Source organism: Pseudomonas sp. NPDC089743, from assembly GCF_044748785.1.
In the GTDB taxonomy this organism is placed as follows: domain Bacteria; phylum Pseudomonadota; class Gammaproteobacteria; order Pseudomonadales; family Pseudomonadaceae; genus Aquipseudomonas; species Aquipseudomonas putida_X.
In genome coordinates, this window is sequence record NZ_JBIVGS010000011.1 from 1 (window position 1) to 57671 (window position 57671).

A 57671-nucleotide genomic window follows, 5' to 3' on the forward strand; every position below is an offset into this window, starting at 1 on the left:
ACCAAGCGCGGCTGCTCGGAAATCCGTCGTTTGCTACATAACGCAGCAATGGCGGCCAGCAGGTCGGCCGCTTGGAAAGGGGTATATGAGCAGTATCGAAACAGCGGTAAGGCAACGACCCAGGCGTTGGTAATTCTGGCCAGGAAGCTCGCACGAGTGGCATTCGCCCTGATGAGAAATCAGGACGAATACGTCACCAAAGGCGGGAAAATGGCTTGCTGATAACCATAGAATCTCCCACCAATACGGTGCCAGCCTCAAGAACTGCCGCAGGCCAGCCCCCGCAGATAAGACCAAGGCCTCGAACACTGCCGCAGTCCGGTGCCAGACTCAAGCACTGCCGCAGTCCAGCTCCCGCAGATAAGACTCAGGCCTCGAAAACTGCCGCAGTCCGGTGGGGGCCGGCTTGCCGGCGATAGGCCCGGTGCGAGCAACAAAAAAGCGAATGTCGTAAACGCGCCATTGCAAGGCGTGCGCAGGCATCTGACCCTCCCCGGCCAGTCATACCATCGCCACAAAGGGCCACAGTGCCTTACAGACAAGAAACGATCGCTGCCGGGAGAACCACGATGTTCAGCAAGCAAGACCAGATCCAGGGTTACGACGACGCACTGCTGGCGGCGATGAATGCCGAAGAACAGCGCCAGGAAGATCACATCGAACTGATCGCCTCGGAGAACTACACCAGCAAGCGCGTCATGCAGGCCCAAGGCAGCGGCCTGACCAACAAGTACGCCGAAGGCTACCCAGGCAAGCGCTACTACGGTGGCTGCGAGCACGTCGACAAGGTCGAGGCGCTGGCCATCGAGCGCGCCAAGCAGCTGTTCGGCGCCGACTACGCCAACGTTCAGCCGCACTCCGGCTCTTCGGCCAACAGCGCGGTTTACCTGGCCCTGCTGCAGGCCGGTGACACCATCCTTGGTATGAGCCTGGCCCACGGCGGCCACCTGACCCACGGCGCCAAAGTGTCGTCTTCGGGCAAGCTGTACAACGCCGTGCAGTACGGCATCGATACCAACACCGGCCTGATCGATTACGACGAGGTCGAGCGCCTGGCCGTCGAGCACAAGCCGAAGATGATCGTTGCCGGCTTCTCGGCATACTCCAAGACCCTCGATTTCCCACGCTTTCGCGCCATCGCCGACAAGGTCGGTGCACTGCTGTTCGTCGACATGGCCCACGTCGCCGGCCTGGTTGCCGCTGGCCTGTACCCGAACCCGATCCCGTTCGCCGACGTGGTGACCACCACCACCCACAAGACCCTGCGCGGCCCACGTGGCGGCCTGATCCTGGCCAAGTCGAACGAAGAGATCGAGAAAAAGCTCAACGCCGCGGTGTTCCCTGGCGCCCAGGGCGGCCCGCTGATGCACGTCATCGCCGCCAAGGCTGTGTGCTTCAAGGAAGCTCAGGAGGCTGAGTTCAAGAGCTACCAGAAGCAGGTCATCGAGAACGCCCAGGCCATGGCCCAGGTATTCATCGACCGCGGCTACGACGTGGTCTCCGGCGGTACCGACAACCACCTGTTCCTGGTCAGCCTCATCCGCCAGGGCCTGACCGGCAAAGATGCCGACGCTGCCCTGGGCCGCGCGCACATCACCGTCAACAAGAATGCCGTGCCGAACGACCCGCAATCGCCGTTCGTCACTTCCGGCCTGCGCATCGGTACCCCGGCTGTCACCACCCGCGGCTTCAAGATCGCCCAGTGTGTGGCCCTGGCCGGCTGGATCTGCGACATCCTCGACAACCTCGGTGACGCTGACGTCGAAGCCGATGTGGCGAAGAACGTCGCGGCCCTGTGCGCAGACTTCCCTGTTTACCGCTGAGTGGAGTAAACGACCATGCAACGCTACTCGGGCTTCGGCCTCTTCAAACACTCCCTCAGCCACCACGAGAACTGGCAGCGCATGTGGCGCACGCCGACCCCTAAAAAGGTCTACGACGTGGTCATCGTTGGTGGTGGCGGCCATGGCCTGGCCACGGCCTACTACCTGGCCAAGGAACATGGCATCACCAATGTCGCGGTGGTTGAGAAAGGTTACCTGGGCGGCGGCAACACCGCCCGTAACACCACCATCGTGCGTTCCAACTACCTGTGGGACGAGTCGGCGCAGCTGTACGAGCACGCCATGAAGCTGTGGGAGGGCCTGTCCCAGGACATCAACTACAACGTGATGTTCTCCCAGCGCGGCGTCTACAACCTGTGCCATACCCTGCAGGACATTCGTGACTCCGAGCGCCGCGTCAGCGCCAACCGCCTCAACGGCGTCGATGGCGAACTGCTCAACACCGCCCAGGTCGCGGCCGAAATCCCGTACCTGGACTGCTCGAAGAACACCCGTTACCCGATCCTCGGCGCTACCGTTCAGCGCCGTGGCGGCGTCGCCCGTCACGACGCGGTAGCCTGGGGCTATGCCCGTGCCGCCGACGCCCTGGGCGTGGACCTGATCCAGCAGACCGAAGTGATCGGTTTCCGCAAGGAAAACGGTGCAGTGATCGGTGTGGAAACCAACAAAGGTTTCATCGGCGCCAAGCGCGTCGGCGTGGTCACCGCCGGTAACTCCGGGCACATGGCCAAGCTGGCCGGCTTCCGCCTGCCGCTGGAATCGCACCCCCTGCAAGCACTGGTTTCCGAGCCGATCAAGCCGATCATCGACAGCGTGATCATGTCCAACGCCGTGCACGGCTACATCAGCCAGTCCGACAAGGGCGACCTGGTGATCGGCGCCGGTATCGACGGCTGGGTCGGCTACGGCCAGCGCGGTTCGTACCCGGTCATCGAGCACACCCTGCAGGCCATCGTCGAGATGTTCCCCAACCTCTCGCGCGTGCGCATGAACCGCCAGTGGGGCGGCATCGTCGACACCTCGCCGGACGCCTGCCCGATCATCTCCAAGACCCCGGTCAAGAACATGTTCTTCAACTGCGGCTGGGGCACCGGCGGCTTCAAGGCGACCCCGGGCTCGGGCAACGTCTTCGCCGCCAGCCTGGCCAAAGGCGAGATGCACCCGCTGGCTGCGCCGTTCTCCATGGACCGTTTCTACAACGGCGCACTGATCGATGAACACGGCGCCGCCGCCGTCGCCCACTAACCGGAGACACCGTCATGTTGCATATTTTCTGTCCCCACTGCGGCGAGCTGCGCTCCGAAGAAGAGTTCCACGCCTCTGGCCAGGCGCACATCGCCCGCCCGCTGGACCCTAACGCCTGCTCCGACGAAGAGTGGGGCACCTACATGTTCTTCCGCGACAACCCGCGCGGTATTCACCATGAACTGTGGGACCACGTTGCCGGCTGCCGTCAGTACTTCAACGTCACCCGCGACACCGTGACCTACGAAATTCTGGAAACCTACAAGATCGGCGAGAAGCCACAGGTGACCGCAGGCGGCAAGCAAAGCAACGCACCGTCGACCGTCAAAGGCCAAGGGGAAAAAGTATGAGCCAGACCTATCGCCTCGCCAGCGGCGGCCGTATCGACCGCAGCAAGGTCCTGAACTTCACCTTCAACGGCAAGACCTACCAGGGTTATGCCGGCGACAGCCTGGCCGCCGCGCTGCTGGCCAATGGCGTCGACATCGTTGGCCGCAGCTTCAAGTACTCGCGCCCACGCGGCATCATCGCCGCCGGTACCGAAGAGCCGAACGCCATCTTGCAGATCGGCTCCAGCGAAGCCACCCAGATCCCCAACGTGCGCGCTACCCAACAGGCGCTGTACGCAGGCCTTGTCGCCACCAGCACCAACGGCTGGCCGAACGTCAACAACGACGTCATGGGCATCCTCGGCAAGGTGGGCGGCAGCATGATGCCGCCTGGCTTCTACTACAAAACCTTCATGTACCCGAAATCGTTCTGGATGACGTACGAGAAGTACATCCGTAAGGCAGCAGGCCTTGGCCGTGCGCCGCTGCAGAACGACCCGGACAGCTACGACTACATGAACCAGCACTGCGACGTGCTGATCGTCGGCGCCGGCCCTGCAGGCCTGGCCGCTGCCCTGGCGGCGGCGCGCAGCGGTGCCCGGGTGATCCTGGCAGACGAACAGGAAGAGTTCGGCGGCAGCCTGCTCGACAGCCGTGAGACCCTCGACGGCAAACCGGCCGCTGACTGGGTAAACGCCGTGGTCAAAGAGCTGCAAAGCCTGCCGGACGTGACCCTGCTGCCACGCGCCACGGTCAACGGCTACCACGACCACAACTTCCTGACCATTCACGAGCGCCTCACCGACCACCTGGGTGACCGCGCCCCGATCGGCCAGGTTCGCCACCGCGTGCACCGTGTACGTGCCAAGCGCGTCGTACTGGCCGCCGGCGCCCACGAGCGCCCGCTGGTGTACGGCAACAACGACGTGCCGGGCAACATGCTGGCAGGCGCTGTCTCGACCTATGTGCGCCGTTATGGCGTGGCACCGGGCCGCAAGTTGGTGCTGTCGACCAACAACGATCATGCCTACCGCGCTGCGCTGGATTGGCATGACGCCGGCCTGCAGGTCGTCGCCATCGCCGACGCCCGCCACAACCCACGTGGTTCGCTGGTCGAGGAAGCCCGTGCCAAAGGCATCCGCATCCTGACTTCCAGTGCTGTGATCGAGGCCAAAGGCAGCAAGCACGTCACCGGCGCCCGCGTGGCGGCCATCGATGTGCAGGCACACAAGGTCACCAGCCCAGGCGAAACCCTCGACTGCGACCTGATCGCGACCTCCGGCGGCTACAGCCCTATCGTCCACCTGGCCTCGCACCTGGGCGGTCGCCCGGTATGGCGTGACGACATCCTTGGCTTCGTGCCCGGTGATGCGCCGCAGAAGCGCGTGTGTGTGGGTGGTATCCACGGTGTGTATGCGCTGGGCGATGTGATTGCCGATGGCTTCGAAGGGGGCGTGCGCGCAGCCACCGAAGCCGGCTTCAAGGCAACCACCGGCACGCTGCCAAAAACCGTTGCACGCAAGGAAGAGGCCACCGTGGCGCTGTTCCAGGTGCCGCACGACAAAGGCAGCAAGGGGCCGAAGCAGTTCGTCGACCAGCAGAACGATGTGACCGCCGCCGGTATCGAACTGGCCACCCGCGAAGGCTTCGAATCGGTCGAGCACGTCAAGCGCTATACCGCGCTGGGCTTCGGTACCGACCAGGGCAAACTGGGCAACATCAACGGCCTGGCCATCGCCGCCCGTTCGATCGGTATCACCATTCCGGAAATGGGCACCACCATGTTCCGCCCCAACTACACACCGGTGACTTTCGGTGCGGTAGCGGGCCGTCACTGTGGCCACTTGTTCGAACCTGTGCGCTTCACTGCCCTGCATGCCTGGCACGTGAAGAACGGCGCCGAGTTCGAAGATGTCGGCCAATGGAAGCGCCCTTGGTACTTCCCCAAGGCGGGTGAAGACATCCACACCGCTGTGGCCCGTGAGTGCAGGGCCGTGCGCGACAGCGTGGGCCTGCTGGACGCCTCGACCCTGGGCAAGATCGATATCCAGGGCCCGGATGCCCGCGAGTTCCTCAACCGCATCTACAGCAACGCCTGGACCAAGCTCGATGTGGGCAAGGCCCGTTATGGCCTGATGTGCAAAGAAGACGGTATGGTCTTCGACGACGGCGTGACCGCCTGTGTCGGCGACAACCACTTCTACATGACCACCACGACCGGCGGCGCCGCACGCGTGCTGCAGTGGCTGGAGCTGTACCACCAGACCGAATGGCCAGAGATGAAGGTGTACTTCACCTCGGTCACCGACCACTGGGCCACGCTGACCCTGTCTGGCCCCAACAGCCGCAAGCTGCTCAGCGAGCTGACCGACGACATCGATCTGGACAAGGACGCCTTCCCGTTCATGACCTGGAAGGAAGGCACTGTCGGCGGCGTGCCGGCCCGTGTGTTCCGGATTTCGTTCACCGGTGAGCTGTCGTACGAAGTCAACGTGCAGGCCAACTACGCCATGGGCGTACTGGAAAAAGTCATCGAGGCCGGCAAGAAGTACAACCTGACCCCGTACGGCACCGAAACCATGCACGTACTGCGTGCCGAGAAGGGCTTCATCATCGTTGGCCAGGACACCGATGGTTCGATGACCCCGGACGACCTCAACATGAGCTGGTGCGTGGGCCGTAACAAGCCGTTCTCGTGGATCGGCCTGCGTGGCATGAACCGCGAGGACTGCGTGCGGGAAAACCGCAAGCAGCTGGTGGGCCTGAAGCCTGTGGACCCGACCAAGTGGCTGCCCGAAGGCGCCCAGTTGGTGTTCGATCCGAAGCAGCCGATCCCGATGGACATGGTCGGCCACGTCACCTCCAGCTACGCGGCCAACTCCCTGGGGTATTCGTTTGCCATGGGTGTGGTCAAAGGCGGCTTGAAACGCATGGGCGAGCGCGTTTATTCGCCGCAAGCCGATGGCAGCGTGATCGAGGCAGAAATCGTGTCTTCGGTGTTCTTCGATCCGAAGGGTGAGCGGCAGAACGTTTGACTCCAGGCCCTGTGTCGAGCCGGCTGGCCCAATCGCCGGCAAGCCGGCTCCCACAGGTGCGATGCAGTTCTGAAGGTAGGTGCGGTCCCTGTGGGAGCCGGCTTGCCGGCGATGAGGCCGGCAAATACGCCCTGCAAGCTGCTTCGTATCGACGACCAAGAATTCAAGGCAGGTAAGAAATGAGCGCTATCAACGTCTTCCAGCAAAACCCCGGCGCCGACGCCAAGGCGCAGTCGCCGCTGCACCACGCCGACCTGGCCAGCCTGGTTGGCAAAGGCCGCAAGAACGCAGGTGTGACCCTGCGTGAAAAGAAATTCCTCGGCCACCTGACCCTGCGCGGTAACGGCCACGACCCGGAATTCGCCGCCGGCGTGCACAAGGCCCTGGGCCTGGAGCTGCCAGTGGCCCTGACCGTAGTCGCCAACAGTGAAATGTCGCTGCAGTGGCTCGGCCCCGATGAGTGGCTGCTGATCGTCCCCGGTGGCCAGGAGTTCGCCGTCGAGCAAAAGCTGCGCGCAGCCCTCGAGGGCCAGCACATCCAGGTGGTCAACGTCAGCGGCGGGCAAAGCCTGCTGGAGCTGCGTGGCCCGCACGTGCGCGAAGTGCTGATGAAGTCCACCAGCTATGATGTTCACCCCAACAACTTCCCGGTGGGCAAAGCGGTGGGTACCGTGTTCGCCAAGTCGCAACTGGTGATCCGCCGCACGGCCGAGGACACCTGGGAACTGGTGATTCGCCGCAGCTTTGCCGATTACTGGTGGCTGTGGCTGCAGGACGCTTCTGCCGAGTACGGCCTGAGCATCGAAGCCTAAGGAGAGCAACATGAGTCGGGCACCGGATACCTGGATTCTCACCGCCGACTGCCCGAGCATGCTCGGCACCGTCGACGTGGTGACGCGGTACCTCTTCGAGCAGCGCTGCTACGTGACGGAGCACCATTCGTTCGATGACCGGCAGTCGGGGCGCTTCTTCATTCGCGTCGAGTTCCGCCAGCCGGACGGTTTTGACGAGGTCGGTTTCCGTGCCGGCCTTGCCGAGCGGGGTGATGCGTTTGGCATGGTGTTTGAACTGACCGCACCGAATCACCGCCCCAAGGTGGTCATCATGGTGTCCAAGGCCGACCATTGCCTGAACGATCTGCTTTACCGCCAGCGCATCGGCCAACTGGGCATGGACGTGGTCGCGGTGGTGTCCAACCACCCCGACCTCGAGCCACTGGCACACTGGCACAAGATTCCCTATTACCACTTCGCACTGGACCCCAGCGACAAGGCCGGGCAAGAGCGCAAGGTATTGCAGGTGATCGAAGAGAACGGGGCCGAGCTGGTTATCCTTGCCCGTTACATGCAGGTGCTGTCGCCTGAACTGTGCCGGCGCCTGGATGGTTGGGCGATCAATATCCACCATTCGCTGTTGCCGGGGTTCAAGGGCGCCAAGCCTTATCACCAGGCGTACAACAAGGGTGTGAAGATGGTGGGTGCCACGGCGCATTACATCAACAACGACCTGGATGAAGGGCCGATCATCGCCCAGGGGGTCGAGGTGGTGGACCATAGCCACTACCCCGAGGACCTGATTGCCAAGGGGCGTGACATCGAATGCCTGACGCTGGCGCGGGCGGTCGGGTATCACATCGAGCGGCGGGTATTCCTCAACGCCAATCGGACTGTCGTTTTGTAGAGGCCTTCCGGGCCTCATCGCCGGCAAGCCGGCGATTGGCCCCACCCCGTTCGGCCTGCCGTAAAAAGGCATTCCCCTGTCGCTTTCAGTCAGTGCCTCCCGCCGTATCAAGCCCACAATTCTCTGCATTCCAGTAACACATGTCGCCCATGGACGGCGGCGCTTCAACCAACGCTGCATAAATACAAATCAAGCGAGGTAAGAGCATGTCTGGCAATCGTGGAGTGGTGTACCTGGGCGCTGGCAAGGTCGAGGTGCAGAAGATCGACTACCCGAAGATGCAGGACCCGCGCGGCAAGAAGATCGAGCACGGCGTCATCCTCAAGGTGGTCTCCACCAACATCTGCGGCTCCGACCAGCACATGGTCCGCGGCCGCACCACTGCCCAGGTCGGCCTGGTCCTGGGCCACGAAATCACCGGTGAAATCGTCGAGATGGGGCGTGATGTCGAACGCCTGAAAATCGGCGACCTGGTATCGGTGCCGTTCAACGTCGCCTGCGGCCGCTGCCGCTCGTGCAAAGAGATGCACACCGGTGTCTGCCTCACCGTCAACCCGGCCCGCGCCGGCGGTGCCTACGGCTATGTCGACATGGGCGACTGGACCGGCGGCCAGGCGGAATACGTGCTGGTACCGTACGCCGACTTCAACCTGCTGAAACTGCCGGATCGCGACAAGGCCATGGAGAAGATCCGTGACCTGACCTGCCTGTCCGACATTCTGCCCACCGGCTATCACGGTGCCGTGACGGCTGGCGTAGGCCCAGGCAGCACCGTTTACGTGGCCGGTGCCGGCCCGGTCGGCCTGGCCGCCGCTGCCTCGGCGCGCCTGCTCGGCGCTGCCTGCGTCATCGTCGGTGACCTGAACCCGGCCCGCCTGGCGCATGCCAAGGCGCAAGGCTTCGAAGTGGTCGACCTGTCCAAGGACACCCCGCTGCACGAGCAGATCGTCGACATCCTCGGCGAGCCTGAAGTGGACTGCGCCGTCGACGCCGTCGGCTTCGAGGCACGTGGCCATGGCCACGAAGGTGCCAAGCACGAAGCCCCAGCCACGGTGCTGAACTCGCTGATGCAGGTCACCCGCGTTGCCGGCAACATCGGTATTCCGGGCCTGTATGTGACCGAAGACCCGGGCGCGGTCGATGCCGCCGCCAAGATCGGCGCGCTGAGCATCCGCTTCGGCCTGGGCTGGGCAAAATCGCACAGCTTCCACACCGGCCAGACCCCAACCATGAAGTACAACCGCCAATTGATGCAGGCGATCATGTGGGACCGCATCAATATCGCCGAGGTGGTAGGCGTGCAGGTGATCAACCTGGATCAGGCGCCGGAAGGCTATGGCGAGTTCGACGCAGGTGTGCCGAAGAAGTTTGTGATCGACCCGCACAAGATGTGGGGCGCGGCGTGATCAATGCGTGAAAAGAAACCCTCGAAAGAGGGTTTTTTTACTCCTGGGCTCTGCACGAACAGTCCTGAGATGAAGGCCTGGCAAGGCGACACAAGCGAGGAAGCGGCATGTCGTGGCGTACGTGAGCATCCCAGGTTGTTTCAACGCAGTATGAACAACTATCAAGGCTTGTCGTACAGAGCCTCCAGGTCAGGGTGGGTTCGTGTTCGCAACTTCAATAGGTGTGGGACTACTCTTCCCCATCGCCATTTACCTGCAGCACTGAACCTTTGTCATCGGTAGCCAGCAGCCCGGTGGCAGGCGTGTCACCCGCCTGCACCTCGGCGAGCGGCATATCCGCATTGCGGAAAATGGCGCGTTGTGTGTCGCCCTGTTTGACGGTGATGAGTTTGTTGCTTTGGTAGAAGAACAGGGTGTTGTTCAACGATTTGCTCATGGCATTGGTCCTCTTCGGCGTTTATGAAAACGCAGGCCCTAGGGCGTCTGGGTGTCGTCGCTTGTCATCTTGCTATCTCTCTGACGTCTCTTTCCGGCTAGGCCCACCCTGGAATAAGTGGATAGACGTGTGAATGGATGGAGGGGCCGTACGCACAAGCTCGGTGGTCCGCCCCCTCAATGTATTTAATGGCTACGGGTTAGACGATAGCGTCACTTCCAGATGCCCCTCGGGTTATTCCGAACGGTATTTGCATAGGGCGATGCTATGTTCTCTGAAAGCCCTGCATCTCTCACTTGGGCCACCTTGGTCCAGAGCCCGTCTCTATTTTTCATTTCAAAATCGACAATTTTTTTCCAACTACCTGCACTGCCATCATTTGCACGCTGTGCACTGTCTAGTTCCTTTTGATAAAGTTTTATTCTGCTTTCGGATCTGATGATTTCAAGCTTTGTAGACTGCGAAAGTTGATTGAAAGCGTCGTTATAGCTAGGTAGGTGCTCCGTAGCACGTGAGACCGTCGGTTCAGAGTAAGCGGGGGAAGCGAGTCTAGCTTTCTGAGCTACCTCGACTTTGAAGCGTGGCTGTCGCGGCTGTGGTTGTTTACGCCCTAGAAGCCTGTTGAAAATGTCACGCCAGCTTTGTCCGGTGGGGTCGATTCTATTTACAGGGTCGCCTGCACAGTAGGCATATGCGTTGAACCCGCCTTCGTCGAAAGGGCTTTTTATATCGGCCGAAAAAAACCTCATCAATGCAGGTGAATACAATCGATGGCCCGCGCCGAGGAAATATTGCTCTAGGGGTTTCAACACGCATTCGCCGTTGAAACCCGATAATGAATCGGGTATCGGCGAGGCGTGGCCGTAGGGTGTGTAGCGAACAGCACTCAGGTTTACTATCATCGTTAATCACCCCGTTTTGGCTTGTATATATAGTGTGCATTCAGAACTAATTGCAGTATCAGAAAGACTGCTTCATTCGGCTACTGGCAAAAATGATAGGTATGCGGAAATTGCCTACGTATCGATGGGTAATTTCCTGCTTACTCTGTGGAGGTGGTAGGAAATACCCTACGCATTCTGTCGACCGCCGTCTGATTGCCCCTGGAATCCTCGCCCTCTAGGCTGCTCGGGTCGCTGAATGGTTCAGCGACCGGGCGTGGAAACCCGGCAGTAATGTGGAAGTTGTCGATATGGCAGCTGTTCGCGGGAGGTCTTCGGGCCTACCGGGTTTTCCACATGCCTGGTTTTCCACCCCGTGTACAGCTGCCGCCCAATGTGTGGAAACGAAGGGGGCAGTTCACAAATGTGGAGCTGTCATGAAAAAAATAGTCCCCGATCCACCCCGCCTCAAACTGTTCAACACCCTCTACTCCTCCATCCACCCCGAGCTGGTCCCGCCCGAAGCTTTGGCGGTCGCCAGCGAAATGTTGCTGGGTATCTCGGAGCTCATCGGCGAGTATTGCCACGCGCATACCGGCGAGCCGGGCGTGTACATGCTCACCAATGCCGTGCATAGCGCCGATACCGCACATGCGTTGATCGAGCATGCGCTCGAGCGCATGTGAGGGTTTGGGGAGCTATGCGATGAGTGCAGAGAAGCACGCAAACCTGACCGTTGGCGTCGAGACGTTCTGTGAAGCCGGTGCACAGCCCTGCCATATTTTCCGGGTGATGCCGGGCGTGCCGTTCGAGCATGCCTATGAGCAGGTCTCGGTGCTGCTGGGGTACATCAAGCACCTGGTGCGCGAAGGTGATATGGAGGATGACCACAAACTGCTCGGTGCGGCGGATTACCTGAGTGCGTTCGCCAAGGCAATCATGGATGACATCGAAATCGCCCGGAACAGGCTACGTTGATCGTTAGGGTGGGCAGTGTTGGGGCCGCTTTGCGGCCCTTTCGCGACGCAAGGCCACTCATGCAGCGGGGCCAATGGGGCTATGCGGACCTACCCGATGCGCGGCCCGGAACAAACCCCTGAACCTTCAGTCGAATGCCTCGTTTCCCAGGCCATCCCGGCCTACGAGGTCCCTCCCGATGAAAGCATTCACCCTGGCAACCCTGATGACCCTGGCCGCAAGCCCGGTGTTCGCCTTCAACCTCAGCGATGCCGCCAATGCCGTCTCGGCCATGCAAAACCAGAATCAGCAAGCCCAGGTGCAGGCGCCTGAGGCGCAGGCCAATCTGCTCAATACCCTGGGCAGCGAACTGAACATCACCCCGGAGCAGGCTGTGGGCGGTGCAGGGGCGATGCTGGGGCTGGCGCGCAACAACCTCAGTAGCGACGACTACGGCCAGTTGACCAAGGCCGTGCCGGGGCTCGATCTGCTTTCCGGTGCCAATGCCCTGGGTGGCTTCAGTGGCCTGGGCGAACTGCTGGGTAATAACAGCGAAAACCAGTCGGCCCTGAGCAAGGCACTGGGCAACGACGTGGAAAACCGCACGGACCTGGATGCAGCGTTCAAGGCGCTAGGGATGGATACTGGCATGATCGGCCAGTTCGCTCCGCTGATCCTCCAGTACCTGGGGCAGCAGGGCATTGCTGGATCGCTGCTGCAGAACCTTGGTAGCCTGTGGACTACTCCGGCGCCGCTGGTACAGCCGCCATCGGTGTAAGGCTCAAGCCGCTTGACAGAGGCCTAGCAGGCGCACTGGGCGGCGCAGGCCGGAGGCAGCACCGCCAGGTAGGCCAGGCCCAGGGCGAACCAGTACAGGGCGATGACCAGTGTCGGCGCCGACAGGCTGGGCCAAGGTAATTACGGTTTTACAAGTTCATCGCGAACCTGTGGGAGTCGGCTTGCCGGCGATGAGGCCGGCACAGCCAGCTAGAGGCTTAGCGAAAAGCCCAGCCCCGACGGTCTACGTTTCGACCCTTACTGCAATGTACTCAGCTCTGCGGCATCTGCACCTGGATCGACGGCGTCTACGGCAGCACTTGTAACGTAAGCTTATGCATCGTGGCCATTCGAGGCGGGCGACCAGTAGTTTAGATCAACACGCCAAGGGTGGATCGTTAACTGCTTTTCTTAAGAATTGCGAAGTTTATTGATTTTCCAGAGTATGGAATCTTGCTTTTCGGTGGCCCTCTCATATCGATTGATGGTGTTCAAATGTTCTTGGATGCCAGGATTATCCTCGAAGTACTTCCTGGCTCTTGTTTTGTGTTCCATTGCCACTACATTGTTTCCATAGTTTGAATTAGGATTCCAATGTCCCGCATCTGCTGCCGCTGATTTTTGCGTGCTAATCCGAGTCAAGTTGCGTGCTGTCTCCAACTTTCCGCTACGATTCATCGGCTGTTTAAACATGGCGATTTCGAGGTTTTTTATTTCGCTTTTGATGGCCCTAAGGTTCATTTTTTCAATTTGGATCTTGCGTAGGCGCGGTGAGGCAGGATCTGAGTCTCCCGCAAGTGCTCGTTCAACTGCTTGTTGGTATGCCTCACCTAAAGTGGGCTTAGAGGAACTTCGCGATGTAGGCGGTAGCGATTTTGGGCGGTTTATAGAGGGGGGCGCTTTCAAGGCCGGTAGCAAGGTCTGCCCGCTTGGATCCACGTTGTTAATTGGGTCGTCTGCACAGTAGCTGTAAGCATTCAGGCCGCCAGTGCTGAACGGGCTTAACGTATCCGGGCTGCAAAAGCGCCGCAAATCTGGTCGATAGATGCGATGCCCATTACCAAGTGCGTACCCATTGGTGGTCAGGTCAAACCGTTGTCCGTTAAACGCAACTAAGCCTGCTGTATTGCCAGCTTCAAAATGACCATAGGGCGAATACACCACCGAGTCAGGTGGGGTGCCCATAACGGAGTTGGTTTGGTCTACTTTAAGCAGTGTGGCTGTTTCAACATGCCCCAGCAGAGCGATCGCAATGTCTTGCGACCACAAAATGCGGCGCGGTCCTTTGTCAGAAAATTCAGCTGCCAAGTGACCATTTTGATAGAAATAAGCAACACGCTCTTCTAATGACGTGCTTCGACTTGCGTTCGATGAGATTTCGCTTGATGCATCTTTTTCTGGATTGGTCGCCATGTCTTCAAGTCTCAGGTAGCGATTGGATTTCCAATCTGCGCGCCCGCGCCTTCGATTACAACTGTCAGATTTATCAGGTGACAAACAGCCTCAACAAGCTCTGAACCTCCAGTCGATTGCTCGCTTTCCATGCCATTGCGCCGAGCGAGGTCCCGCTCAGCGATGCCGCCAATGGGGTCATGATGGGCCTTTCGGCGCGATGGAAGTAAAAGGAGTGGGTTGATGCTGTAACCAGGACTCATGTCCCTTCGGCACTGAGTAAGAGGGTTGCCAAGCGTCCATTCTGAGCAGGCGCAGGGATAGTTAAAACTGATAGGAATACTAGTTCTACAGCCCGCCGCGAAACCTGTGGAAGCCGGCTTGCCGGCGATGAGCTGCTACAGGCCTTGCGCAATCTGGGTGGTGCGGGGGACCCGCGCAAGCGCCCTCACAGGTGCGCCACGCTCAACCCATCTCGCTTCGCAACCGCTCGATCCGCTGGTCCTTCTCGATCCACAGCTGATTCACCCAGGCCTGCACGGTCTGGCGGAATGCCGGGTCATTCTCGTAATCCCCGGCCCACAACGCCGGGTCCAGTTCACGCACCTGAATGTCGATAACCACGCGGCTGATGCTGCCGTTGAGCAGGTCCCAGAACCCCGGTGCCTTGTTGCCGGGGTATACGATGGTCACGTCCAGCAGCGCATCTAGCTGCTCGCCCAGCGCCGCCAGTACAAACGCCACGCCCCCTGCCTTCGGCTTGAGCAGGTAGCGGTACGGTGACTGTTGTGCCTGGCGCTTGGCTTCGGTAAACCGGGTGCCCTCCAGGTAGTTCACCACGGTCACCGGCTGGCGCTTGAACAGCTCACAGGCCGCTTTGGTGATCTCCAGGTCCTTGCCCTTGAGCTCGGGGTGTTTCTCCAGGAACGCCTTGCTGTAGCGCTTCATGAACGGGTAATCCAGGCCCCACCAGGCCAGGCCCAGCAGGGGTACCCAGATCAGTTCCTTCTTGAGGAAAAACTTGAAGAACGGCGTTCGGCGGTTGAGGCTTTCGATCAGCGCGGGAATGTCTACCCAGCTCTGGTGGTTGCTCACGGCGAGGTAGGAGGTGTCTTTACGCAGGTTTTCGACGCCGCGGATATCCCACTGGGTTGGGATGCACAAGGCGAAAATGGCCTTGTCGATTTCCGACCAGGCTTCAGCGACCCACATCACGGCAGCGGAGGCGTAGTCACGCCAACGGCCCGGCAGCACCAGTTTGAGCAGAGCGAAGACCAGCAGCGGGCAGATCAGCACCACGGTGTTGAGCAGCAGCAGGGTGGTCGTAAGAATGCCGGTCAGCAGGCGACGCATAGGGAAACTCTTGTTGTGGGATTTGAACGGGCGGCAATGATAAGCAGCGCCGCAGCCTACGCCAAATATCCAATGCCCAGCGGCCAGGACAAATGTTTCACATTATGTTGTTTACCCTTGTGACAGCGAACCTATCCTGCCTGCACAGTCTAAGCACACAACCCTTTCAAGGAAGCCTGCCTGTGAAACCAATGCTAGCCCTGTTGTCGCTGTTGGCGCTGCCGGTAATGGCCGCGGAACCTACGCTTTACGGCCGTTACGAGAATATTTCATTGCCTGAACTGGGCGAAACCCTGAAGGCCAAGATGGATACCGGGGCTTACACCGCTTCGTTGTCGGCCAAGGACATTGAGCGCTTCACGCGCGACGGCGAGGACTGGGTGCGTTTCCGCTTGGCGACCAAAGAGTCCGACGGCAAGGTCTACGAGCATAAGGTTTCGCGGATCAGCAAAATCAAGAACCGCGCTGACGAAGACGATGAAGGCGATGCGCCCGAGCTGTCGCGCCGGCCGGTAATCGACCTTGAATTGTGCCTGGGTGATGAGAAGCGCACCGTGGAAGTGAACCTGGTCGACCGCAGCAGCTTTAACTACCCATTGCTGGTGGGTGCCAAGGCGTTGCGCGAATTCAAGGCCGCGGTAAATCCGGCAAAACGGTTCACTGCGGGCAAGCCTGACTGCTGAGCAGTCGCGAGCCGCAAGCTACAAGCTACAAGCTGCAAGTTAAAGCAGATCGGTGTAAGTTCATGCGATCCGCTTTTACTTGAAGCTTGAGGCTTGCAGCTCAGATGCCCCACATTCTCATCGTCGAAGACGAAGCCGCCATCGCCGATACCTTGGTCTACGCCTTGCAGGCCGATGGCCATAGCACCGAATGGGTGACCCTCGGTGGTGTAGCCCTGGAGCAACAGCGGCTGCGCCCTGCCGACCTGATCATCCTCGACATCGGACTGCCCGATATCAGTGGTTTCGAAACCTGTCGCCAGCTGCGCCGCTTCAGTGAGGTGCCGGTGATGTTCCTCAGTGCGCGTGATGGTGAAATCGACCGGGTGGTCGGCCTGGAGATCGGTGCCGACGACTACGTGGTCAAACCCTTCAGCCCGCGTGAAGTGGCGGCGCGGGTTCGTGCGATCCTCAAGCGCATGGCGCCGCGGCAAGAAACCACCACCGAGGCGCCGCTGTTCCAGCTCGATACCCTGCGCATGCAAATCAGCTATCGCGCTCAGCCACTGGTGCTGACGCGCCATGAGTTCCGCCTGTTGCAGTGCCTGCTCGAACAGCCACAACGAGTGTTCAGCCGCGAACAGTTGCTCGATGCCCTGGGGGTGGCCTCCGACGTCGGTTATGAACGCACCATCGACAGCCATATCAAGAGCCTGCGCGCCAAGCTGCGCCAGGTAGCTGCCGACGCCGAGCCGATCCAGACCCATCGGGGCCTGGGTTACAGCTACAGCCCGGAACACGCCTGATGCGCCTGGGCATTCGGATCTTTCTGGTGTACTTCCTGTTCGTCGGCTTGGCCGGTTACTTCCTACTCAACACCGTGCGCGAGCAGATCCGCCCTGTGGTACGCCAATCTTCCGAGGAAACCCTGGTCGACACGGCCAACCTTCTGGCCGAGATCCTCCACGATGACGTCAAGGCCGGTACCCTGGCCCAGAGCCGCCTGCCTGAGGTGCTCAAGGCGTACGGCTTGCGCAGCCCGGGCGCGCAGATCTGGGGCCTGGCCAAGCACCAGGTCAGCCACCGCATCTACGTGACCGATGCCAAAGGCATCGTGCTGCTCGATTCCAGCGGCCAGGACCTGGGCAAGGACTATTCGCGCTGGAATGACGTGTACCTGACGCTGCGCGGCCAGTACGGTGCTCGTTCCACCCGCAGCGTCGAAGAGGATGAAAGCACCTCGGTGATGCACGTGGCCGCGCCGATCGTTGACCAGGGGCAGGTTATCGGCGTGGTCACAGTGGCCAAGCCCAACAGCTCGCTGCAACCGTACATCGACCGGTCCGAGCAGCGCTTGCTTGGCCTGGGGGTGGGGCTGATCGGCATGGGCCTGTTGATCGGCGCTGCGCTGTCTTGGTGGCTGGCCCGCTCCCTGCGCCGGCTGGCCCGTTATGCGCAGGCGGTCAGCGAAGGCCAGCGCGCCGCGTTGCCTTACTACAAGGGCGGTGAGCTGGCGCACCTGGCCAATGCGGTGGAGCGCATGCGCACACAGCTTGAGGGCAAGGCGTATGTGGAACGCTACGTTCACACCCTGACGCACGAGTTGAAGAGCCCGCTGGCGGCTATACGTGGCGCGTCTGAATTGCTCCAGGGTGATATGCCTGCCGAACAGCGGGCGCGCTTTGCCGGCAACATCGAGCGTGAAAGCGAGCGGCTGCAGCAGATGATCGAACGTTTGCTCAACCTGGCGCGGGTCGAGCAGATGCAGGCGCTGGAAGAGGAGCAGCAGGTTGCCTTGGCGGCGCTGGTCGATGAGCTGCTGCTGGCGCATGCCGCACGCATCGACGCAAACGGCCTGCAGGTGCGCCAGCGGGTGCCGCCAGGCATGTGGCTGCTGTGCGATCCGTTTCTCATGCGCCAGGCGCTGGCCAACTTGCTCGACAATGCGCTGGATTTCACCCCGCCGGGCGGGGCGCTGCTGTTCGAGCTGGAGCGCGATGGCGAGCGGGTGGCGCTGAGCCTGTTCAATCAGGGGGAGGCGATACCCGCGTATGCCATCGGCCGGGTTGCCGAGCGTTTCTATTCGCTGCCGCGGCCGGGGAGTGGGCGCAAGAGCACCGGGCTGGGGCTGAACTTTGTGGATGAGGTGATGCAACTGCATGGTGGGTCGCTGGCGGTGGATAACGTCGATGGCGGGGTCCGGGTGCGGTTATGGCTGCCGGTGCGGCGCATCAGCTGAGATTGCTGGGGCTGCGTTGCAGCCCATCGCTGGCTTGCCAGCGATTTGGTTCTTGAAAATACACACGATCTCCACACACGCTCCTCAATGCCTCCATGCAAGGCGCAGACACTGCGCCCACTGCCAATGGAGGCCCCTATGAACAAGACCCTCGGTTACAAACTCGGCATGATCGCCGTGCTCATCATGCTGCTGCTCATCCCATTGCTGCTGATCAACGGCCTGATCGATGAACGCCAGGCCCTGCGTGACAACGTACTGCAGGACATCGCCCGTAGCGCCAGTTTCGACCAGCAGATCAGCGGGCCGCTGCTGGTGGTGCCATACCGCAAGGTGCAGCGCCGCTGGATCGACAAGGGCGGCCAGAGCGTGCAGGAAACCAGCACTGTCGCCGGCCACCTGTATTTCCTCCCGGAAACCTTCGACGCCGACCTCGGCGTGGACACCGAACTGCGGGCGCGGGGTATCTACCAGGCGCGGCTGTTCCATGCCAAAGGGCGACTTGCGGGCCGTTTCCAGCTGCCGGAGCGCTGGGGCATCGACAAGGACTTCGACGACTACCGCTTCGACAAGCCGTTTCTGGTGGTCGGCATAAGCGACATCCGCGGCATCGAAAATGCCCTGGAACTCGACATCGATGGCCAGCGCCTGGCGTTCGAAGCCGGGACCAGGCTGGACTGGCTGCGCAGTGGCGTGCACGTCGCGCTGCCGCAACTGGATGGTCAGCAGGCCCGTGCGTTCACCTACGGTTTCGATCTGGCACTGCAAGGCACCGGGCAACTGCACCTGTTGCCAGTGGGCCGCACCAGCAGCGTGGACATGCGGGCCAACTGGCCGCACCCCAGCTTCGTTGGCAGTTACCTGCCAAGCCGCCGCGAAATCGACGACAAAGGCTTCAGCGCGCACTGGCAGACCTCATTCTTCGCCACCAACCTTGAAGATGCCCTGCGCCAATGTGCCGGCAGCGGGCAGTGTGCGGAATTCAGCGAGCGGACCTTCGGGGTAAGCTTCATCGACCCGGTGGACCAGTACCTCAAGAGTGAGCGGGCCATCAAATACGCGCTGTTGTTCATCGCCCTGACCTTTGCCGGTTTCTTCCTGTTCGAGGTACTGAAGAACCTCAGCGTGCACCCCGTGCAGTACACCCTGGTGGGGGTGGCTCTGGCGTTCTTCTACCTGCTGCTGCTTTCGTTGTCCGAGCACATCGGTTTCGGCTTGGCGTATGGCCTGTCAGCCTCGGCCTGCGTGTCGCTGCTCGGCTTCTACCTGAGCCACGTATTGCGCAGCCTGATGCGTGGCGTGAGCTTTGCGGCGGGGTTGGCGGTGCTGTACGCACTGCTCTATGGGCTGCTCAGTGCCGAGGACTATGCGCTGTTGATGGGCTCGCTGCTGTGCTTTGGCTTGCTGGGTGTGTTCATGGTGCTGACCCGTCGCCTGGACTGGGCCCGGGTGGGGAGGGCGGCATGAGGGAGGACAGAGAGATCGGGCGGTGGCTGGCTCACAGGATTGGGCAGCTGTTTCCTGTGATGCCCCGCTGAGGCCGATGGTTGCCATGCTGAGCAATCGCCGGCAAGCCCCACAGGTTCGCTGCAGTTCTGAAGGGCAGGCCACATCCCTGTGGGGTCAACTGTCTTAAAAGCTGGCGCGATGCCGGCGATCGCGCTGTATCAGGCGTTCGGTGCTGTGGCGACCATCGACGGCCGCTTGGCCACCTCGGCATACCACGCCGCCAACCCTGGCTGCTGCTCCCGCCAGCCGAAATCAGGCTGGCGCAAGTCCAGGTAGCCCAGCGCACAGGCCACGCCAATCGCGGCCAGATCAAAGCCGGATATCAGTTCAGCCAGGTGCTCCTGCTCCAGGTTGGCCAGGCTGCGGCGGATTTTCTCCCGCTGCGCTTCGAGCCAGCCGTCCCAGCGCTTGTCCTCAGGCCGCAGGACGCTCTCATAGCGGCTGGAAACCGCCGCATCCATGATCGCATCGGCCTGCGACACCAGTGTCATGCGCCGCCAGCGCGCCGAGCCCTCGCGCGGCAGCAGCGGCAGGCCGACATGCTGCAGGTCGAGGTATTCGCAGATGACCCGGCTGTCATGCAGCACAGTGCCATCTTCCAGGCGCAGGGCCGGGATCTTGCCGATCGGGTTACCGTGGTTGAGCTGGTCATCGCCGCTGACCGGGGTGATGTTCACCCCCTGCAGCGCCACGCGCTCAAGCTGCCCGGTCTCGTGCAGCACGACCATCACCTTGCGCACGAATGGCGACAGCGGTGAGTGGAACAGGGTCATCGTGCTCATGGTTCAGTTGCCCTGCAGGCTGGGTGGCAGGCACACACCGGTGCCGCCGATACCGCAGTAGCCGTCTGGGTTCTTGGCCAGGTACTGCTGGTGGTAAGCCTCGGCGAAGTACACGGTCGGCGCCTGGTCGATTTCGGTGGTGATCTCGCCGAAACCGGCCTTGTTCAGCTCGGCCTGGAAGGCGTCGCGGCTGGCTTTGGCTTCTTCGAGCTGCTGTGGCGAGGTGCAGTAGATGGCCGAGCGGTACTGGGTGCCGACGTCGTTGCCCTGGCGCATGCCCTGGGTCGGGTTGTGCAGTTCCCAGAACATCGCCAGCAACTCGCGGTAGCTGACCTTGTCCTTGTCGAACACCACCAGGACGACTTCAGTGTGGCCAGTCAGGCCCGAGCAGACTTCTTCGTAGGTGGGGTTGGGGGTAAAGCCGCCCGCATAGCCGACCACGGTGCTGACCACGCCTTCACGCTGCCAGAAGCGGCGCTCGGCGCCCCAGAAGCAACCCAGGCCGAAGATCGCGAAGTCGACGCTGCCTTCAAAGAACGGGCCGAGCAGCGGGGTGTCTTTGAAGACGTAGTGAAACTCGGGCAGGGACATTGGCGTTTCGCGGCCAGGCAGGGCCTGTTCCGCGGTTGGCATGACGTTTTTGTTCACCAGGATTTCCGAACGCAGGACCATGGCCGTTCCTCTGTGTTTTCAGTTGGACAGGATGTGGCCTCACCGCCGGCACGCCGGCTACACCAGCAACCCCACAGGCGTTGCTAACGGTGCCTACCTGTGGGCGCCGGCTTGCCGGCGATGAGGCCCGAATGGGCTCTATAGTGCCCGAGGATTACGCAGCTGTCAGGCCATTGGACCGCGCGGATAGCGCTTGAGTCGTTCGGCCAGCTCCCGCCCCGGGATCGGCCGGTCGAACAGATACCCTTGGCCCACATCGCAACGATGTCGGCGCAGGAAGGCCAGCTGCTCAGGCGTCTCGATCCCTTCTGCCACCACCTTGAGCTTGAGGTTGTGGGCCATGGCCACCACCGCCGAGGTGATCTCCATGTCGTCCTGGTTGTCGGGGATTTCGTTGATGAAGCTGCGGTCGATCTTGATGATGTCGATCGGGAATTTCTTCAGGTAGCTCAGCGACGAATAACCGGTGCCGAAGTCATCCATGGCCAGGGTCAGGCCCAGTGCCTTCAGCTCGTCGAGCTGACGGTGGGTATCCTCGGTAGCTTCCAGCAGCAGGCCCTCGGTCAGCTCCAGCTCCAGCAGGTGCGCAGGCAGGGCTTCTTCATGGAGGATCGAGGCGATCGAAGCCACCAGGTCGGGGTCGGAGAACTGCTTGGGCGACAGGTTGATGGCCAGGTGCAGGTTGCCCATGCCGGCCTCGCGCAGTTGCTGGCTCATACGGCACGACTGGCGTACCACCCACTTGCCGATGGGGATGATCAGGCCGGTTTCTTCCGCCACGCTGATGAACTGGTCCGGGCGGATCATGCCGCGCTCGGGGTGGTTCCAGCGCAGCAGTGCCTCGAGCCCCAGCAGGCGGCCACTGCGCAGGCACAGCTTGGGCTGGTAGAACACCTCCAGCTCGTTCTGGGTCAAGGCGCGGCGCAGGTTGTTCTCGACGAACAGCTTGTAGCTGGCTTCGGCATTGAGCACTTCGGTGAATACCTGCACCTGGTGCTTGCCGTTGGCCTTGGCCTTGTGCAGGGCAAGGCCGGCATTTTTCATGAGGGTGGTCGGGTCACTGCCGTGCAGCGGCGCGCAGGCCAGGCCTACCGAGGCGGTCACGTTGATCAACTGGTTGTCGACGAACATCGGCTTGTCGAGGGTGCGCAGCAGCTGCTGGGCGACGCCCTGGCCGTCTTCCAGGCTGGTGTCGTCGAGCAGCACGGCGAATTCGTTACTGGCGAAGCGGGCCAGCACGCCGCCAACGCTCAGGCTGTTGCGCAGGCGCCGGGCCAGGCTGATCAGCAGCTTGTCACCGGTCTGGTGGCCAAGGCTGTCGTTGATCCGCTTGAAGTTGTCGATATCCACCAGCAGCAGGCAGATCGGGCTCTGCTCATCCCGGGCGAAGCGCTCGTCGAGACTGCGGATGAACGCCGGGCGGTTGCCCAGGTTGGTCAGGTTGTCGGTGTAGGCCAGGCGCTCGATGCGCTGCTGGGCCAGCTTGGTCTGGGTGACGTCTTCGTAGATGCCGATGTAATGGGTGAGCTCACGGTTGTCGCCATACACCTTGGAAATCGACAGCTGGCCCCAGTAGGGCTCAAGGTTCTTGCGCCGGCTTTTGAATTCGCCCTGCCAGCTGTTGCCCATGGCCAGGCTCGACGGGGTGTCGAACAGCAGTTCGCTGAGGTTCTCCAGCGCCGGCAACTCTGCCAGGTGGTGGCCTTGTACTTCATCGGTGCTGTATTGGGTAATCGCGGTGAAACTTGGGTTGACGTACTCCACCACGCCGTCGCGGTTGACCAGCAGGAAGGCGCTGGCGCTTTGCTCCACCGCGCGCTGGAACAAGTGCAGGGCGCTGGCGGCGGTGCGCCGGTTATGGTTGGTGATGACCTGGGCGAACTGGTCGGCCAACTCACCGGCGAAGGCGATTTCGTCCGACTGCCAGGTCCGCGGCTGGCCGGTCTGCTCCAGGCACAGCACGCCAACCACCTGGCCATCGACGCGGATGCTGGCATCGAGCATGGCATTGTTGTCGGCGTAGAGGCTCTCGGCCAGTTCACGGGTGCGCGGGTCGTGGTTGGCGTTGTGGGCATCGATGGCGCGGCTGGCGTGCAGGGCATCGAGGTAGTCGGGGAAGCGGCTGGCATCGATGGGCTCGGGCAGGCGATGCACTTGCTCGCTGCGCAACCAGGCGCTGATCGGCTCCAGGCGCTGGTCTTCCAGGTGCCAGATGCTGGCGCAGTCCACCTTGTAGATCTCGCAGGCGCTGCGGGTTATCAGTTGGGCGGCTTCGAGCAGCGAATTTTCCGCGCTGTAGCGCTGGCGGGCGAGGCGCAGGATCAGGTCCTGCTGGCTGCGCACGCGTTCGAGGTGTTCCAGCTGTTCCTGCTGGGCGCGCTGGTTCAGCTGCAGGGCAAGTTGCAGGCGGCTGTTACGCGATTCGAGGTCGTCGGCATCCACTTCGACAGCCTCTTCGGGCTGGTCGTCGAGTACCGTCAGAAACCCGCGCAACAGCTGGCGGTTGTGCTGCCTGTAGGCTTCACCCGCTTCGAGCAGGCGCAGCGAGCGCGGCTGGGCATGCAGGGTGTAGCGCACACGGTAATAGCCACGGGTGCTCAGTTGCCGCTGAATCTCGTCATGCAGCCGGTAGCGGGCCTCAGGCTCCATCAGGCTGGCATACGGTGAATCGACCAGCGCGCACAGCTGGGAAGCCGCTAGCCCGAACTGGCGTTCGCAGGCCGGGTCGAGGTAAAGCATTGCCCAAGTGGCTTCGTTGAGCCTTTCGAAACGCAGCATGCCGAGCCGTGAAGGCACGGGAAGCTGCGTGACGACCTCGGCCGCCACACGGCTGGCGGCATCGGGTTGGCTTTTCATCGAAGACTCGCTTGAAGAGGTGACGCGGCCTGGACGGCGGCGCATCTGGCAAGGTTGCATCATGTCCCCGGGGCTGGCAAGCGGCCATGAGGGGTGTCATGTATATGTTTTCGGCTGTGGTGGCCGATTCCTTAGCGATCCCGCAAAAGCAGGGGCTTCATCGCGCCCTTACAGGCAAAAAAAGCCCCGCCAGGTGGCGGGGTTGAGGTACGAGCGTGGCAGCTCGAAAAGGGTACCTGCCCCCCAAGGGAGGGCAGGCTGGCTGCGTGTTACAGCAGCATGGTGCGGATATCCGCCAGCACGTCGCCCAGGCGCTTGGTGAAGCGCGCGGCGGCCGCGCCATTGATCACACGGTGATCGTAGGACAGCGACAGCGGCAACATCAGCTTCGGCTGGAAGGCTTTGCCATCCCAGACGGGCTGCATGGTCGCCTTGGACACACCGAGGATCGCCACTTCAGGCGCGTTGACGATCGGCGTGAAGCCGGTGCCGCCAATGTGGCCGAGGCTGGAGATGGTGAAGCAGGCGCCTTGCATGTCGTCAGCCGACAGTTTCTTGGTGCGTGCCTTCTCGGCCAGCGCTGCGGCTTCGGCAGCCAGTTGCAGCAGGCTCTTCTGGTCGACGTTCTTGATCACAGGGACCAGCAGGCCGTCCGGGGTGTCCACGGCGAAGCCGATGTGCACGTACTTCTTGCGGATCACGGCTTTGCCGCTTGGCGCCAGCGAGCTGTTGAAGTCCGGCAGTTCCTTGAGCAGGAAGGCGCAGGCCTTGAGCAGCAGTGGCAGTACGGTCAGTTTGACCCCAGCCTTCTCGGCCACGGCCTTCTGCGCCACGCGGAAGGCTTCCAGCTCGGTGATGTCGGCGGAGTCGAACTGCGTTACGTGCGGCACGTTCAGCCAGCTGCGGTGCAGGTTGGCGGCACCGACCTGCATCAGGCGGGTCATTGCCACTTCTTCCACTTCACCGAACTTGCTGAAGTCCACCACCGGGATCGGCGGGATGCCGGCGCCGCCGGTCGCGCCAGCAGCTGCCGGTGCGTCCTTGGCCTTCTGCATGACCGACTTGACGTACACCTGCACGTCTTCTTTCAGGATGCGGCCGTGCGGACCGGTCGCGGTGACCGCGCCCAGGTCTACGCCGAACTCGCGGGCCAGCTGGCGAACAGCAGGGCCTGCGTGAACCTTGGCGTTGCTGCCGGCAGCCGGCGCGGTAGCGACCGGTGCAGGGGCAGCAGCTGGAGCAGCGGCAGCAGGTGCGGCGGCCGGAGCAGCCTCAGCCTTGGCCGGTGCAGCAGCGGCAGGCGCTGGTGCAGCAGCCGGAGCGGCGCCTGCAACTTCCAGCTTGAGGATCAGGTCACCGGTGCCGACTTCGTCGTCCAGCTTGGCGATCACTTCCTTGACCACACCTGCGGCGGGCGAAGGGATCTCCATGGAGGCCTTGTCCGACTCCAGGGTAATCAGCGACTGGTCGGCTTCGACGGTGTCGCCGACCTTGACCAGTACTTCGATGATCTTGGCCTTGCCCGACGAACCGATGTCCGGTACGTGAATATCCTGCACGCTGGCGGCAGCAGGGGCTGCAGCCGGCGCAGGGGCGGCTTCGGCAGCTGGCTTTTCAGCAGCAGCCGGAGCGGCGGCAGGGGCAGGTGCGGCAGCGGGAGCCTCGGCCGCCGCAGCGGCGCCCTCGGCTTCCAGAACCAGCAGCTCGTCGCCCTCTTTCAGGCGATCGCCCAGCTTGACCTTCAGTTCCTTGATGACACCGGCCTTGGGGGCCGGGATTTCCATGGAGGCCTTGTCGGACTCCAGGGTCAGCAGGCTCTGGTCAGCCTCGATACGGTCACCGACCTTGACGAACAGCTCGATGATTTCACCTTCACCGCTGCCGATGTCAGGTACGCGAATGAGTTCGCTCACTTAAAAATACTCCTCAGCAGTCCAGTGGGTTGCGCTTGTCCGGATCGATGCCGAACTTGACGATGGCGTCGGCCACCACCTTCGGTTCGATCTCGCCACGGTCAGCCAAGGCTTCCAGGGCAGCCAGCACCACGAAGTGGCGGTCGACTTCGAAGAAGTGACGCAGCTTCTTGCGGCTGTCGCTGCGACCGTAGCCATCGGTACCCAGGACCTTGAACTCTTTGCTCGGTACCCACTGGCGAATCTGTTCGGCGAACAGCTTCATGTAGTCGGTGGACGCGATGACCGGGCCTTTGCGACCGGCCAGGCACTCTTCGACGTAAGTCTGCTGAGGCTTCTGGCCAGGCTTGAGGCGGTTGGCGCGTTCCACGGCCAGGCCGTCGCGACGCAGTTCGTTGAAGCTGGTGACGCTCCACACGTCGGCACCGACGTTGAACTCTTCACGCAGGATCTTCGCCGCCTCGCGGACTTCGCGCAGGATGGTGCCGGAGCCCATCAGCTGAACGTGGTGCGCGGCTTCGCGGGTATCTTCTTCCAGCAGGTACATGCCCTTGATGATGCCTTCCTCGACACCGGCCGGCATGGCTGGCTGCTGGTAGGATTCGTTCATCACGGTGATGTAGTAGAAGATGTCCTGTTGCTCTTCGGTCATCTTCTTCATGCCGTCCTGAATGATCACCGCCAGCTCGTAGCCGTAGGTCGGATCATAGGTGCGGCAGTTCGGGATGGTGCCCGCCATCATGTGGCTGTGACCGTCTTCGTGCTGCAGGCCTTCACCGTTGAGGGTGGTACGGCCGGCGGTGCCGCCGATCAGGAAGCCACGGGTGCGGCTGTCGCCAGCGGCCCAGGCCAGGTCGCCGATACGCTGGAAGCCGAACATCGAGTAGAAGATGTAGAACGGCAGCATCGGCTGGTTGTGGCAGCTGTACGAGGTACCGGCAGCGATGAACGACGACATGGCGCCGGCTTCGTTGATGCCTTCCTCGAGGATCTGGCCCTTCTTGTCTTCGCGGTAGAACATCACCTGGTCTTTATCGACTGGCTCGTAGAGCTGGCCGACCGACGAGTAGATGCCCAGCTGGCGGAACATGCCTTCCATACCGAAGGTACGGGCTTCGTCCGGGATGATCGGTACGATGCGCTGGCCGATGTCCTTGTCCTTGACCAGCTGCGCGAGGATACGCACGAAGGCCATGGTGGTGGAGATTTCGCGGTCGCCCGAGCCGTCCAGGATCGCTTTCAGCGTTTCCAGAGGCGGGGTTGGCACGCTGAAGCTCTTGGCACGGCGCTGCGGTACGAAGCCACCCAGGGCTGCGCGGCGCTCGGCCAGGTACTTGGCTTCGGCCGAACCTTCTTCGGGCTTGTAGAACGGCAGGTTCTCAAGGTCGGCATCCTTGACCGGGATGTCGAAGCGGTCACGGAAGTGGCGCAGGCTGTCGACGTCGACCTTCTTGGTGTTGTGCGCGGTGTTCTTGGCTTCGCCAGCACCGGTGCCGTAACCCTTGATGGTCTTGGCCAGGATGACGGTCGGCTGCTCTTTGTGGTTGACCGCCTGGTGGTAGGCCGCATAGACCTTGTACGGGTCGTGACCGCCACGGTTGAGCTTCCAGATCTCTTCGTCGGACAGGTCTTCGACCATGGCCTTGAGCTCTGGGGTGTTGAAGAAGTTCTCACGAACGTACGCGCCGTCTTTGGCTTTGTAGTTCTGGTACTCGCCGTCGATGACTTCGTCCATGCGGCGCTGCAGGGCACCGTTGGTGTCCTTGGCCAGCAGTGGGTCCCAGAAGCGGCCCCAGACGACTTTGTTGACGTTCCAGCCGCCGCCACGGAACACGCCTTCGAGTTCCTGGATGATCTTGCCGTTGCCGCGAACCGGGCCGTCGAGGCGCTGCAGGTTGCAGTTGATGACGAAGATCAGGTTGTCCAGCTTCTCGCGGCCGGCCAGGGCGATGGCACCGAGGGATTCCGGCTCGTCGCACTCGCCGTCGCCCATGAAGCACCAGACCTTCTGCTTGCCGGCCGGGATGAAACCACGGGCTTCCAGGTACTTCATGAAGCGCGCCTGGTAGATCGCCTGAATCGGGCCCAAGCCCATCGAAACGGTCGGGAACTGCCAGAAGTCAGGCATCAGCCATGGGTGCGGGTACGAAGACAGGCCTTTGCCGTCCACTTCCTGACGGAAGTTGTTCATCTGCTCTTCGTTGATGCGGCCTTCCATGAAGGCACGGGCGTAAACGCCTGGCGAAGCGTGGCCCTGGAAGAAGATCAGGTCGCCGCCGTGTTCTTCGGTCGGGGCCTGGAAGAAGTAGTTGAAGCCGATGTCATACAGGGTGGCACTGGAGGCGAAGCTGGAGATGTGGCCGCCCAGGTCCGAATCCTTCAGGTTGGTGCGCATCACCATGGCCAGCGCGTTCCAACGCACCATCGAGCGAATGCGGCGTTCCATGAACAGGTCGCCAGGCATGCGTGCTTCGTGGGTGACAGGGATGGTGTTGCGGTATGGCGTGGTGATCGCGTACGGCAGCTGAGAGCCACTGCGGGTGGCCAGCTCGCCCATGCGGGTCATCAGGTAATGAGCGCGGTCTTCGCCTTCTTTGTCGAGGACCGACTCCAGGGCATCCAGCCATTCCTGGGTTTCGATTGGATCGAGGTCTTGCATGGCTTGCTCCAGGGCGGAAAGGCCACCAGAATCGGGGGCCTGAGTTTGCGACTGGCCTTATGGGCAGACGTCGTGAATTCTTGGATTACCGGAGTGTGACCCGGCGGCGTGTAGTTTTACTACATTTGCTTTCGCATTTCATGCTTTTGCACGGGTGGGGTAGTAGTAAAACTACACAAATGCGACGTTTGGTCGCACCGTGGCTTGTGAGGAAAAACGTTCATGTTGGTTGGCGTTGTGCTACGAGCGGGTGATTCTTGATGTTTCTTGCCAATGATTCGTTTTTTTCAGCTATTTCCAACTTTTGTACGACAGTCCAACCGTGGTCCGGTTTCCTCGTGGCCGCTTTTTCCTCTCTCTTTCTCGCCGATCAAGGATAGACCATGCGCCTGCCTTTGCCGCTCGAACTGCCTGCCTCCCTGCAACCGCTGGTCGCCCGTAATCGGCAGTTTCTGCTCGATGCCCTGAGCAGCCACCCGGCGCTCGACCCGAACGCCTGGAGCCCGGCTCACCGGCAACAGTTCGACCAGGTGGCCGCCGCCAGCGACTTCGTGCTCGGCCTGACCCAGCGTGAGCCGGCGATGCTGTTTGCCCTGCTGGCCAGCGGCGAGATGGATCGCCGTTATGCGCCGGGCGAGCTGCGTGGGCACATTGCGGCAGCCGCCCAGGCGGCGTCGAGTGAAGACGAGCTGGCACGCAACCTGCGCCGCGAGCGCAACCGCCAGCAGCTGCGCATCATCTGGCGCGATATCACCCGCCAGGCCGAACTGGGCGAGACCTGCCGTGACCTGTCCGACCTGGCCGACGCGGCCATCGACGAAGCGTATCAATGGCTGTATCCGCGCCACTGCCAGCAGTTCGGTACGCCGATCGGCAACCGCAGCGGCGAACCGCAGCATATGGTGGTGCTGGGCATGGGTAAGCTGGGGGCGGTCGAGCTCAACCTGTCGTCGGATATCGACCTGATCTTCGCCTTCCCCGAGGGCGGTGAGACCGAAGGGGTCAAGCGCTCGCTGGACAATCAGGCGTTTTTCACCCGTCTGGGCCAGCGCCTGATCAAGGCGCTCGACCCGGTCACCGTCGATGGCTTCGTGTTCCGCGTCGACATGCGCCTGCGTCCCTACGGCTCGGCCGGTGCGCTGGTGCTCAGTTTCAATGCCCTGGAGCAGTACTACCAGGATCAGGGCCGCGACTGGGAACGCTACGCGATGATCAAGGCGCGGGTGGTAGCTGGCGACCAGACGGCAGGCGCGCAATTGCAGGAGATGCTGCGCCCGTTCGTGTACCGGCGTTACCTGGACTTTTCGGCGATCGAAGCGCTGCGCACCATGAAACAGCTGATCCAGCAGGAGGTACGGCGCAAGGGCATGGCCGAGAACATCAAGCTCGGTGCCGGTGGCATCCGTGAAGTGGAGTTCATCGCCCAGGCCTTCCAGCTGATCCATGGCGGGCGCGACCTGAGCCTGCAGCAGCGGCCACTGCTGAAAGTGCTGGCGACCCTGGAAGGCCAAGGCTATCTGCCGCCGGCTGTGGTGGCGGAGCTGCGCGAAGGCTATGAGTTTCTGCGCTATACCGAGCACGCCATCCAGGCCATTGCCGATCGCCAGACGCAGATGCTGCCCGATGATGAGACTGACCGTGAGCGCGTGGCCTATGTGCTTGGCTTTAGCGGCTGGCAGAGTTTTCACGACCAGCTGATGCACTGGCGCGGCCGTGTCGACTGGCACTTCCGCCAGGTCATCGCCGACCCGGACGAAGAAGACGGCGAGGGTGACCTGGTGGTTGGCGGCGAGTGGTCGCCCTTGTGGGAGCAGGCGCAGGATGAGGAGGCCGCCGGCCGTCAGCTGGAGGAAGCCGGGTTCAAGCAGCCCGCCGAAGCGCTGCGCAGGCTGGCGGGGCTGCGTGCCAGCCCACAGTTGCGGTCGATGCAGCGCATCGGCCGTGAACGCCTGGATGCCTTCATCCCGCGCCTGCTGGCCCAGGCGGTCGAGCATGACAACCCTGACCTGGTGCTGGAACGGGTATTGCCGCTGGTCGAAGCTGTGGCGCGGCGTTCGGCCTACCTGGTGCTGCTGACTGAAAACCCGGGGGCCTTGCGCCGCCTGCTGACCCTGTGTGCTGCCAGCCCGTGGATCGCCGAACAGATTGCCCGTTACCCATTGCTGCTCGATGAGTTGCTCAATGAAGGCCGCCTGTTCAGCCCGCCGCTGGCGCCGGAGCTGGCCGCCGAGCTGCGGGAGCGGCTGACGCGCATCCCCGAGGACGATCTTGAGCAACAGATGGAGGCCTTGCGCCACTTCAAGCTGGCCCACAGCCTGCGCGTGGCCGCTTCCGAAATCAGTGGCAACCTGCCATTGATGAAAGTCAGCGACTACCTGACCTGGCTGGCCGAAGCCATTCTTGACCAGGTGCTGGCCCTGGCCTGGCGCCAGACCGTGGCGCGTCACGGCCAGCCCAAGCGCACCGATGGCAGCCTGTGCGACCCGGGCTTCATCATCCTTGGCTACGGCAAGGTAGGCGGCCTGGAGTTGGGCCACGGCTCGGACCTGGACCTGGTGTTCATCCACGACGGTGACCCGCAGGCGGAAACCGATGGCGCCAAGCCGATCGACAGCGCGCAGTTCTTCACGCGGCTGGGCCAGCGCATCATCCATTTGCTGACCACGCAAACCAATTCGGGCCAGCTGTATGACGTCGACATGCGCCTGCGGCCCTCGGGCGCTGCGGGGCTTTTGGTCAGCTCGCTGGGCGCGTTCGAGCGCTACCAGCAGAACGAAGCCTGGACCTGGGAACATCAGGCCCTGGTGCGCGCCCGCGTGCTGGTGGGCTGCAAGCAGGTGGCGGCAGCGTTCGAGGGGGTGCGTGCCAAGGTTCTGGGCCAGGCCCGTGACCTGGACAAGCTGCGCAGCGAAGTCAGCGAGATGCGCGCCAAGATGCGCGACAACCTCGGCACCAAGGCTACCGCCGCAGGCACCGCGGGCAATGCCTTCGATACGGGGATGGCGTTCGATATCAAGCAGGATGCCGGCGGTATCGTCGATATCGAATTTATGGTGCAATACGCCGCTTTGGCCTGGTCACACGACCATCCGGCCATACTGCGCTGGACCGATAACATTCGCATTCTGGAAGAGCTGGAGCAGGCAGGCTTGATGCCGGCCAGCGATGCGGTTTTGTTGCGTGAAGTGTACAAGGCGTTTCGCTCAGCCTCGCACCGCCAGGCCCTGCAGAAGCAGGCCGGGGTGATCGATGCGGCACAGTTTATCGATGAGCGCCGCGACGTTCGAAGGATTTGGGCGCAGCTCGGTTTGACTTGAGGGCCAATCGTCGGCAAGCCGGCCTCCAGAGGGCGCTGCAGTACCTGAGGCCTGCATGCCCCCTGTGGGGCCGGCTTGGTGGCGATTGGGGCGCGAAGCGGCCCGGGTGGTACACTGTCCGCCACATAGCCTGAATATAAAGAGGGGAGGCCAGGCTGTACCGCAGCCTGTAGCCTCCCCGAGCGTTTCTGGACTAAGCATGAGAATACTGATCATTGGCCCCAGCTGGGTTGGCGACATGGTGATGGCGCAAACCCTGTTCCAGTGCCTGAAACAGCAGCACCCCGACTGCGTGATCGACGTGCTGGCGCCCGAGTGGAGCCGGCCGATCCTTGAGCGCATGCCCCAAGTGCGTCAGGCCTTGAGCTTCCCGCTCGGCCATGGCGCGCTGGAACTGGCTACGCGCCGGCGCATCGGCAAGTCCCTGGCCGGGCAGTACGACCAGGCGATCCTGCTGCCCAACTCGCTGAAGTCGGCGCTGGTGCCGTTCTTTGCCGGCATCCCCAAGCGCACCGGCTGGCGTGGCGAAATGCGCTTCGGCCTGCTCAACGACGTGCGTAAACTGGACAAGGCCCGTTACCCGCTGATGATCGAGCGCTTCATGGCACTGGCCTACGCGCCGGGTGCCGAGCTGCCGCAGCCTTATCCTCGGCCGAGCCTGCAGATCGAAGCGCCGAGCCGTGACGCCGCGCTGGCCAAGTTCGGCCTGGAGCTGGACCGCCCGGTGCTTGCGTTGTGCCCAGGCGCCGAGTTCGGGGAAGCCAAGCGCTGGCCGGCAGAGCACTACGCCAACGTTGCCGACGCCATGATTCGCCAAGGCTGGCAGGTCTGGCTGTTCGGCTCGAAGAACGATCACCCGGTCGGCGAACAGATCCGCGACCGGCTGATCCCGGGGTTGCGTGAAGAGTCCTGCAACCTGGCAGGCGAAACTTCGTTGGCCGAGGCGATCGACCTCATGTCCTGCGCCAACGCGGTGGTGTCCAACGACTCCGGGTTGATGCACGTCGCTGCGGCGTTGAACCGCCCTTTGGTTGCCGTCTATGGCTCGACCTCGCCGGGCTTCACCCCGCCGTTGGCCGAGCAGGTGGAGGTCGTGCGCACGGGCATCGAGTGCAGCCCATGCTTCGACCGCACCTGCCGCTTCGGCCACTACAACTGCCTGCGTCTGCTGGAGCCGGGCAAAGTCATTGCCGCCCTGCACAGCCTGGGTGGGCCGAACCTGATCGATACCGTGGCCGAGGTCGAGTAAGTGCGGGTACTGATCATCAAGACCTCGTCGCTGGGTGATGTGATTCACACCCTGCCGGCGCTCACCGATGCCGCCCATGCGATCCCGGGCATCCGTTTCGACTGGGTGGTAGAAGAAGGCTTCGCCGAGATCCCCAGCTGGCACCCGGCGGTCGACCAGGTGATACCGGTGGCCATTCGGCGCTGGCGCAAGAATGTCTGGCAGACCATCAAGAGCGGCGAGTGGAAGGCGTTCAAGCAGCGCGTACGCGAGCGCAAGTACGACCTGGTGATCGATGCCCAGGGGCTGGTCAAGTCGGCTTGGCTGACCCGCTACGTCAAGGCGCCGGTGGCCGGCCTTGACCGTTACTCGGCGCGCGAGGGCTGGGCCAGCCGCTTCTATGACCGGCGCCTTTCGGTCGCCGTCGGCCAGCATGCGGTAGAGCGCGTGCGCCAGCTGTTCGCCATGGCGCTGGCCTATGACCTGCCTGAAGGTATTGGCAAGTACGGCCTGGACCTGGACCGCCTGCAACTGCCGCCGGCAGCGCCGTACGTGGTGTTTCTGCACGGCACCACCTGGGCGACCAAGCACTGGCCCGAGGCCTACTGGCGCGAGCTGGCTGAACGCTTGGGCCGCAGCAGGCTGCAGGTATGCCTGCCATGGGGCAACCAGGCCGAGAAAGACCGCGCCGAGCGTATTGCCCAGGGCTTGAACAACTGCCAGGTGCTCCCCAGATTGAACCTTGCCGGTGTTGCCCGCGTGCTGGCGGCGGCAAAGGCCTGTGTTGCGGTGGACACTGGGCTGGGCCACCTGGCGGCGGCGCTGGATGTGCCTACCCTTTCGCTGTTCGGCCCGACCAACCCGGGCCTGACCGGCGCTTATGGCCGCGTACAGGTCCATCAGGCCAGCGATTTCCCCTGTGCACCGTGCCTGCAGAAAAAGTGCACCTACAAACCGAGCGCCGACGACCTGCGCCGGTTCGATCTCAAACGCGAGTGGCCACTGTGCTTCACTCGCCTGAATCCCGAGCATGTGGCGAGCCGCTTGAGCGCGTTGCTGCTGGCTGAGGATGTCCGTTGATGCAACTGGCTTTCGTGCTTTACAAATATTTCCCCTTCGGCGGGCTGCAGCGCGACTTCATGCGCATTGCCCTGGAATGCCAGAAGCGGGGCCACCAGATCCGTGTCTACACGCTGATCTGGGAAGGCGACGTTCCGCCCGGTTTCGAGGTGCTGGTGGCGCCGGTCAAGGCGCTGTTCAACCACCGTCGCAATGAAAAACTCAGTGCCTGGATGCAGGCCGATCTGGCCAAGCGCCCGGTAGACCGGTTGATCGGCTTCAACAAGATGCCGGGCCTGGACGTGTATTACGCGGCCGACGGCTGTTTCGAGGACAAGGCCCAGACCTTGCGTGGCGGCCTGTACCGCCGCTGGGGCCGCTACCGGCACTTTGCCGAGTACGAGCGGGCCGTGTTCGCCAAGGAGGCGCGCACTGAGGTGCTGATGATTTCAGAGGTGCAGCAACCGCTGTTCATCAAGCACTACGGCACCCCTGTCGAGCGCTTCCACCTGCTGCCGCCCGGCATTTCCCAGGACCGCCGTGCGCCGGCCAATGCCGCCGAGATCCGCGCGGCGTTTCGCAAGGAGTTCAACCTGGGCGATGAAGACCTGCTGCTGGTACAGATCGGCTCCGGCTTCAAAACCAAGGGCGTCGACCGTAGCCTCAAAGCCCTGGCCGCTCTGCCGGCGTCTCTGCGCAAGCGCACCCGGCTGATGGTCATAGGCCAGGACGACCCCAAGGTGTTCCAGCTGCAGAGCGCAGCTTTGGGCCTGGGCGAGCAGGTGCAGTTTCTCAAGGGGCGCAGTGACATTCCACGCTTCCTGTTGGGTGCGGACCTGTTGATTCACCCGGCCTACAACGAGAACACCGGCACCGTGCTGCTCGAAGCGCTGGTGGCGGGCTTGCCGGTGCTGGTTTCCAAGGTCTGCGGTTATGCCCATTACATTGCCGAGGCCGACAGCGGCCTGGTGCTGGACGAGCCGTTCGAGCAGGAACAGCTCAATGGCTACCTGCAGCGCATGCTCGAAGCGCCAGCGGCGCGTGCGCAGTGGTCGCGCAATGGGCTGGCCTTTGCCGATACCGCCGACCTGTACAGCATGCCGCAGCACGCCGCCGACGTGATTCTGGGGCAGGAGAGCGCATGAAGCTGATACTGGCCGAACCTTTCAAGCGCCTGTGGGCGGGGCGTGATGCCTTCGATGCCGTGGAAGCCCTGCAAGGCGAGGTGTACCGCGAGCTGGAAGGTCGCCGCACGCTGCGCACCGAGGTCGATGGCGAAGGTTTCTTCGTCAAGATCCACCGGGGCATTGGCTGGGGCGAAATCTTCAAGAACCTGCTCACCGCCAAGCTTCCGGTGCTGGGTGCCGGCCAGGAATGGCGGGCCATCGAGCGCCTGCATGAAGTCGGCGTGCCGACCATGACTGCAGTGGCCTACGGCGAGCGTGGCAGCAACCCGGCCACGCAGCATTCGTTCATCGTCACTCAAGAGCTGGCGCCGACCATCAGCCTGGAAGACTTCAGCATCGACTGGGTCAGGCAGCCGCCTGAGCCGGCGCTCAAGCACGCGCTGATCGCCGAAGTGGCGAAGATGACCGGCGGCATGCACCGCGCCGGGGTCAACCACCGCGACTGCTACATCTGCCACTTCCTGTTGCACACCGATCGCCCGGTGACGGCGCAAGACTTCAAGCTGTCGGTCATCGACCTGCACCGCGCCCAGACCCGGGCGAAAATCAGCCGCCGCTGGCGGGACAAGGACCTGGCCGCGCTGTACTTTTCGGCGCTGGACATTGGCCTGACCCGGCGCGACAAGCTGCGTTTCCTGCGTGGTTACTTCCAGCGCCCGCTGCGTCAGGTCCTCAGCGAGGAAGCCGCGCTGCTGGCCTGGCTGGATCGCAAGGCGCAGAAACTCTACGATCGCAAACAACGCTATGGGGATGCACTCTGATGGCGGGTTGGACACTGGCGCCGGGCTATGAACACCTGGCGGCGGACTTCGGCACTCTTGATGCGGTGTTTGCCCTGCAGGGTGAACGCCTGACCCGTGACCCGCTCAGCGAGGTGGTCCGCGTCGAGCGTGACGGGGTCAACTATTACGTCAAGCGCTACACCGGCGCCGGCAAACACATGCGCCGTTACCTCGGCCGGCCGCGTATCAAGGCCGAATGGCAGAACCTCAAGCAGTTCGCCAAATGGGACATCCCCACCGCCGAAGTTGTGGCCTGGGGCCTGGAGCGCAATGGCCTGGCGTTTGGCCGTGGCGCGATGATCACTCGCGAGCTGCCCCGCACCGAAGACCTGTCGGCGCTGGCTGAGCGCAATGATCCGCGCCTGGCCGATCGCGCCTGGGTCGACCACATCAGCCAACAGCTGGCGCGCCATACCCGGGTCATGCATGAACATCGTTTCGCCCACAACGACCTCAAGTGGCGCAACCTGCTGGTCGATGACCGGGGCACGCTGTTCTTCATCGATTGCCCGACCGGCGACTTCTGGCGCGGGTTCATGTGGCGCCACCGGTTGATCAAGGACCTGGCATGCCTGGACAAGGTCGCCAAATACCACCTGACGGCGACCCAGCGCCTGCGCTTCTATTTGCAGTACCGCGGGCGTCAGCGCCTGAATGCACGCGACAAGCGCCGGGTCCGTCAGGTACTGAGCTTCTTCGAGGGAAGGGAATGACCGATTACCTGGCCAGCGCGGACCTCGCGCTGCTCAAACGCCATGGCCTGAATGACTTCGAAGCGCTGTGGGCGCTGCAGCTCGATGCCGTGGACGAACCCAACACCGGCCGTGGCGGCTGGAGCAGTGTCTATCGCCTGGAGCTCGAGGGTAAAGGGTATTACCTCAAGCGCCAGAGCGACTACCTGACCCGCACTTTGCATCGCCCGTTCGGCGAGCCGACGTTCGCCCGTGAGTTCCGCAACATCAGCCGTTACCAGAAACTGCATATCCCGGCCTTGCAGGCAGTGTTCTACGGTGAGCGCAAGCACGCGGGCCAGCACCGGGCGATTCTGCTCACCCGTGCCCTGGATGACTGGAGCGACCTGGAAAGCCTGCTGGGCCAATGGCCGCAGCTCGGTGACGCTGAGCGCAACGGTATCCTCCAGGCCTGTGGCCAGCTGGCGCGCACGCTGCACAGCGCCGGCCAGGTGCACGGCTGCTTCTACCCCAAGCACATCTTCCTGCGCCAGCGCCGCGAAGGCTGGGACGCGCAACTGATCGACCTGGAAAAGACCCGGCCACTGCTGTTCGGCATGCGCGACCGCCTGAAGGACCTGGAGCCGCTGCTGCGCCGCGCCCCGGCCTGGAGCGAAGCGCAGGTGCGCACGCTGCTGGCTGCCTACCTTGCCCTGCCGGCCGACAGCGCGCTGGTCGGCACCTGGTTGCAGCGGCTGACACAACGCCGTCGTGAAAAAGAGGCCCGCTGATGCGTTTGTCTGAATTGAAAGATGCCGGGCGCAGCCCTTCACTGCCGCTCTCGATCAGCCTGGCCGACGCCGCAGGCAACGCCGAACTTCAGCTGCTCAGCCTGCTGCGGGTGTTGCCGGGCCAGCGCTATGTCGGTGCCGGGGTATGGCGCGGTACGCCGGTGTTGGCCAAGTTGCTGGTGGGTGGCAACGCCGCGCGCCATTTCCAGCGGGAGCTGGAGGGTGTGAAGCTGCTGGCCGAGCAGGGCCTGACCACGCCCAGGCTGCTTGCCGATGGGCTCAAGGACGGTGAGGGTGGCTGGCTGCTGTTCGAGTTCCTCGACGGCGCCCAAAGCCTGGCCGATGCCTGGGACAAAGTGGCAGGCTTGCCGGTGCTTGCCGACGAACAGCACCTGGTGCTTGGCGAAGCACTGACCGTTGTTGCCCAGATGCATGCCAAGGGCCTCTGGCAGGAAGATCTGCACCTGGACAACCTGCTGCGTCACGGCGGCAAGCTGTACCTCATCGATGGCGCTGGCATCAAGGCCGAAACACCCGGCCAGCAGCTGTCGCGCCCGCGTGTGCTGGAAAACCTCGGGGTGTTCTTCGCGCAGTTGCCCAAGCGCCTGGAGCCCTTCATCGAAGAGCTGCTGGTGCACTACTTGCTGGCCAATGCCGAGCACGCCTTGCCCATGGAGGCGCTGCAGAAGCAGGTGGACAAGGTGCGCAGCTGGCGGCTTAAGGACTACCTGGAGAAGGCCGGCCGCGAATGCACGCTGTTCAGCGTCGAGCGCAGCCTTTCGGGCTTACGCTCGATCCGTCGCAGCGAAGTTCAGGCCATGTTGCCGGTGCTGGAGCAGGCCGATACCTTGATCGACCAGGGCCACCTGTACAAGACAGGCGGCGCGGCCAGCGTGGCGCGTGTCGAAGTGGGTGGGCGCTCACTGGTGCTAAAGCGCTACAACATCAAGAACACCGCGCACTGGTTCAAACGCTTCTGGCGCCCGAGCCGGGCCTGGCACTCCTGGATCGAAGGCCACCGCCTTGAGTTCCTGGGCATCGCCACGCCGCGCCCGTTGGCGGTACTGGAGCAGCGCGTCATGGGCCTGCGCAGCCGGGCGTACCTGGTCACCGAACATGTCGATGGCCCGGACCTGACTGCGTGCTTCGCGCCCTATGTGGAAAACGGCGAGGCGCCTGAAGAGCAGGTCGATGCCTTGGTGGAGGTGATGCAGCAACTGATCCGCGAGCGTATCAGCCATGGCGACTTCAAAGGCCACAACCTGTTCTGGCACAACGGCCAATGGTCATTGATCGACCTCGACGCCATGTGCCAGCACGCCACCGCGCTCAGCTTCGCACCGGCCTACGCCCGTGACCGGGCACGGCTGTTGCGTAACTGGCCGAGCAGCAGTGCCTTGCATCAGCGGCTGGACCGGTTGTTGCCAAGGCTCGGCGAGTAGGCATCCGGCAGCGCTAGCCAATCGCTGCTGCGCCCGGCCTGGCGTACCCGGATGCGCCACTGCTGGTCTTGCCAGCGCAGGATCGCCCACGGCACCACGCCGGCTTGCCGGGCGTGCGGGATCACCAGGTGGTAGCGCCCGGCGAGCAGGTGCGCACGCAAGGGCAGTTGCCCGGCAGGGGTTTGCAGGTAGAGCTGGTCGTCTGCCTGGTACAGCCCCACCTGCGTCCCCACCGCTTCACCCTCCAACGGCGGCTGCAGGCGGCAGCTGGCCAGCAGCTGCGGTAGATCGGGCAAGCCGTCGTACCACAGCACCGGGGAGTCGATCACCCAGTTGCCATTGGCCAGACGTTTGACTGGCTGCAACAGGTAAGCGTCCGGCTGCGTAGGGTCGATGACACGCCAACGACGCCCGTCGAACGAGACCTGGTAATAGCGGCCGTGGGCGTCCTGGATGAAGTATTGGGTCAGCCCTTCGAAGGCTGATGATTTTTCAAAGACGCCTTCACCGTGCACACCGTCAATGGTGAAGCGCAGGTGCTCGAGCGCAGGCGTGATGCTGTAGCGCGAGGGCAGTGGCAGCGGTGGTTGCGTCGGCAGGCCACGCATCATACGGCGCATCAGGCCGGCGCTGACCGCGCCGGTACCTGCATCGTTGGCATAGCTCAGGGCGTTGTAGGTATGGGTCAGCACACCGTTGATATCGTCCTCGCTGAAGGCTTCCAGGCCCGCCCAGGTTTCGATCACCATGCGTCCCATGGCCAGGGGAATCTGTACACGCGCAGGCAGTACCAGGCTGATCAGGTCGAGCAGGCGCCACACCAGAGCGGTGCCCTGCTGAAGATCTGCCTCCCCGGTGGTGCGGCTCCGGGCATCGACCACCGCCAACCAGCCGCGTACCTCGGCCATGTAGTAGGCGAAGAACAGGTCATCCTCGATTGCCAGGATGCGCAGTGCCGGCCCGAGCCGGCCCTTGTTCAGCAGTTTTTCGATGCGTACAGGTGACAGCAGGGGCAGGCGGCTCGCGACGTAGGCGCGCAGGGCCGGTTGCTGGCGCAGCAGCCGCATCAGTTCGCGAGCATTGCTCAGCCGGCGCCAGGCGCGGCGGTCGGGTGCGTCCGGTGTGTACAGGACGAAGGCGTCTGTGCCAGAGCCTTCGGCGTTGATCAGCAGAACCCCTTGCAGGGTATGGCCATGGATCGTCAATTGGCGCACGGTGATGCGGTGGTTGTCCACAGGCGGGCGCAGCGCGTTGTGTGGGTAGTCCAGTACCTGGCGTACCCAGCGGTAGCCCTGTTCACCCTGGGCGTTGCCAAGGTGCCCGGCATAACGCGCCTTGGCCACTTCGGCACGCATGCGGGCCCGGTTGATCAGGGCATGGGCATTGAGCCTCCAGCCCCCGACCGGGGAATCGATCAATTGGGTTTTCAGGTAAGCATCATAGCTGCCGCCAACATTCAGGTTTCTGATCATCGCCTTGATGTAGGCCGGGTTCAGTCCCTCGGGTAACGGCTTGTCTTGGCGATGGGTCACCCGGGCGGTGAGCCAATAGTCGTAGTCGAACCAGTTCAGGTTGCACAAAGCCAACTCGTCCAGCGGGTAACTCTCCCTGGTCAGCTCGACCATCACCCCACCGACCTGCTCGAAGCCCCGCCAGGTGACGTAGATCGAAGGGTTGAAGGGGTTCAGCTGCGGGCCGGCCTGACGGCTGTGCACCACATGGACCATGATGTCGGCAGCTGCGTAGCGCAGGCCATGATCGTGGCGCAGGCGTTCCTCTACACGGGCGCGGGCCCAGCCCAGCAAGCTGTCCTGCTCGCGAAACTGCGCCAAGGTGAGGATGCCTGGTGCGGCGATGCGATTGCCGGCGGCGACCAGTTGTTGCATGGCCTGCATGATGTGCGAAAGCGCCTGGGGCCCTGCCGTGGTCAGCCAGTTGGGCAGGTTTTTTTCCAGCAGCAGGCCGTAGCGCGTGTCGAGCAACGCCTGCTTGCCGACATCGGCGGTCAGTGACAGGGCCTCGCGCAGCGCCTCGGCCGTGGGTGCCAGCGCGCCCTGGGCAGTGGCCCAGGCGTGGTTGACACGCAGGCGCTGCGCTTCGATCAGAATGTCGATTTGGGCTTGCACCGGGTCATCGGCATACCATTCATAGCGCAGGCGGTCGGCCTTGGCGGCGTGCTCCATACGTTCGGCATCGACCAGCAGGCGCAGCAGTGGCGGGCCCTGTAGCGGGTCGTCGAGGCGTTCGCACAGCTCAAGGTGCAGGTCGGCCAGCGAGGCATAGGCCTCGATGCCTTGGGTCAGGCCGCACAGCAACGCCGGCCCGCGGGGCTGCTCCGGGGAGAGCTCGGCGGCCTCGTCAGTACCGGTGATGACCACGAACATCCCTGGTAGCACGGCGCGGCTGTGGGGCTGGCTACGGCTGAGGACCAGGCGGTAGACCTGGGCACGTGTGGCTATCGCTTGGGGGCGGCGTTGCCAGGCGTAGGGCAGGTCCAGGCACAGGCTCAGGGCATCGGCCTGAAGGGTGGGCAAGGTTTGGTCGCCCAGGCGCAGGGTCAGCTCGGCATGCATCATTGCCCGGCGCAGATCGCACAGGCGCACCCTGCGCGAGCGGCCCTGGGTATCGCTGGCTGCCCAGTATTCAGCCAGCTCGCCCTGTAGTTGCTGGCGGGTGAGCCGTGGCCGGTCGGGGCTCGGCATTTGCGCCAGGAGGGCAGTGATCTGATGGTCGAGGAATTCGATACGTTCCAGCGGTAGCATGTTGCGCTCCTTCGGTCAGGGAGGCGCAACGTTACGGCCCGGGGCAAGGGCCGAAGCGGTAGCCGGTTATCGCCGGCACAACCCGCGCAGGCTGAGGATGACGGGCACGGCCAGGCCCAGCCACGCCAGGGCATCCCACGCACCGTCACCCAGCAAGGCGGCGAACAGGCCGGCTGCACCGAGCAGGCCGATGGCGGCTGGCCAGGTGAAAATGCGCAGGGTCGGTTGCGACGTGTGGCTCATGCCCGGGCCTCCCGGGGTTTGCGCTGTTTGCCCCACCACAGGTAAAGGCCGCTGCCGAGCACGATGATGGTCAACCCATCGAGCACAGCCCAGAGGATCTGCATCGGCCGCCCACCGTAGTCGCCGAAGTGCAGTGGCTGCGACAGCCCCATGGCATCCATGTACCAGGGGCGTTCGCCCACGGCGGTCACCTGCAGGGTGCGCGCATCGATCAGCACGGGCGTGAGCAGGTGCGAGGTAAGGTGGGTGGCGCCTTTCATGAACACGGCATAGTGGTGCTCGCTGGAGAACCGCGTGCCGGGGAAGGCGATGAAGTCTGGGCGCATACCGGGCGCGGCCTGCTTGGCGATGTCCAGCAGTCGGCTGGCCGGAGCGCGCTCGGTGAGTGGCGGGGCGTCACGGTAGGGCGCGACCATGGTGGCCAGGCTGTCGTTGCGCCAGGCGGCGATGACCAGGTCGGACAGGGCGCTGATGACCCCGGTTACACCGACGGTCAGCGCCCAGGCCAGGGTCACCACCCCGATCAGGTTGTGCAGGTCCAGCCAGCGCAGGCGCCGGGACTTGTCGTGGCGTACCGTGGCGAACTGCAGGCGGCGCATGAAGGGTGCGTAGAGCACGGTGCCGGAGACGATCGCCACCACGAACAATACACCCATGAACGCCAGCAGCAGCTTGCCGGGCAGCCCGGCGAACAGGTCGACGTGCAGGCGCAGCATGATCATCATGAAACCGCCGTTGGCGGCCGGCATGGCGACGGCCTCGCCGGTGCGGGCATCGAGCATGAAGGTGTGTGACGAATTGGGGTCGCTACCCGCCGTGGCAGCGGTGATGGCCACCACGCCGTTGCTCTCGTCCTCGTCATAGCCAACGTACTGCATCACCTCGCCGGGACGATGCTGCTCGGCCTTGAGCACCAGCTGTTGCAGGTCCAGGTGGGGGGTGCCTGCAGGCATTTCGCGCAGCGCGGGGGCGTCGCCAAGCAGGTGTTCGATTTCGTGGTGGAAGATCAGCGGCAGGCCGGTGATGGCCAGTAGCAGCAGGAACAGGGTGCAGACCAGGCTGCTCCAGGTGTGAACCACGGACCAGCGGCGGATGGTTTGGCTTTTCATCACGGTACCAGTGTTTCTCATGGGGGCCGCTTGGCGGCCCCTGGGTACTCAGAACTTGTAGCTGGCGCTTGCTACGACGCTGCGCTCGTCACCGTAGTAGCAGTAATAACTGTCACAGGTGGAGATGTAGTCCTTGTTGAACACGTTGGTCGCGTTGACCGCTACCGACGCACCCTTGAGGCTGTTGCTCAGGCGCCCCAGGTCGTAGTGCACGGAGGCATCGAACACGGTGTACGCATCAGCCTTGCCCAGCCAGGTGTTGCCTTGATCACCATAGGTATTGCCGGTGTAGCGCGCGCCGGCGCCGATGCCGAAGCCGTCGAGCACGCCGGTGTGCCAGGTGTAGTCGGCCCACAACGAGGCTTGCTGGTTGGGCATCAACTGCAGGCGCTTGCCTTTGTAGAGGCCGTCCTGCACTTCGGACTTGGCCAGGGTGTAGGCAGCTGTCATCTTCAGGTTTTCGGTGACGTCGGAAACGGCTTCCAACTCCAGGCCATGAACTTTCACTTCGCCAGTCTGGCTAGTGACGGTCACACCGCCCTCGTTGTTGGTGACCGAGACGTTCTTCTGAGTCAGGTCATATACGGCTGCCGACAGCAAGGTGTTGGAGCCCGGTGGCTGGTATTTGATGCCCAGCTCCCACTGCTTGCCTTCTGTCGGTTTGAAAGACTCCGTGGCGGATGCGGACGCATTGCTTGCCGGCTGGAACGACTCGGCATACGAAAGGTAAGGCACCAAGCCCGAGTCGAAGACGTAGCTGATAGCCGCGTTGCCGCTGAATTTCTTGTCTCTCTGGGTGTTGGTGGCATCGCCCTGGTTCAGGAATCTGGTGCTGGTATGCACCCAGTCTTCTCGACCGCCCAGCGTCAGGCGCCAGTTGCCCAATGCCATCTGGTCCTGAACATACAAGCCGGTCTGGCGGGTTTTCTGGTTGTAGTCATAGAACGCCGTTGAGCGATCCGGGCGTGTGATCGGTAGCCCGTAGACCGGGTTGATGACGTTGCTGTCCGGCACGTTGAAGCCAAAGATCGACAGGTAGTTCGTGTTGACGCGTTGGTGGTCCAGGCCGATCAGCAGGGTGTGGCTGATGCCCCCCGTGGTGAAGTCAGCCTGGAAGTTGTTATCCACTGCGAATTGGCTGATGTCTTCATCGGTATTGGTAGACATACGGCTGACGGTGCCGTCGTCTTGCACCGGAGGTGTGGTTTCGTTGTAGCTGCCAGGGGTGATGGTCTGAAAGGACAGATCAGTCTTTGTGTAGCGAAGGTTCTGGCGGAACTGCCACACATCATTGATTCGGTGTTCGAAGGCATACCCCAGCGCGTAGTAGGTACGGTCGTAGAACTCGTAGTCCGGATCCCCCAGGTTCTTGTGGTGGGAGATCTTGCCGAATGGCATGTCGATCTTGGTGCCCTGGATGGGGCGGAACTGGCTGGTAGCGCCTGTATCGTCGCGGGTGAACTGGGTCAGCAGGGTCAGTGACGTGTCGTCATCGATGTTCCAGGTCAGGCTTGGGGCAATGTTGTAGCGCTTGTCGTCTATGTGGTCGATCTGCGTTCCGCCATCGCGGATAACGCCACTGATGCCATACAGGAACTGGCCTTGGTCATCAATTTTGCCGGTGCTGGCGAAGTTGATCTGTCGGTGGTTATCGCTGCCGTATTGCACTTCAATTTCGTTGGCGCTTTCGGCCTGGGGGCGGCGGCTGACCATGTCCAGCAGGCCGCCGGGTGGGGTCTGCCCATAGAGTGAGGACGCCGGGCCACGCAGCAATGCGAGGCGGTCCAGGTTCCAGGTTTCGGCTTTAGGGTTAGCGTAGACGCCGCGTGGCAGCGGCAGGCCGTCAAGGAACTGAGTCGGTTCGAAGCCCCTTACGCGCATCCAGTCATAGCGTGTGTCGCTGCCGAAACTGGCCGATACGATGCCTGGCATGTAGCGCACTGCATCATCCAGACTGTGGACGCCGCGGTCGCTCATCTGCTGACGGGTGGCGACGGAAATCGAACGTGGAATTTCGACCAGCGCGGTATCGGTCTTGGTGCCCGCGGCGGTGCGTTTGGCCAGGTAGCCGTCAACCGGCCCCCAAGCGCTTTCGTACGAGGCATTGGCATTGATCGCAGTCTCGGGCAACGCCAGGGTGCCATCAGGGACTGCCACCAGGCTGTAGCTGCCGACGGTGCTCTGCTGCAACTGCAAGCCGGTGCCGAGCAGGGCTGCCTGCAGGGCGCCGAGGCCGTCGTATTGGCCGTTGACCGGCGCCGAGTTGCGGCCGCTGACCAGTGCCGGGTCGATGGCCAGGGCGATGCCCGACTGGCTGGCGATCTGGTTCAGGGTGGTGGCCAGCGGGGCGCTGGGCAGGTCGTAGGCGCGCTGTGCGGACTGCTCGGCGGCGAACAGGGCAGGGCTGGCCAACGGTGCAGCCAGGGCGATGGACAAGGCCATCAGGCTGGGGCGCAGGATACGATCAACGGCACGGGACATGCAGCGGTTCCTCGACGGATAAGTGCTAATTGCTTCCTTGCCGAGCGAGATTTCAGAAGTGACAGGGGCCTCTGAAAAAAAATCGAAATGGTTTGTATTTGTACGCAGCCAGCTCAGCCTCATCACCGGCAAGCCGGCCCTCCACGGGGCGGCATTGCGCTGATCAACAGTGAAGGAACGCAGCACCGGGCGTGCCGGCGACGAGTACGTTGAGGCCCTACTTGGGCACCACGTTGATCCACCACTGGGTATGCCGCTCGATCTTCACCGGCAACGCGGGGGCCAGTGAAGCCAGGGCCAGGTCAGTATCGGTCAGCGGGAAGCTCCCCGTCACGCGCAGGTCGGCCACTTCATCGGCTACGCCCAGGTGGCCGCTGCGGTATTGGCCGAGCTGCGCCACCAGGTCGGCAAGACGCACGTTGTCCACCACCAGCATGCCGCGGGTCCAGGCATCCGCACCGGTTTGCACGGGGGCGATACGGCCCAGGCCATTGGCGTTCATGAGCACCTGCTGACCCTCACGCAGGACCTGCTCGTCACCACTGTTGAGCGGCTGGGCTGCAACCGAGGACTGCAGCACTTCCAGGCGGGTGCCGTGGTTTTCGCGCCGCACCAGGAAGCGAGTGCCCAGAGGGCGCAGGCGGCCATCGTCGGTGCGCACCAACAACGGGCGAGGGTCCTGGTGGCCGGTCTCCACCGAGATTTCCCCCTGGTGCAGCACCAGTACACGCTGGTCCCCTTCGTAGTCGATGTCGACTGCCGTGTGAGTGTTCAGGCTCAGCAGCGTGCCGTCCTCCAGACGCAGGGTCCGCAGTTCGCCGGTGGCGGTGCGCTGATCGGCCAGCCAGTAGCTTGCCGATAGCGATGGCGCGCCGACCCAGGCCAACAGTGAGCCGAGCAGGAACATGCCAGCCAGCCCGCCGCCCACCTTCGCCACCCGCCGACGCAACCCTGCGCGCGATTGCTGCAGGGCCTGGCGCGCGGGGCCGGCTGCGGCGCTGACCCGCTGATCGAGGGTGCCCAGCTGGCGCCAGGCGCGAGCGTGTTCTTCGCTGGCGGCATGCCAGCGCATGAACTCGCTGCGCTCGTCGAGCGTACCGGTGCCGCCGTCCAGGCTCAGTTTCCAGGCGATGGCCGCTTCAAGGACCCCGGCAGAAACCGGTGAGTTGTTCACGTCGGCTCCCCATACAGCGCCACATAGCACTGGCGCATGCCTTGGGCGATGTACTGGCGTACCCGCGATACCGATACGCCCAGGCGCTCGGCGATTTCGGCGTGGCCCATGCCATCCAGGCGATTGTGCAGGAACGCTGTGCGTGCCTTGCTCGACAGCTTGCCGAGCAGGCGGTCGATGGCCTTGAGGTCTTCGAGGATCAGGTGTTGCAGTTCAGGGGAGGGCTGTTCGGCTTCTGGCAGGCGGGCGAGCTCGGCCAGGTAGGCCTGCTCCAAGGCAGCGCGGCGAAAATGGTCGAACATCAGCCCTTTGGCTACTGCGGCCAGGAATGCGCGCGGCTCACGGGGGGTGTCCAGGTGTTCGCGCCCGAGCAGGCGCACGAAGGTGTCCTGGCTCAGGTCTTCGGCCCGCTGGCGGCAGGCCATGCTGCGTTGCAGCCAGGCGAGCAGCCAGCTGCGGTGGTCGCGGTACAGCGTACCGACCAGTTCGGCGTGTGGGCTCTGAGCAGAAGACAAGCAGTGTCCCCCCCGGAACGAATGCGTTAACTAACGATAATTATTCGCGATTGTTGCAGAGGCGGGGGGCAGGGCGCAATGGACGCTTATCGGGTTGCCACTATCAGGGGGGGCTGCGCCCGATCTCACAGGGCAGCGCCTTCAACGCGCAGGTTTCTAAAGCCCGTGCCCCTGCACATTGCGCCGGCGCCACCCGCGCAAGCGCTGCTCCAGCTGCAGTGGGCTGTCCAACTGCTGGCGACGCGCCTGGCTGAACAGGATCAACGCCAGTTCAGCAGTGACTTGGGCATCGGCGCTGGCGTGGTGGCGCTCATCCACCTGCAGCCCGAAGCGGGCCACCCAGTCATCCAGGCCTGCTTCGCGCAGTACCGTGTCCGGGTTGAGCATGGGCGCCAGTTCGGCAACATCCAGGAACGGCTGCTGCAGGCGATGGCCAAGGGTTTCTTTCAACGCCCGAGCCAGCATGCGTTGGTCGAAAGGTGCATGAAACGCCAGCACCGGGCTGTCACCCATGAACTCGAGCAGTTCGAGCAACGCCTCGGCTGGGTCGCTGCCAGCAGCCAGGGCGCTCGGGCCCAAGCCATGGATGAGTACACTGGCGTTGGTTTTCTGGGCCGGGCGGTGCAGGGTGCGCTCGAACTGCTGGGAAAAGTCGATGGCGCCGTCTTCGATGGCTACGGCACCGATCGACAAGACCTGATCGCGGTTGGGGTTCAGGCCACTGGTCTCAAGGTCCAGCACCACCCAGCGCTGCTCACGCAGCGAGCACACGCCCAGCGGTGCGGGTTTTGGCAGGCGCGCCAGGCGTTGATGCAGCGCATCGTCCAGGGCCGGGGCGGCAGGCCGTAGCCAGGCAAACAGGCTCATAGCTGGTACCGCAGGGCCAGGCTGCTTTGCAGGCGCTGCGCCTGGCGCAGGGACTCACGCAGGATGCGCCGGTCCAGATGGTTGAGGCTGTCCGGATCGAGGCGGTTGGAGTAAGGCTGATTGTCGCGGGTCTGGCGCTGGTGCTGCTGCATGCGCGTTTGCTGGATGAAATGGTAGGCCTCTTCGTAGGCCGCGCCGTCGAGCGCCTGGATAACGCCTTTGTCGACCAACTGGCGCAGGCGCTCCAGGGTGTTGCAGGCGCCGATGCCGTTGGCCAGGGCCAGCAGCCGCGCACCATCGACGAACGGGGTCAGGCCCTGGACCTTGAGGTCCAGGGTAGCGGCCTTGTCGTTGCCTTGGCGGGTCAGGACGAATTCGCGCAGGCGGCCTACCGGAGGCCGCTGACGCAGGGCGTTGTCGGCCATCATGCGCTGGAAGATGCGGTTTTCGGCAACTTGTTCAAGCACGCTTTGGCGCAGCTGTTCGCAACCCTGTTCGTCGCCCCAGACCACACGCAGGTCGAAATAGATGCTCGAGCCGAGCAGGTTCTCTGGGCTGGCTTCACGGATGAAGCCAGCGAAACGCCGTGCCCATTCAGCGCGCGACAGGCACAGCTCGGGGTTGCCCGCCATGACGTTCCCCTTGCACAGGGTGAAGCCACATTGGGCCAGGCATTGGTTGATGTAGTGGGCCAGCGGCAGCAGGCGGGCGCGAATGGCTTCGGCCTCGCGGCTATCGGCCGCCTCGAAGAGGATGCCGTTGTCCTGGTCGGTATGCAGGGTCTGCTCACGGCGCCCTTCGCTGCCAAAGCACAGCCAGCTGAATGGCACCCCAGGGTCGCCACGTTCGGCCAGCGCCAGTTCGATGACCCGGCAGACCGTGTGGTCGTTGAGCAGGGTGATGATCTGGGTGATCTGGGTCGAGGAGGCGCCGTGGGCAAGCATGCGCTCGACCAGCTGGCCGATCTCCCCACGCAGCGCTACCAGCGAGTCCAGGCGCGGTGCATGGCGGATGGTGCGGGCCAGGTGCACGAGGTCGACCCGTTGCAGGGAGAACAGGTCGCGTTCCGAGACCACGCCGCACAGGCGCTGGTTGTCCACGAGGCAAACATGGGCGATGTGCCGCTCGGTCATGGCCATGGCCGCGTCGAAGGCACTGGCCCGCGGGCTGAGGTAGAACGGTTTGGCGGTCATGTGCCGCTCGATGGCGCTACCGAGGTCGGCATCGACAGTGGCCACCACCTGGCGCAGGTCACGCAGGGTGAAAATGCCCACCGGGTAACGCTGCCCATCCACCACCACGATGCTGCCGACCTGCTGCTCGTGCATCGACCGCACGGCGTCGCGCAGCGGCGTGTCCGGGGTGCAGACCACCGGGTGACGCATGGCCAGTTCACCCAGCGGGGTGTTCAGCGAGTATTGGGTGCCGAGCGTTTCCACCGCTTGCTGACGTACCTGTTGATTGACCTGGTCGAGCAAGCTACTGACGCCGCGCAGCGCAAAATCCCGAAACACATCCGACAGGGAGAACACACGGATGAAGGCGGCTTTGTTCAATTGCAGGCAGAACGTGTCCTCGCCTGCCAGGTGCTCGGTGCGGGTAGCGCGCTCGCCAAGCAGGGCGGCCAGCGGGAAGCACTCCCCGCTGGTGATCTCGAAGGTGGTTTCCACGCCGGGCTTGACCAGGTGCTGGCGCTCACCGACCACGCGGCCCTGCTTGACGATATAGAAGTGCTCCACCGGGCCGTCGGTGGGCTTGATGATGCTTTCCCCGCTGGCGTAGAAACGCAACTGGCACTGTTCCACCAGGAACGCCAGGTGGCTGTGTTCCATTTGGTTGAACGGCGGGAAACGCTGCAAAAACTGCAGGGTGCCCTGAATGTTTTGCAGAACTGCCGTTCTGCCCGCCTGGCTGTAGGCGTCGTTTTTGCTCATGACACTGACCGTATCGCTACGCCGAACTATATATATCTATATATAGGTGCGGCCTTGTTGTTCTCGGCCCCCATGGTCGGCTGACGGCCGTGCGGTGCCCATTGGACGTAAGTCTATGAGCGTAATGTGATCAATATCGCAAGCTGCGGTCTTACCGATGAGCAAGACTATTTGATGAGACGACCATGGTTGAGCATGACGACATCCTGAGTGACGCCGAGCGCGAGGCATTGGCCGGTCTGAGTGCGCCCGTCGCATCCAGGCCGGTGGTATTGGTGGTTGATGACAACCCGGTGAACAGCGAGGCTTTGTGCCTTTACCTCAAGAGCAGAGGGATCGACTGCATGAAGGCCGATGGTGCCCAGGAGGCGATGTTCAAACTGCATTACGAACCGCGTATCGCCCTGATGATCACCGACCTGCGCATGGAGCCCAAGGATGGCCTGGAGCTGATTCGGCAGATTCGTGAGTCGGAACGCGCGGCGTTGTCGATCATCGTGGTGTCAGGCCACACCGATGTGAAGGAGGCGGTGGATGTGATGCACCTGGGGGTGGTGGACTTTCTGCTCAAACCGGTGGATCTGGGGAAATTGCTGGGGTTGGTGAAGAAAGAGTTGCAGCTAGGGTAGATCAGGTGGCTGTTCTGGCCGTTCGCCGGCGAGCCGGCGCTCACAAGTTCATCACACCCTTTGAGGCCAGTGATGTGCCTGTGAGCGCCGGCTCGCCTGCGATCGGGCCGCCGAGCGGCCCGTTGCAGATTACAGTCCGTTACGCGCCTTGAACTCGCGGCGGCGACGGTGCAGGACCGGCTCGGTATAACCGTTCGGCTGCTTGGCACCCTCGACCACCAGTTCCACTGCAGCCTGGAATGCAATGTTGTCGTCGAAGTTCGGCGCCATCGGGCGGTACAGGGCATCACCGGCGTTCTGCTTGTCGACAACGGCTGCCATGCGCTTGAGGCTTTCCAGCACCTGCTCCTGGGTAACCACGCCATGGCGCAGCCAGTTGGCCAGCAACTGGGCCGAGATACGCAGGGTAGCGCGGTCTTCCATCAGGCCCACATCGTTGATGTCGGGCACTTTGGAACAACCCACGCCCTGGTCGATCCAGCGAACTACGTAGCCAAGGATGCCCTGGGCGTTGTTGTCCAGCTCGTTGCGGATCTCTTCGGCCGACCAGTTGGTGTCAGCTGCCAGCGGGATGGTCAGGATGTCATCGACCGAAGCCGGGGTGCGGCTAGCCAGCTCGCGCTGACGCGCCTGCACATCGACTTTGTGGTAGTGCAGCGCGTGCAGGGTGGCGGCGGTCGGTGACGGAACCCAGGCGGTGTTGGCGCCGGCCAGCGGGTGAGCGATCTTCTGCTCGAGCATGGCGGCCATCAGGTCCGGCATGGCCCACATGCCTTTGCCGATCTGCGCACGGCCTTGCAGGCCGGTGGCAAGGCCAACGTCTACGTTGTTGTTCTCGTAGGCGCCGATCCACTTTTCATTCTTCATGGCGCCTTTGCGCACCACGGCGCCGGCCTCCATGGAGGTGTGGATTTCGTCACCGGTACGGTCGAGGAAACCGGTGTTGATGAACACCACACGCTCGGCTGCCGACTTGATGCAGGCCTTGAGGTTGACCGTGGTACGGCGCTCCTCGTCCATGATGCCGACCTTGACGGTGTTGCGCGGCATGCCCAGCAGGTCTTCGACGCGGCTGAAGATCTCGGCGGCGAACGCCACTTCTTCAGGGCCGTGCATTTTCGGTTTGACGATGTAGACGCTACCGGTACGGGTGTTCTTGCGGCTGGTGTTGCCGTTGAGGTTGTGCAGGGCGATCAGGTTGGTGAAAAGACCATCCTGGATGCCTTCGGGAATCTCGTTGCCTTGGGCATCGAGAATTGCCGGGTTGGTCATCAAATGACCCACGTTACGCACGAACAGCAGCGAACGACCGTGGAGGGTTACGGTGCCGCCATTGGGCGCTGTGTACTCGCGGTCGGGGTTCATGGTGCGGGTGAAGGTCTTGCCGCCTTTGCTGACGCTCTCGGCCAGGTCGCCTTTCATCAGGCCCAGCCAGTTGCGGTAGACGATGACCTTGTCGTCGGCATCGACGGCAGCGACCGAGTCTTCACAGTCCATGATGGTGGTCAGCGCCGATTCCATCAGGATGTCTTTCACACCGGCGGCATCGGTGCTGCCGACCGGGGTGCTGGCATCGACCTGGATTTCCAGGTGCAGGCCATTGTGCTTGAGCAGCACGGCGGTTGGCGCGGCGGCATCGCCATGGAAACCGATCAGCTGGGCGTCGTCCCGCAGGCCGCTGTTGCTGCCGCCCTTGAGGGCAACGACCAGCTTGCCGCCTTCGATGCGGTAAGCGGTGGAGTCGACGTGCGAGCCAGCAGCCAGCGGCGCGGCTTCGTCGAGGAAGGCGCGGGCGAAGGCGATGACCTTGTTGCCGCGGACCTTGTTATAGCCCTGGCCTTTTTCTGCGCCACCTTCATCGCTGATGACATCGGTGCCGTACAGTGCGTCGTACAGCGAGCCCCAGCGGGCGTTGGCGGCGTTCAGGGCAAAGCGGGCGTTCATCACCGGCACGACCAGCTGTGGGCCTGCCATGTGGGCAATTTCTTCGTCCACGTTCTGGGTGGTGGCTTGGAAATCGTCGGCTTGTGGCAGCAGATAGCCGATTTCCTGAAGGAAGCTTTTATAGGCGACGGCGTCGTGTGCCTGGCCTTTGCGTGCCTGGTGCCAGGCGTCGATCTTGGCTTGCAGCTCGTCGCGCTTGGCGAGCAGGGCTTTGTTCTTTGGGGCGAGGTCGTTGATGATCTTTTCTGCCCCGGCCCAGAACGCATCGGCCTTGACGCCGGTTCCAGGGATCGCTTCGTTGTTGACGAAGTCGTACAGGGCCTTGGCGACCTGAAGGCCACCGACTTGAACGTATCCAGTCATTGCTTGCCTCACCTTTGCTCAGCTATTTCGCTTTCGCTCTTCTGTATTAAGCCTGTAGCGCTTCTCTAAACACGGCACCAGTACATGCTCTCACCACTCATGAGAGCGGCTGGGTGCGGCTCGCCAGGCGGGCTGGCGAGCGGTTGGCGTATTTTCACAGGCGCCTTGGCAGACATCGTAACGACGTTTTGTAGTCCGCGCCGACGCATACTACATGAAGCAGCGGGCCGGTGAACATCGGACTAAAAGCGTCGCTCCGCGACCGGCAGGTCGCAGAGGGTCACGCTGGGAGTCGCTATGTTCGCAAAAAACCGGTGGATTGTTCCAGATAAATCTTGAAACAGTACACGATTAGTTCGCCAGACCGTCCTGCGGCAGGTTGCCGCGCCTTGCCTATACTGAACCAATTCCCGCCGCTGCAGGCGGCACGACGCAGAGGAAGGCCTGTGGATCATCTTGTACTGACCGTGATTGCGCCTGACAAGGCCGGCCAGGTCGAACGGATTGCCCAGTGCATAGCCGACCACAACGGTAACTGGCTGGAGAGCCGTATGTCGCGTATGGCCGGGCAATTCGCGGGCATCCTGCGGGTCGCCGTGCCGGCAGAGAGCTACGATGAGCTGGTGAAATCGCTTCAGGCCCTGGGGCAATACGATATCCGTGTGCTGATCGCAGAAAGCGGCATCGAGCCTTCCTGTACCTGGAAGCCGATCGCGATGGAGTTGGTGGGTAATGATCGCCCTGGCATCGTACGGGATATCACCCGTTTGCTGGCTGAGCAAGGGGTGAACCTTGAGCGTTTCACCACCGAAGTACGCCCGGCGCCGATGAGCAGCGAGCCGTTGTTCCATGCCGATGCCTTGCTGGCGCTGCCATTGACCTTGTCGCTGGACGACCTGCAGCACAAGCTGGAGAGCCTGGCGGATGACTTGATGGTGGAGTTGAAATTGCGGCCGCAAGAGTGAGCCCAAGCGCTAGCGGGTTATCCCGATTAATCGGGGAAGGCCTTGTGGATAACCTGGGGGCGCTCCGCGCTAACCCAGAGACGGCAAGCCCTCCCGCTGTTTGTTCAAAAAACAGCCACTAATCAATAGCTTGTGCACAAACCACGGGGACGAGGGTGTGGATAACCTCTGGAGATGTTCTGCCAGGCCACGGACGGCGTGGCCTGCAGAGTTTTGATCATTTTTTGATCAGGCGCGCTTGCGCAGATTCAGCCAGGCATCGACGCTGTACAGCGCCAGGCCAGCCCAGATACACAGGAAAGCCATCAGGCTGCTGGGAGACAGGTGCTCGTCAAATAGCAGTACCGCTTGCAGCAGCACCAGGGTTGGCGCCAGATACTGGAGGAAGCCCAGGGTGGTGTAGGGCAAGTGCCGCGCAGCGGCGTTGAAGCACACCAGCGGTATCAGGGTTACCGGCCCGGCGGCGATCAGCCATAGCGCCTCGCTGCTGGTATAGAAACTGCCTTGTGCACTCATCGCCGCAGGGTGCAGCAGCAACCAGCCTAGCGCCAGGGGCACCAGCATCCAGGTTTCCACCACCAGGCCGGGCAGCGCCGCCACCGGTGCCTGTTTGCGGATCAAGCCGTAAAAGCCGAAGGTCAACGCCAGTACCAAGGACACCCACGGCAGGCTACCGACTTGCCACACCTGTTGCGCCACACCTACTGCGGCCATGGCCACTGCCAGCCATTGCAGGCGGCGCAGGCGCTCACCCAGCAAAAGCATGCCCAGCAGCACGTTCACCAGCGGGTTGATGTAGTAGCCCAGGCTGGCCTCGAGCATGCGCCCGTTGTTGACGGACCACACGTAGGTCAGCCAGTTGCCGGCAATCAGGGCGCCACTGAGGGCAAGGATGGCCAGGCGGCGTGGGTTGTCGCGCAACTCGCGCCACCACCCTGGGTGCTTCCAGACCAACAGCAGCAGCGAGCCGAACAGGGCGGACCAGAGCACCCGATGCACGATGATCTCAACCGCCGGGACGCTTTGTATGGCTTTGAAATAGAGGGGGAACAAGCCCCAGATGATGTAGGCCGAGAGGCCAAGAATGTACCCGCGTCGCGGGTTTGCGGCGTGCATGCAGAATCCTTGCTTAGGTAGCTAAATACAGCGACGCCTATTGTAGACAGACCTTTGCAGGCATTTAGAACAATTTCAGTGGTTGCTCATCGAGTGCCGCCGTTTGCTCGCGCAGGGCCAGGATCTGATCGCCCCAGTAACGCGGCTGGCCAAACCAGGGGAAGCTGCGCGGGAATGCCGGGTCGTCCCAGCGCCGTGCCAGCCAGGCGCTATGGTGCAGCTGGCGCAAGGCACGCAGCGGTTCGATCAGGGGGAGCTCGCGCGGGTCGAAATCGTGAAACTCGTTGTAGCCGTCGATCAGCTCTGCCAGTTGGCCCAGGCGTTCTTCACGGCTGCCGGCCAGCATCATCCACAGGTCTTGCACCGCCGGGCCCATCCTGCAGTCATCGAGATCGACGACGTGGTAGACGTCGTCGCGGTGCATCAGGTTGCCGGGGTGCAGGTCGCCGTGCAGACGCATCACCTTGTGCTCCGTGCGTGCGTAGATGTCTTCGACCCGTTTGAGCAGCTCGCGCGCTACAGACTCGAAGGCGGGCAGCAATTCCCGGGGTACGAAGTCGCCCTCCAGCAGGGTTCGCAGGGACGCGTGGCCGAAGTTGTCCACAGTCAAGGCCTCGCGATGCTCGAACGGGCGTGTGGCCGCCACCGCATGCAGGCGGCCGAGCAACTGGCCCAGACGGTAGAGCTGGTCGAGGTTGCCTGGCTCCGGTGCGTGGCCGCCGCGGCGGGGGAACAGCGTGAAGCGAAAGCCCTGGTGCTCGAACAGGGTCTGTTCATTGTGTTGCAGCGGGGCGACCACCGGCACTTCGCACTCGGCGAGTTCGGCGGTGAAGCGGTGTTCTTCAAGAATCGCTTCATTGCTCCACCGGCCGGGTCGATAGAACTTGGCGATCAGTGGTTGCTCGCCTTCGATACCCACTTGGTAGACGCGGTTCTCGTAGCTGTTCAGGGCCAGTACCCGGGCGTCGCTGAGAAAGCCGAGGCTCTCCACGGCGTCCAGTACCAGGTCGGGGGTGAGGGTCGCGAAGGGGTGAGACATGGTGGCTCCGGGGTGGGCTGCAGGGGCTCATGGTATCAGTGACGGCCCTCTGGCGGGTGGCGCGAGCAACCTACACCGGTACCCCCAGCAATACGTGGGAGGGATGGAACTGCGCCCGGACCTGGCTACCGGGTGCCAGTGCCGCTCGTGCCAGCCAGTGGGCCTCGGCAAACGCACAGAGTGTCTGCCCATTACCCAGCGCCAGCCTCACTTCACGGGTGTCATGCCCATCCGCGATCACCTGTTCCACCGTTGCCTTGAGCACATTGCTGCCCGCTTCGGCTTCATCTGCGGCGCTCAACAGCTGCACCCACCCGGCCTTGAGCAACGCCACCACCATGGTGCCGAGCGCCAGCTCCAAGCGTGACGTGCTGTCATGGGTGATCAGTGCCTCGATTTCCAGCCCGCCACCCAGCGCCAGGCTCACGCGGTCGTGCCGCCCTTCGCGGCGCAAGCCGCTGACCTGGCCTTGCAACTGGTTGCGGGCACTGGTGCGCAACATCAGGCGCCCAAGCAGGTCAAGGTCGCTGGACTCTTCGGCGGCCTCGAGAATTTGCGCCTGCAGGGCCTGCAAACGCTGATACAGGCGCAGTACCCGCTCGCCTTCGCCCGACAGGCGTGCGCCACCGCCGCCGCGCCCGCCGGTGCTGCGCTCGACCAACGGCTGGCTGGCCAGGTTGTTGAGTTCGTCTATGGCGTCCCATGCGGCTTTGTAGCTGATGCCTGCGGCCTTGGCGGCGCGGGTGATCGAACCTTGCTCAGCGATATGCTGAAGCAACGCGATGCGCTGTGGGCGGCGAGCGATATGCTGGGTGAGGAGAGCGGGCAGGGTCATGATGGCGCCTATCTGGGACTGACTGGTCAAGCTTGCCCCGGTTTTGCCGTGCGTGCCAGGCAATACACATCGACCCGACGTGCGCCGGCGCCGCGTAACAGGGCGGCGATGCTTTGCGCCGTGGCACCGGTGGTCAGCACGTCATCGACCACGGCCACATGCAGGCCGTGCAATGCGCCTTGATCAACCACCGCAAAGGCCTGTTGCAGATTGCGCCGCCTGGCCTTGGCATTCAGGCTTTGCTGCGCCGGTGTTTCGCGGGTGCGCCGCAGCCATCGCTCGTTGCAGTCGATTGCCAGGGCCTTGGACAACCACCTTGCCAGCATGCCTGCCTGGTTGAAGCCACGCTCGCGCTGTCGACGCTTCGCCAGTGGCACAGGCAACAGCAGCGATGGCTTGGCCAGGTCGTCGGTAAAGCGATGGCGCAAATCCAGGCTGAGCATTTCGGCCATCAAGCGCCCCAATGGCCACTGGCGGTTGTGTTTGAAGCGGCTGATCAGTGTGTCCACGGGAAAGCCGTAATACCACGGCGCTACCACTTGTTCGAAGGCAGGTGGACGGCGGCTGCACTGCGCGCAGGTCAGGCCGGCC

At 62.9% G+C, this 57671-nt stretch carries 46 protein-coding genes and 1 pseudogene (1 of these 47 running past the window's edge); 25 read left to right on the forward strand and 22 right to left on the reverse strand.

What is annotated here, in order from left to right; translation table 11 throughout:
* The 8 genes and pseudogenes from ACIPZC_RS18545 to fdhA all read left to right on the forward strand — a co-directional run.
* A pseudogene (locus ACIPZC_RS18545) lies at positions 1 to 222 on the forward strand (IS110 family transposase); the annotation flags it as partial.
* Between the two features lie 347 nt (positions 223 to 569).
* Complete coding sequence (locus tag ACIPZC_RS18550) at positions 570 to 1823, forward strand: serine hydroxymethyltransferase (protein ID WP_400628676.1); 1254 nt, start codon at positions 570 to 572, stop codon at positions 1821 to 1823.
* A gap of 15 nt (positions 1824 to 1838) precedes the next feature.
* Positions 1839 to 3089, forward strand: a complete 1251-nt coding sequence (locus ACIPZC_RS18555) for a sarcosine oxidase subunit beta family protein (protein WP_241805618.1) — start codon at positions 1839 to 1841, stop codon at positions 3087 to 3089.
* 14 nt (positions 3090 to 3103) lie between these two features.
* The gene (locus ACIPZC_RS18560; protein WP_241805619.1) at positions 3104 to 3439 is read left to right on the forward strand and encodes a sarcosine oxidase subunit delta; all 336 of its coding nucleotides are present in this window, start codon (positions 3104 to 3106) and stop codon (positions 3437 to 3439) included.
* On the forward strand, positions 3436 to 6453 hold the full coding sequence (locus tag ACIPZC_RS18565; RefSeq protein ID WP_400628678.1) for a sarcosine oxidase subunit alpha: 3018 nt from the start codon (positions 3436 to 3438) through the stop codon (positions 6451 to 6453). The genes ACIPZC_RS18560 and ACIPZC_RS18565 overlap by 4 nt, the downstream gene beginning before the upstream one ends.
* Before the next feature lie 179 nt (positions 6454 to 6632).
* Entirely contained in the window at positions 6633 to 7265 is a 633-nt protein-coding gene (locus ACIPZC_RS18570) for a sarcosine oxidase subunit gamma (protein ID WP_267819335.1), read from the forward strand.
* Positions 7266 to 7275: 10 nt separating this feature from the next.
* Entirely contained in the window at positions 7276 to 8133 is an 858-nt protein-coding gene (gene purU / locus ACIPZC_RS18575) for a formyltetrahydrofolate deformylase (protein ID WP_241805625.1), read from the forward strand.
* Between the two features lie 206 nt (positions 8134 to 8339).
* On the forward strand, positions 8340 to 9539 hold the full coding sequence (fdhA, locus tag ACIPZC_RS18580) for a formaldehyde dehydrogenase, glutathione-independent (protein WP_241805626.1): 1200 nt from the start codon (positions 8340 to 8342) through the stop codon (positions 9537 to 9539).
* Between the two features lie 229 nt (positions 9540 to 9768).
* Here the strand turns inward: fdhA and ACIPZC_RS18585 are convergent, their stop codons facing one another.
* Both ACIPZC_RS18585 and ACIPZC_RS18590 read right to left on the reverse strand, forming a co-directional pair.
* Complete coding sequence (locus ACIPZC_RS18585; protein WP_400628681.1) at positions 9769 to 9975, reverse strand: hypothetical protein; 207 nt, start codon at positions 9973 to 9975, stop codon at positions 9769 to 9771.
* A 212-nt stretch (positions 9976 to 10187) separates the two neighbouring features.
* The gene (locus ACIPZC_RS18590) at positions 10188 to 10877 is read right to left on the reverse strand and encodes an RHS repeat-associated core domain-containing protein (RefSeq protein WP_400628683.1); all 690 of its coding nucleotides are present in this window, start codon (positions 10875 to 10877) and stop codon (positions 10188 to 10190) included.
* A gap of 416 nt (positions 10878 to 11293) precedes the next feature.
* Here ACIPZC_RS18590 and ACIPZC_RS18595 point away from each other — a divergent pair, with 416 nt between their 5' ends.
* From ACIPZC_RS18595 to ACIPZC_RS18605, 3 genes are all read left to right on the forward strand, one after another.
* The gene (locus ACIPZC_RS18595; RefSeq protein WP_400628685.1) at positions 11294 to 11542 is read left to right on the forward strand and encodes a hypothetical protein; all 249 of its coding nucleotides are present in this window, start codon (positions 11294 to 11296) and stop codon (positions 11540 to 11542) included.
* 19 nt (positions 11543 to 11561) lie between these two features.
* Positions 11562 to 11834 (forward strand): DUF3077 domain-containing protein, encoded by a 273-nt coding sequence (locus ACIPZC_RS18600; RefSeq protein WP_400628687.1) that lies wholly within the window; start codon positions 11562 to 11564, stop codon positions 11832 to 11834.
* A 178-nt stretch (positions 11835 to 12012) separates the two neighbouring features.
* Complete coding sequence (locus tag ACIPZC_RS18605; RefSeq protein WP_400628689.1) at positions 12013 to 12591, forward strand: DUF2780 domain-containing protein; 579 nt, start codon at positions 12013 to 12015, stop codon at positions 12589 to 12591.
* 410 nt (positions 12592 to 13001) lie between these two features.
* Here ACIPZC_RS18605 and ACIPZC_RS18610 read toward each other — a convergent pair whose 3' ends face one another.
* Both ACIPZC_RS18610 and ACIPZC_RS18615 read right to left on the reverse strand, forming a co-directional pair.
* The gene (locus tag ACIPZC_RS18610; RefSeq protein ID WP_400628691.1) at positions 13002 to 14003 is read right to left on the reverse strand and encodes an RHS repeat-associated core domain-containing protein; all 1002 of its coding nucleotides are present in this window, start codon (positions 14001 to 14003) and stop codon (positions 13002 to 13004) included.
* Between the two features lie 444 nt (positions 14004 to 14447).
* Entirely contained in the window at positions 14448 to 15335 is an 888-nt protein-coding gene (locus ACIPZC_RS18615; protein ID WP_267819322.1) for an acyltransferase, read from the reverse strand.
* 182 nt (positions 15336 to 15517) lie between these two features.
* Here ACIPZC_RS18615 and ACIPZC_RS18620 point away from each other — a divergent pair, with 182 nt between their 5' ends.
* The 4 genes from ACIPZC_RS18620 (at position 15518) to creD (ending at position 19703) form a co-directional block, all read left to right on the forward strand.
* A complete protein-coding gene (locus ACIPZC_RS18620; protein ID WP_012316630.1) occupies positions 15518 to 16018 on the forward strand; it encodes an ATP-dependent zinc protease in 501 nt (166 codons plus the stop codon).
* 104 nt (positions 16019 to 16122) lie between these two features.
* Positions 16123 to 16803, forward strand: coding sequence for a two-component system response regulator CreB (creB, locus tag ACIPZC_RS18625; RefSeq protein ID WP_241805638.1), 681 nt, complete (start codon positions 16123 to 16125; stop codon positions 16801 to 16803).
* On the forward strand, positions 16803 to 18236 hold the full coding sequence (gene creC / locus ACIPZC_RS18630) for a two-component system sensor histidine kinase CreC (protein ID WP_400628694.1): 1434 nt from the start codon (positions 16803 to 16805) through the stop codon (positions 18234 to 18236). The genes creB and creC overlap by 1 nt, the downstream gene beginning before the upstream one ends.
* A gap of 138 nt (positions 18237 to 18374) precedes the next feature.
* A complete protein-coding gene (creD, locus tag ACIPZC_RS18635; RefSeq protein ID WP_241805643.1) occupies positions 18375 to 19703 on the forward strand; it encodes a cell envelope integrity protein CreD in 1329 nt (442 codons plus the stop codon).
* A 200-nt stretch (positions 19704 to 19903) separates the two neighbouring features.
* Here creD and ACIPZC_RS18640 read toward each other — a convergent pair whose 3' ends face one another.
* From ACIPZC_RS18640 to aceE, 5 genes are all read right to left on the reverse strand, one after another.
* Complete coding sequence (locus tag ACIPZC_RS18640) at positions 19904 to 20527, reverse strand: glutathione S-transferase (RefSeq protein ID WP_267819312.1); 624 nt, start codon at positions 20525 to 20527, stop codon at positions 19904 to 19906.
* Between the two features lie 3 nt (positions 20528 to 20530).
* Positions 20531 to 21199: a peptide-methionine (S)-S-oxide reductase MsrA gene (gene msrA, locus ACIPZC_RS18645; RefSeq protein WP_267819310.1), complete on the reverse strand. Its 669-nt coding sequence runs from the start codon at positions 21197 to 21199 to the stop codon at positions 20531 to 20533.
* 165 nt (positions 21200 to 21364) lie between these two features.
* On the reverse strand, positions 21365 to 24055 hold the full coding sequence (locus ACIPZC_RS18650; protein ID WP_400628697.1) for a putative bifunctional diguanylate cyclase/phosphodiesterase: 2691 nt from the start codon (positions 24053 to 24055) through the stop codon (positions 21365 to 21367).
* A gap of 269 nt (positions 24056 to 24324) precedes the next feature.
* Complete coding sequence (gene aceF / locus ACIPZC_RS18655) at positions 24325 to 25968, reverse strand: dihydrolipoyllysine-residue acetyltransferase (protein WP_400628699.1); 1644 nt, start codon at positions 25966 to 25968, stop codon at positions 24325 to 24327.
* A 13-nt stretch (positions 25969 to 25981) separates the two neighbouring features.
* Positions 25982 to 28627, reverse strand: coding sequence for a pyruvate dehydrogenase (acetyl-transferring), homodimeric type (gene aceE / locus ACIPZC_RS18660; protein ID WP_400628701.1), 2646 nt, complete (start codon positions 28625 to 28627; stop codon positions 25982 to 25984).
* Positions 28628 to 29010: 383 nt separating this feature from the next.
* Between aceE and glnE the strand changes: the two genes are divergently transcribed.
* The 8 genes from glnE to ACIPZC_RS18700 all read left to right on the forward strand — a co-directional run bounded on the left by glnE (position 29011) and on the right by ACIPZC_RS18700 (position 39104).
* Positions 29011 to 31944, forward strand: a complete 2934-nt coding sequence (gene glnE, locus ACIPZC_RS18665; protein WP_400628703.1) for a bifunctional [glutamate--ammonia ligase]-adenylyl-L-tyrosine phosphorylase/[glutamate--ammonia-ligase] adenylyltransferase — start codon at positions 29011 to 29013, stop codon at positions 31942 to 31944.
* Positions 31945 to 32143: 199 nt separating this feature from the next.
* Complete coding sequence (gene waaF, locus ACIPZC_RS18670) at positions 32144 to 33193, forward strand: lipopolysaccharide heptosyltransferase II (RefSeq protein WP_400628705.1); 1050 nt, start codon at positions 32144 to 32146, stop codon at positions 33191 to 33193.
* The gene (gene waaC / locus ACIPZC_RS18675; RefSeq protein WP_400628707.1) at positions 33194 to 34252 is read left to right on the forward strand and encodes a lipopolysaccharide heptosyltransferase I; all 1059 of its coding nucleotides are present in this window, start codon (positions 33194 to 33196) and stop codon (positions 34250 to 34252) included.
* Complete coding sequence (locus ACIPZC_RS18680) at positions 34252 to 35376, forward strand: glycosyltransferase family 4 protein (RefSeq protein WP_400628709.1); 1125 nt, start codon at positions 34252 to 34254, stop codon at positions 35374 to 35376. The genes waaC and ACIPZC_RS18680 overlap by 1 nt, the downstream gene beginning before the upstream one ends.
* Positions 35373 to 36179, forward strand: a complete 807-nt coding sequence (gene rfaP, locus ACIPZC_RS18685) for a lipopolysaccharide core heptose(I) kinase RfaP (protein ID WP_241805656.1) — start codon at positions 35373 to 35375, stop codon at positions 36177 to 36179. The genes ACIPZC_RS18680 and rfaP overlap by 4 nt, the downstream gene beginning before the upstream one ends.
* Entirely contained in the window at positions 36179 to 36913 is a 735-nt protein-coding gene (locus tag ACIPZC_RS18690) for a lipopolysaccharide kinase InaA family protein (protein ID WP_349976588.1), read from the forward strand. The genes rfaP and ACIPZC_RS18690 overlap by 1 nt, the downstream gene beginning before the upstream one ends.
* Positions 36910 to 37662: a lipopolysaccharide kinase InaA family protein gene (locus ACIPZC_RS18695; protein WP_241805658.1), complete on the forward strand. Its 753-nt coding sequence runs from the start codon at positions 36910 to 36912 to the stop codon at positions 37660 to 37662. The genes ACIPZC_RS18690 and ACIPZC_RS18695 overlap by 4 nt, the downstream gene beginning before the upstream one ends.
* The gene (locus tag ACIPZC_RS18700) at positions 37662 to 39104 is read left to right on the forward strand and encodes a lipopolysaccharide kinase InaA family protein (protein ID WP_400628712.1); all 1443 of its coding nucleotides are present in this window, start codon (positions 37662 to 37664) and stop codon (positions 39102 to 39104) included. The genes ACIPZC_RS18695 and ACIPZC_RS18700 overlap by 1 nt, the downstream gene beginning before the upstream one ends.
* On the opposite strand, the gene ACIPZC_RS18705 is transcribed toward ACIPZC_RS18700, so the two are convergent.
* The 8 genes from ACIPZC_RS18705 to ACIPZC_RS18740 all read right to left on the reverse strand — a co-directional run bounded on the left by ACIPZC_RS18705 (position 39065) and on the right by ACIPZC_RS18740 (position 50189).
* Positions 39065 to 41866 (reverse strand): dermonecrotic toxin domain-containing protein, encoded by a 2802-nt coding sequence (locus ACIPZC_RS18705; protein ID WP_400628714.1) that lies wholly within the window; start codon positions 41864 to 41866, stop codon positions 39065 to 39067. The two genes, ACIPZC_RS18700 and ACIPZC_RS18705, sit on opposite strands and share 40 nt — an antisense overlap.
* A 66-nt stretch (positions 41867 to 41932) precedes the next feature.
* A complete protein-coding gene (locus ACIPZC_RS18710; protein WP_267819288.1) occupies positions 41933 to 42109 on the reverse strand; it encodes a hypothetical protein in 177 nt (58 codons plus the stop codon).
* Positions 42106 to 43218, reverse strand: a complete 1113-nt coding sequence (locus ACIPZC_RS18715) for a PepSY-associated TM helix domain-containing protein (RefSeq protein WP_400628716.1) — start codon at positions 43216 to 43218, stop codon at positions 42106 to 42108. Before ACIPZC_RS18715 ends, ACIPZC_RS18710 begins: the two co-directional genes overlap by 4 nt.
* A gap of 48 nt (positions 43219 to 43266) precedes the next feature.
* Positions 43267 to 45699 carry a TonB-dependent siderophore receptor gene (locus ACIPZC_RS18720; RefSeq protein WP_400628718.1) on the reverse strand — a complete coding sequence of 811 codons (2433 nt, stop codon included), beginning with the start codon at positions 45697 to 45699 and terminating at the stop codon, positions 43267 to 43269.
* A gap of 217 nt (positions 45700 to 45916) precedes the next feature.
* The gene (locus ACIPZC_RS18725; protein ID WP_241805664.1) at positions 45917 to 46873 is read right to left on the reverse strand and encodes a FecR domain-containing protein; all 957 of its coding nucleotides are present in this window, start codon (positions 46871 to 46873) and stop codon (positions 45917 to 45919) included.
* The gene (locus tag ACIPZC_RS18730) at positions 46870 to 47388 is read right to left on the reverse strand and encodes an RNA polymerase sigma factor (protein WP_241805665.1); all 519 of its coding nucleotides are present in this window, start codon (positions 47386 to 47388) and stop codon (positions 46870 to 46872) included. Before ACIPZC_RS18730 ends, ACIPZC_RS18725 begins: the two co-directional genes overlap by 4 nt.
* 156 nt (positions 47389 to 47544) lie before the next feature.
* Positions 47545 to 48255: a PolC-type DNA polymerase III gene (locus tag ACIPZC_RS18735; RefSeq protein WP_267819281.1), complete on the reverse strand. Its 711-nt coding sequence runs from the start codon at positions 48253 to 48255 to the stop codon at positions 47545 to 47547.
* Complete coding sequence (locus tag ACIPZC_RS18740; protein WP_400628721.1) at positions 48252 to 50189, reverse strand: putative nucleotidyltransferase substrate binding domain-containing protein; 1938 nt, start codon at positions 50187 to 50189, stop codon at positions 48252 to 48254. The genes ACIPZC_RS18735 and ACIPZC_RS18740 overlap by 4 nt, the downstream gene beginning before the upstream one ends.
* 185 nt (positions 50190 to 50374) lie before the next feature.
* Between ACIPZC_RS18740 and ACIPZC_RS18745 the strand changes: the two genes are divergently transcribed.
* Positions 50375 to 50818, forward strand: a complete 444-nt coding sequence (locus ACIPZC_RS18745; protein ID WP_400628723.1) for a response regulator — start codon at positions 50375 to 50377, stop codon at positions 50816 to 50818.
* 129 nt (positions 50819 to 50947) lie between these two features.
* On the opposite strand, the gene ACIPZC_RS18750 is transcribed toward ACIPZC_RS18745, so the two are convergent.
* Entirely contained in the window at positions 50948 to 53125 is a 2178-nt protein-coding gene (locus ACIPZC_RS18750) for a malate synthase G (protein WP_241805669.1), read from the reverse strand.
* Positions 53126 to 53571: 446 nt separating this feature from the next.
* Here ACIPZC_RS18750 and ACIPZC_RS18755 point away from each other — a divergent pair, with 446 nt between their 5' ends.
* Positions 53572 to 54090 carry a glycine cleavage system protein R gene (locus ACIPZC_RS18755; RefSeq protein ID WP_241805670.1) on the forward strand — a complete coding sequence of 173 codons (519 nt, stop codon included), beginning with the start codon at positions 53572 to 53574 and terminating at the stop codon, positions 54088 to 54090.
* Positions 54091 to 54318: 228 nt separating this feature from the next.
* Here the strand turns inward: ACIPZC_RS18755 and rarD are convergent, their stop codons facing one another.
* From rarD to ACIPZC_RS18775, 4 genes are all read right to left on the reverse strand, one after another.
* Positions 54319 to 55206, reverse strand: a complete 888-nt coding sequence (gene rarD, locus ACIPZC_RS18760; protein WP_241805671.1) for an EamA family transporter RarD — start codon at positions 55204 to 55206, stop codon at positions 54319 to 54321.
* Between the two features lie 64 nt (positions 55207 to 55270).
* Complete coding sequence (locus ACIPZC_RS18765) at positions 55271 to 56245, reverse strand: serine/threonine protein kinase (RefSeq protein WP_241805672.1); 975 nt, start codon at positions 56243 to 56245, stop codon at positions 55271 to 55273.
* A 70-nt stretch (positions 56246 to 56315) separates the two neighbouring features.
* Positions 56316 to 57080: a TOBE domain-containing protein gene (locus ACIPZC_RS18770; protein ID WP_400628727.1), complete on the reverse strand. Its 765-nt coding sequence runs from the start codon at positions 57078 to 57080 to the stop codon at positions 56316 to 56318.
* Between the two features lie 26 nt (positions 57081 to 57106).
* Positions 57107 to 57671, reverse strand: the 3' portion of a protein-coding gene (locus tag ACIPZC_RS18775) for a double zinc ribbon domain-containing protein (protein ID WP_400628729.1). Its footprint extends 173 nt past the window's final position; the window shows 565 of its 738 coding nt (coding positions 174–738); its start codon lies off the right edge, out of view; the stop codon is at positions 57107 to 57109.

Bases quoted from the DNA above. Each gene is read 5' to 3' on its own strand.
- ACIPZC_RS18740 (WP_400628721.1), bottom strand. From the start codon at position 50,189: ATGAGCAAAAACGACGCCTACAGCCAGGCGGGCAGAACGGCAGTTCTG.
- ACIPZC_RS18550 (WP_400628676.1), top strand. From the start codon at position 570: ATGTTCAGCAAGCAAGACCAGATCCAGGGTTACGACGACGCACTGCTG.
- ACIPZC_RS18710 (WP_267819288.1), bottom strand. From the start codon at position 42,109: ATGAGCCACACGTCGCAACCGACCCTGCGCATTTTCACCTGGCCAGCC.
- ACIPZC_RS18640 (WP_267819312.1), bottom strand. From the start codon at position 20,527: ATGAGCACGATGACCCTGTTCCACTCACCGCTGTCGCCATTCGTGCGC.
- ACIPZC_RS18735 (WP_267819281.1), bottom strand. From the start codon at position 48,255: ATGAGCCTGTTTGCCTGGCTACGGCCTGCCGCCCCGGCCCTGGACGAT.
- ACIPZC_RS18695 (WP_241805658.1), top strand. From the start codon at position 36,910: ATGACCGATTACCTGGCCAGCGCGGACCTCGCGCTGCTCAAACGCCAT.
- purU (WP_241805625.1), top strand. From the start codon at position 7,276: ATGAGTCGGGCACCGGATACCTGGATTCTCACCGCCGACTGCCCGAGC.
- ACIPZC_RS18770 (WP_400628727.1), bottom strand. From the start codon at position 57,080: ATGACCCTGCCCGCTCTCCTCACCCAGCATATCGCTCGCCGCCCACAG.
- rfaP (WP_241805656.1), top strand. From the start codon at position 35,373: ATGAAGCTGATACTGGCCGAACCTTTCAAGCGCCTGTGGGCGGGGCGT.
- ACIPZC_RS18570 (WP_267819335.1), top strand. From the start codon at position 6,633: ATGAGCGCTATCAACGTCTTCCAGCAAAACCCCGGCGCCGACGCCAAG.
- fdhA (WP_241805626.1), top strand. From the start codon at position 8,340: ATGTCTGGCAATCGTGGAGTGGTGTACCTGGGCGCTGGCAAGGTCGAG.
- ACIPZC_RS18720 (WP_400628718.1), bottom strand. From the start codon at position 45,699: ATGTCCCGTGCCGTTGATCGTATCCTGCGCCCCAGCCTGATGGCCTTG.
- ACIPZC_RS18700 (WP_400628712.1), top strand. From the start codon at position 37,662: ATGCGTTTGTCTGAATTGAAAGATGCCGGGCGCAGCCCTTCACTGCCG.
- msrA (WP_267819310.1), bottom strand. From the start codon at position 21,199: ATGGTCCTGCGTTCGGAAATCCTGGTGAACAAAAACGTCATGCCAACC.
- ACIPZC_RS18680 (WP_400628709.1), top strand. From the start codon at position 34,252: ATGCAACTGGCTTTCGTGCTTTACAAATATTTCCCCTTCGGCGGGCTG.
- ACIPZC_RS18555 (WP_241805618.1), top strand. From the start codon at position 1,839: ATGCAACGCTACTCGGGCTTCGGCCTCTTCAAACACTCCCTCAGCCAC.
- ACIPZC_RS18600 (WP_400628687.1), top strand. From the start codon at position 11,562: ATGAGTGCAGAGAAGCACGCAAACCTGACCGTTGGCGTCGAGACGTTC.
- creB (WP_241805638.1), top strand. From the start codon at position 16,123: ATGCCCCACATTCTCATCGTCGAAGACGAAGCCGCCATCGCCGATACC.
- glnE (WP_400628703.1), top strand. From the start codon at position 29,011: ATGCGCCTGCCTTTGCCGCTCGAACTGCCTGCCTCCCTGCAACCGCTG.
- ACIPZC_RS18745 (WP_400628723.1), top strand. From the start codon at position 50,375: ATGGTTGAGCATGACGACATCCTGAGTGACGCCGAGCGCGAGGCATTG.
- ACIPZC_RS18560 (WP_241805619.1), top strand. From the start codon at position 3,104: ATGTTGCATATTTTCTGTCCCCACTGCGGCGAGCTGCGCTCCGAAGAA.
- ACIPZC_RS18750 (WP_241805669.1), bottom strand. From the start codon at position 53,125: ATGACTGGATACGTTCAAGTCGGTGGCCTTCAGGTCGCCAAGGCCCTG.
- ACIPZC_RS18590 (WP_400628683.1), bottom strand. From the start codon at position 10,877: ATGATAGTAAACCTGAGTGCTGTTCGCTACACACCCTACGGCCACGCC.
- ACIPZC_RS18605 (WP_400628689.1), top strand. From the start codon at position 12,013: ATGAAAGCATTCACCCTGGCAACCCTGATGACCCTGGCCGCAAGCCCG.
- ACIPZC_RS18650 (WP_400628697.1), bottom strand. From the start codon at position 24,055: ATGAAAAGCCAACCCGATGCCGCCAGCCGTGTGGCGGCCGAGGTCGTC.
- rarD (WP_241805671.1), bottom strand. From the start codon at position 55,206: ATGCACGCCGCAAACCCGCGACGCGGGTACATTCTTGGCCTCTCGGCC.
- ACIPZC_RS18610 (WP_400628691.1), bottom strand. From the start codon at position 14,003: ATGGCGACCAATCCAGAAAAAGATGCATCAAGCGAAATCTCATCGAAC.
- aceE (WP_400628701.1), bottom strand. From the start codon at position 28,627: ATGCAAGACCTCGATCCAATCGAAACCCAGGAATGGCTGGATGCCCTG.
- ACIPZC_RS18565 (WP_400628678.1), top strand. From the start codon at position 3,436: ATGAGCCAGACCTATCGCCTCGCCAGCGGCGGCCGTATCGACCGCAGC.
- creD (WP_241805643.1), top strand. From the start codon at position 18,375: ATGAACAAGACCCTCGGTTACAAACTCGGCATGATCGCCGTGCTCATC.
- ACIPZC_RS18765 (WP_241805672.1), bottom strand. From the start codon at position 56,245: ATGTCTCACCCCTTCGCGACCCTCACCCCCGACCTGGTACTGGACGCC.
- ACIPZC_RS18615 (WP_267819322.1), bottom strand. From the start codon at position 15,335: ATGCGTCGCCTGCTGACCGGCATTCTTACGACCACCCTGCTGCTGCTC.
- ACIPZC_RS18690 (WP_349976588.1), top strand. From the start codon at position 36,179: ATGGCGGGTTGGACACTGGCGCCGGGCTATGAACACCTGGCGGCGGAC.
- waaF (WP_400628705.1), top strand. From the start codon at position 32,144: ATGAGAATACTGATCATTGGCCCCAGCTGGGTTGGCGACATGGTGATG.
- creC (WP_400628694.1), top strand. From the start codon at position 16,803: ATGCGCCTGGGCATTCGGATCTTTCTGGTGTACTTCCTGTTCGTCGGC.
- ACIPZC_RS18585 (WP_400628681.1), bottom strand. From the start codon at position 9,975: ATGAGCAAATCGTTGAACAACACCCTGTTCTTCTACCAAAGCAACAAA.
- ACIPZC_RS18595 (WP_400628685.1), top strand. From the start codon at position 11,294: ATGAAAAAAATAGTCCCCGATCCACCCCGCCTCAAACTGTTCAACACC.
- ACIPZC_RS18705 (WP_400628714.1), bottom strand. From the start codon at position 41,866: ATGCTACCGCTGGAACGTATCGAATTCCTCGACCATCAGATCACTGCC.
- ACIPZC_RS18715 (WP_400628716.1), bottom strand. From the start codon at position 43,218: ATGAAAAGCCAAACCATCCGCCGCTGGTCCGTGGTTCACACCTGGAGC.